The organism is Actinomadura rugatobispora, from assembly GCF_042656285.1.
Lineage (GTDB): Bacteria > Actinomycetota > Actinomycetes > Streptosporangiales > Streptosporangiaceae > Spirillospora > Spirillospora rugatobispora.
Genome location: NZ_JBHSON010000081.1, coordinates 1 through 57,671, shown reverse-complemented (window position 1 = coordinate 57,671; position 57,671 = coordinate 1). Strand labels below are relative to the sequence as shown.

At 70.6% G+C, this 57,671-nt stretch carries 50 protein-coding genes (1 of these 50 running past the window's edge); 25 read left to right on the top strand and 25 right to left on the bottom strand.

What is annotated here, in order from left to right:
- The 3 genes from ACFPZN_RS41555 to ACFPZN_RS41545 all read left to right on the top strand — a co-directional run.
- Window positions 1–30, top strand: partial view of a MinD/ParA family ATP-binding protein gene (locus tag ACFPZN_RS41555; RefSeq protein WP_378288091.1) — the 3' end only. 633 nt of this gene lie to the left of the window's left edge; only the last 30 of its 663 coding nucleotides appear in the window; its start codon lies off the left edge, out of view; the stop codon is at window positions 28–30.
- A 161-nt stretch (window positions 31–191) separates the two neighbouring features.
- Entirely contained in the window at window positions 192–359 is a 168-nt protein-coding gene (locus ACFPZN_RS41550; protein ID WP_378288090.1) for a hypothetical protein, read from the top strand.
- Entirely contained in the window at window positions 356–1,138 is a 783-nt protein-coding gene (locus ACFPZN_RS41545) for a DUF6177 family protein (RefSeq protein WP_378288089.1), read from the top strand. The genes ACFPZN_RS41550 and ACFPZN_RS41545 overlap by 4 nt, the downstream gene beginning before the upstream one ends.
- Here the strand turns inward: ACFPZN_RS41545 and ACFPZN_RS41540 are convergent.
- The 12 genes from ACFPZN_RS41540 to eccD all read right to left on the bottom strand — a co-directional run bounded on the left by ACFPZN_RS41540 (window position 1,110) and on the right by eccD (window position 13,370).
- On the bottom strand, window positions 1,110–1,547 hold the full coding sequence (locus tag ACFPZN_RS41540) for a hypothetical protein (protein WP_378288088.1): 438 nt from the start codon (window positions 1,545–1,547) through the stop codon (window positions 1,110–1,112). The two genes, ACFPZN_RS41545 and ACFPZN_RS41540, sit on opposite strands and share 29 nt — an antisense overlap.
- 747 nt (window positions 1,548–2,294) lie before the next feature.
- Window positions 2,295–2,726 (bottom strand): hypothetical protein, encoded by a 432-nt coding sequence (locus ACFPZN_RS41535; RefSeq protein WP_378288087.1) that lies wholly within the window; start codon window positions 2,724–2,726, stop codon window positions 2,295–2,297.
- A gap of 1,046 nt (window positions 2,727–3,772) precedes the next feature.
- The gene (locus tag ACFPZN_RS41530) at window positions 3,773–4,129 is read right to left on the bottom strand and encodes a hypothetical protein (RefSeq protein ID WP_378288086.1); all 357 of its coding nucleotides are present in this window, start codon (window positions 4,127–4,129) and stop codon (window positions 3,773–3,775) included.
- 668 nt (window positions 4,130–4,797) lie between these two features.
- Complete coding sequence (locus tag ACFPZN_RS41525) at window positions 4,798–5,385, bottom strand: WXG100 family type VII secretion target (protein WP_378288085.1); 588 nt, start codon at window positions 5,383–5,385, stop codon at window positions 4,798–4,800.
- Window positions 5,386–5,626: 241 nt separating this feature from the next.
- On the bottom strand, window positions 5,627–5,935 hold the full coding sequence (locus ACFPZN_RS41520; RefSeq protein WP_378288084.1) for a YbaB/EbfC family nucleoid-associated protein: 309 nt from the start codon (window positions 5,933–5,935) through the stop codon (window positions 5,627–5,629).
- Window positions 5,936–5,997: 62 nt separating this feature from the next.
- Window positions 5,998–6,666, bottom strand: a complete 669-nt coding sequence (locus tag ACFPZN_RS41515) for a YbaB/EbfC family nucleoid-associated protein (protein ID WP_378288083.1) — start codon at window positions 6,664–6,666, stop codon at window positions 5,998–6,000.
- Window positions 6,663–7,778, bottom strand: a complete 1,116-nt coding sequence (locus tag ACFPZN_RS41510; RefSeq protein WP_378288107.1) for a S8 family serine peptidase — start codon at window positions 7,776–7,778, stop codon at window positions 6,663–6,665. Before ACFPZN_RS41510 ends, ACFPZN_RS41515 begins: the two co-directional genes overlap by 4 nt.
- A gap of 1,541 nt (window positions 7,779–9,319) precedes the next feature.
- Window positions 9,320–9,667, bottom strand: coding sequence for a DUF2563 family protein (locus tag ACFPZN_RS41505; RefSeq protein WP_378288082.1), 348 nt, complete (start codon window positions 9,665–9,667; stop codon window positions 9,320–9,322).
- A 114-nt stretch (window positions 9,668–9,781) separates the two neighbouring features.
- The gene (locus tag ACFPZN_RS41500) at window positions 9,782–10,078 is read right to left on the bottom strand and encodes a WXG100 family type VII secretion target (protein ID WP_378288081.1); all 297 of its coding nucleotides are present in this window, start codon (window positions 10,076–10,078) and stop codon (window positions 9,782–9,784) included.
- 13 nt (window positions 10,079–10,091) lie between these two features.
- Entirely contained in the window at window positions 10,092–10,406 is a 315-nt protein-coding gene (locus ACFPZN_RS41495; RefSeq protein WP_378288080.1) for a WXG100 family type VII secretion target, read from the bottom strand.
- Between the two features lie 222 nt (window positions 10,407–10,628).
- A complete protein-coding gene (gene eccB / locus ACFPZN_RS41490) occupies window positions 10,629–11,975 on the bottom strand; it encodes a type VII secretion protein EccB (RefSeq protein ID WP_378288079.1) in 1,347 nt (448 codons plus the stop codon).
- A gap of 15 nt (window positions 11,976–11,990) precedes the next feature.
- Window positions 11,991–13,370 carry a type VII secretion integral membrane protein EccD gene (gene eccD / locus ACFPZN_RS41485; RefSeq protein WP_378288078.1) on the bottom strand — a complete coding sequence of 460 codons (1,380 nt, stop codon included), beginning with the start codon at window positions 13,368–13,370 and terminating at the stop codon, window positions 11,991–11,993.
- Between the two features lie 333 nt (window positions 13,371–13,703).
- Here eccD and eccCa point away from each other — a divergent pair, with 333 nt between their 5' ends.
- Window positions 13,704–17,693 (top strand): type VII secretion protein EccCa, encoded by a 3,990-nt coding sequence (gene eccCa / locus ACFPZN_RS41480; protein WP_378288077.1) that lies wholly within the window; start codon window positions 13,704–13,706, stop codon window positions 17,691–17,693.
- On the opposite strand, the gene ACFPZN_RS41475 is transcribed toward eccCa, so the two are convergent.
- From ACFPZN_RS41475 to ACFPZN_RS41465, 3 genes are all read right to left on the bottom strand, one after another.
- Complete coding sequence (locus ACFPZN_RS41475; RefSeq protein ID WP_378288076.1) at window positions 17,690–18,892, bottom strand: S8 family serine peptidase; 1,203 nt, start codon at window positions 18,890–18,892, stop codon at window positions 17,690–17,692. The two genes, eccCa and ACFPZN_RS41475, sit on opposite strands and share 4 nt — an antisense overlap.
- A gap of 90 nt (window positions 18,893–18,982) precedes the next feature.
- Window positions 18,983–20,146 (bottom strand): alkaline phosphatase PhoX, encoded by a 1,164-nt coding sequence (locus tag ACFPZN_RS41470; protein WP_378288075.1) that lies wholly within the window; start codon window positions 20,144–20,146, stop codon window positions 18,983–18,985.
- Window positions 20,147–20,254: 108 nt separating this feature from the next.
- The gene (locus ACFPZN_RS41465; protein WP_378288074.1) at window positions 20,255–20,947 is read right to left on the bottom strand and encodes a hypothetical protein; all 693 of its coding nucleotides are present in this window, start codon (window positions 20,945–20,947) and stop codon (window positions 20,255–20,257) included.
- Window positions 20,948–21,150: 203 nt separating this feature from the next.
- On the opposite strand from ACFPZN_RS41465, the gene ACFPZN_RS41460 reads away from it, so the two are divergent.
- Together ACFPZN_RS41460 and ACFPZN_RS41455 are read left to right on the top strand one after the other, a co-directional pair.
- Entirely contained in the window at window positions 21,151–21,333 is a 183-nt protein-coding gene (locus ACFPZN_RS41460) for a hypothetical protein (RefSeq protein ID WP_378288073.1), read from the top strand.
- 244 nt (window positions 21,334–21,577) lie between these two features.
- Window positions 21,578–23,434, top strand: a complete 1,857-nt coding sequence (locus tag ACFPZN_RS41455) for a serine/threonine protein kinase (protein WP_378288072.1) — start codon at window positions 21,578–21,580, stop codon at window positions 23,432–23,434.
- A 307-nt stretch (window positions 23,435–23,741) separates the two neighbouring features.
- On the opposite strand, the gene ACFPZN_RS41450 is transcribed toward ACFPZN_RS41455, so the two are convergent.
- Together ACFPZN_RS41450 and ACFPZN_RS41445 are read right to left on the bottom strand one after the other, a co-directional pair.
- Window positions 23,742–23,969 carry a DUF397 domain-containing protein gene (locus ACFPZN_RS41450; RefSeq protein ID WP_378288106.1) on the bottom strand — a complete coding sequence of 76 codons (228 nt, stop codon included), beginning with the start codon at window positions 23,967–23,969 and terminating at the stop codon, window positions 23,742–23,744.
- Between the two features lie 104 nt (window positions 23,970–24,073).
- Window positions 24,074–24,895: a helix-turn-helix domain-containing protein gene (locus ACFPZN_RS41445; protein ID WP_378288105.1), complete on the bottom strand. Its 822-nt coding sequence runs from the start codon at window positions 24,893–24,895 to the stop codon at window positions 24,074–24,076.
- 405 nt (window positions 24,896–25,300) lie between these two features.
- Between ACFPZN_RS41445 and ACFPZN_RS41440 the strand changes: the two genes are divergently transcribed.
- The 6 genes from ACFPZN_RS41440 to ACFPZN_RS41415 all read left to right on the top strand — a co-directional run bounded on the left by ACFPZN_RS41440 (window position 25,301) and on the right by ACFPZN_RS41415 (window position 32,182).
- Entirely contained in the window at window positions 25,301–25,981 is a 681-nt protein-coding gene (locus ACFPZN_RS41440; RefSeq protein ID WP_378288071.1) for an ATP-binding protein, read from the top strand.
- A 155-nt stretch (window positions 25,982–26,136) separates the two neighbouring features.
- Window positions 26,137–26,526 (top strand): STAS domain-containing protein, encoded by a 390-nt coding sequence (locus ACFPZN_RS41435; protein ID WP_378288070.1) that lies wholly within the window; start codon window positions 26,137–26,139, stop codon window positions 26,524–26,526.
- A 300-nt stretch (window positions 26,527–26,826) separates the two neighbouring features.
- Window positions 26,827–28,086, top strand: a complete 1,260-nt coding sequence (locus ACFPZN_RS41430; protein ID WP_378288069.1) for a M16 family metallopeptidase — start codon at window positions 26,827–26,829, stop codon at window positions 28,084–28,086.
- Window positions 28,083–29,483 (top strand): M16 family metallopeptidase, encoded by a 1,401-nt coding sequence (locus ACFPZN_RS41425; RefSeq protein ID WP_378288068.1) that lies wholly within the window; start codon window positions 28,083–28,085, stop codon window positions 29,481–29,483. The genes ACFPZN_RS41430 and ACFPZN_RS41425 overlap by 4 nt, the downstream gene beginning before the upstream one ends.
- A gap of 157 nt (window positions 29,484–29,640) precedes the next feature.
- Window positions 29,641–31,182, top strand: a complete 1,542-nt coding sequence (locus ACFPZN_RS41420) for a sporulation protein (RefSeq protein ID WP_378288067.1) — start codon at window positions 29,641–29,643, stop codon at window positions 31,180–31,182.
- Between the two features lie 82 nt (window positions 31,183–31,264).
- Entirely contained in the window at window positions 31,265–32,182 is a 918-nt protein-coding gene (locus tag ACFPZN_RS41415; RefSeq protein ID WP_378288066.1) for a hypothetical protein, read from the top strand.
- A gap of 170 nt (window positions 32,183–32,352) precedes the next feature.
- Here the strand turns inward: ACFPZN_RS41415 and ACFPZN_RS41410 are convergent, their stop codons facing one another.
- The 3 genes from ACFPZN_RS41410 to ACFPZN_RS41400 form a co-directional block, all read right to left on the bottom strand.
- Window positions 32,353–33,030, bottom strand: a complete 678-nt coding sequence (locus tag ACFPZN_RS41410) for a phosphotransferase family protein (RefSeq protein WP_378288104.1) — start codon at window positions 33,028–33,030, stop codon at window positions 32,353–32,355.
- 337 nt (window positions 33,031–33,367) lie between these two features.
- The gene (locus tag ACFPZN_RS41405; protein WP_378288065.1) at window positions 33,368–34,408 is read right to left on the bottom strand and encodes a methyltransferase domain-containing protein; all 1,041 of its coding nucleotides are present in this window, start codon (window positions 34,406–34,408) and stop codon (window positions 33,368–33,370) included.
- 246 nt (window positions 34,409–34,654) lie between these two features.
- On the bottom strand, window positions 34,655–35,038 hold the full coding sequence (locus ACFPZN_RS41400; protein ID WP_378288064.1) for an ATP-binding protein: 384 nt from the start codon (window positions 35,036–35,038) through the stop codon (window positions 34,655–34,657).
- A gap of 194 nt (window positions 35,039–35,232) precedes the next feature.
- On the opposite strand from ACFPZN_RS41400, the gene ACFPZN_RS41395 reads away from it, so the two are divergent.
- Both ACFPZN_RS41395 and ACFPZN_RS41390 read left to right on the top strand, forming a co-directional pair.
- Complete coding sequence (locus tag ACFPZN_RS41395) at window positions 35,233–36,039, top strand: Scr1 family TA system antitoxin-like transcriptional regulator (RefSeq protein ID WP_378288063.1); 807 nt, start codon at window positions 35,233–35,235, stop codon at window positions 36,037–36,039.
- Entirely contained in the window at window positions 36,036–36,224 is a 189-nt protein-coding gene (locus ACFPZN_RS41390) for a DUF397 domain-containing protein (protein ID WP_378288062.1), read from the top strand. Before ACFPZN_RS41395 ends, ACFPZN_RS41390 begins: the two co-directional genes overlap by 4 nt.
- A 911-nt stretch (window positions 36,225–37,135) precedes the next feature.
- Here ACFPZN_RS41390 and ACFPZN_RS41385 read toward each other — a convergent pair.
- A complete protein-coding gene (locus ACFPZN_RS41385) occupies window positions 37,136–38,338 on the bottom strand; it encodes a hypothetical protein (RefSeq protein ID WP_378288061.1) in 1,203 nt (400 codons plus the stop codon).
- Window positions 38,339–38,390: 52 nt separating this feature from the next.
- Window positions 38,391–39,278 carry a hypothetical protein gene (locus tag ACFPZN_RS41380; protein WP_378288060.1) on the bottom strand — a complete coding sequence of 296 codons (888 nt, stop codon included), beginning with the start codon at window positions 39,276–39,278 and terminating at the stop codon, window positions 38,391–38,393.
- Between the two features lie 264 nt (window positions 39,279–39,542).
- Between ACFPZN_RS41380 and ACFPZN_RS41375 the strand changes: the two genes are divergently transcribed.
- The 7 genes from ACFPZN_RS41375 to ACFPZN_RS41345 all read left to right on the top strand — a co-directional run bounded on the left by ACFPZN_RS41375 (window position 39,543) and on the right by ACFPZN_RS41345 (window position 48,802).
- Window positions 39,543–42,728 carry a M14 family metallopeptidase gene (locus tag ACFPZN_RS41375; protein WP_378288059.1) on the top strand — a complete coding sequence of 1,062 codons (3,186 nt, stop codon included), beginning with the start codon at window positions 39,543–39,545 and terminating at the stop codon, window positions 42,726–42,728.
- Window positions 42,729–43,220: 492 nt separating this feature from the next.
- Window positions 43,221–43,814 carry a sigma-70 family RNA polymerase sigma factor gene (locus tag ACFPZN_RS41370; RefSeq protein ID WP_378288058.1) on the top strand — a complete coding sequence of 198 codons (594 nt, stop codon included), beginning with the start codon at window positions 43,221–43,223 and terminating at the stop codon, window positions 43,812–43,814.
- 174 nt (window positions 43,815–43,988) lie between these two features.
- Window positions 43,989–44,468 carry an SSI family serine proteinase inhibitor gene (locus tag ACFPZN_RS41365; protein WP_378288057.1) on the top strand — a complete coding sequence of 160 codons (480 nt, stop codon included), beginning with the start codon at window positions 43,989–43,991 and terminating at the stop codon, window positions 44,466–44,468.
- Between the two features lie 121 nt (window positions 44,469–44,589).
- A complete protein-coding gene (locus tag ACFPZN_RS41360; protein WP_378288056.1) occupies window positions 44,590–45,015 on the top strand; it encodes a CBS domain-containing protein in 426 nt (141 codons plus the stop codon).
- Between the two features lie 179 nt (window positions 45,016–45,194).
- Window positions 45,195–45,956: an ANTAR domain-containing protein gene (locus tag ACFPZN_RS41355; RefSeq protein WP_378288055.1), complete on the top strand. Its 762-nt coding sequence runs from the start codon at window positions 45,195–45,197 to the stop codon at window positions 45,954–45,956.
- Window positions 45,957–46,062: 106 nt separating this feature from the next.
- A complete protein-coding gene (locus ACFPZN_RS41350; RefSeq protein WP_378288054.1) occupies window positions 46,063–48,210 on the top strand; it encodes a SpoIIE family protein phosphatase in 2,148 nt (715 codons plus the stop codon).
- 79 nt (window positions 48,211–48,289) lie between these two features.
- Window positions 48,290–48,802, top strand: coding sequence for a DUF6328 family protein (locus tag ACFPZN_RS41345; RefSeq protein WP_378288053.1), 513 nt, complete (start codon window positions 48,290–48,292; stop codon window positions 48,800–48,802).
- On the opposite strand, the gene proS is transcribed toward ACFPZN_RS41345, so the two are convergent.
- Together proS and ACFPZN_RS41335 are read right to left on the bottom strand one after the other, a co-directional pair.
- Window positions 48,796–50,244 (bottom strand): proline--tRNA ligase, encoded by a 1,449-nt coding sequence (proS, locus tag ACFPZN_RS41340; RefSeq protein WP_378288052.1) that lies wholly within the window; start codon window positions 50,242–50,244, stop codon window positions 48,796–48,798. The genes ACFPZN_RS41345 and proS overlap by 7 nt on opposite strands.
- Window positions 50,245–50,284: 40 nt before the next feature.
- Window positions 50,285–52,390 (bottom strand): hypothetical protein, encoded by a 2,106-nt coding sequence (locus ACFPZN_RS41335; protein WP_378288051.1) that lies wholly within the window; start codon window positions 52,388–52,390, stop codon window positions 50,285–50,287.
- 65 nt (window positions 52,391–52,455) lie between these two features.
- On the opposite strand from ACFPZN_RS41335, the gene ACFPZN_RS41330 reads away from it, so the two are divergent.
- On the top strand, window positions 52,456–54,153 hold the full coding sequence (locus ACFPZN_RS41330; protein WP_378288050.1) for a proline--tRNA ligase: 1,698 nt from the start codon (window positions 52,456–52,458) through the stop codon (window positions 54,151–54,153).
- Window positions 54,154–54,428: 275 nt separating this feature from the next.
- Here ACFPZN_RS41330 and ACFPZN_RS41325 read toward each other — a convergent pair whose 3' ends face one another.
- The gene (locus ACFPZN_RS41325; RefSeq protein ID WP_378288049.1) at window positions 54,429–54,851 is read right to left on the bottom strand and encodes an ATP-binding protein; all 423 of its coding nucleotides are present in this window, start codon (window positions 54,849–54,851) and stop codon (window positions 54,429–54,431) included.
- 88 nt (window positions 54,852–54,939) lie between these two features.
- Here ACFPZN_RS41325 and ACFPZN_RS41320 point away from each other — a divergent pair, with 88 nt between their 5' ends.
- The 3 genes from ACFPZN_RS41320 (at window position 54,940) to ACFPZN_RS41310 (ending at window position 57,470) form a co-directional block, all read left to right on the top strand.
- Complete coding sequence (locus tag ACFPZN_RS41320; RefSeq protein WP_378288048.1) at window positions 54,940–55,788, top strand: helix-turn-helix domain-containing protein; 849 nt, start codon at window positions 54,940–54,942, stop codon at window positions 55,786–55,788.
- On the top strand, window positions 55,785–56,027 hold the full coding sequence (locus ACFPZN_RS41315) for a DUF397 domain-containing protein (protein ID WP_378288047.1): 243 nt from the start codon (window positions 55,785–55,787) through the stop codon (window positions 56,025–56,027). Before ACFPZN_RS41320 ends, ACFPZN_RS41315 begins: the two co-directional genes overlap by 4 nt.
- A gap of 285 nt (window positions 56,028–56,312) precedes the next feature.
- Window positions 56,313–57,470: a methyltransferase domain-containing protein gene (locus tag ACFPZN_RS41310; protein ID WP_378288046.1), complete on the top strand. Its 1,158-nt coding sequence runs from the start codon at window positions 56,313–56,315 to the stop codon at window positions 57,468–57,470.
- Window positions 57,471–57,671: the final 201 nt, after the last annotated feature.

Genomic DNA, 57,671 nt, shown 5'->3' with positions numbered 1-57,671 from the left:
GGACGAGCCCAGAGGGAAGGGACACTGTGAGCCGGGAGTACGTCGCACTCCTACGAGAACCCCCAGAGGTACGCCCCCTCCTCCAGAGCTCAGCCCGCCTACGAGGCACACACCTATCAATAGGCGACCACGAAGGAACCACTCACCTCGTCGACCCCACCGGCCGCCTCCTCGTCCACCTAGGCCGCCCCATGCGCATCGACGTACCGGGCGAGGTGGAACGCCTCCTGCACACAACGGTCCCCCTGCCGACCTGGTGGATCGACATACGGGCCGCGCTCAACGCCACCGCCATCGCCCTCCACTGCGCGGAAGAACTGGTCTCCCGCCACGGCGGAACCGTATGGAGAGCCTCATGACCGCGGACGCCCGTACGGACGACGCCACGGTAATCCTGACCGACCGCACGATCGTCCCGCTGACCGCGGACATAGCCGAGCAGGCAACCCACTCCAAGGCCCTCCAGTTGGTCACCCCCATCACCAGCCGCATAACACTGCCCCTGCGAGCCCTCATCAACGCAGGAAAAGCCCGCTGGATCGTCCGCCACCAGAACGGCTACTACGACGGCCTGACCGGACGCCCCATGACATGGAACAACGCCTTCGTACCGACCCCGAACGCACAGGACTACGCCCCCGGCTACAAGACCCCGCCCACAGCCCTGGGCGTCCACCTGACCTTCGTGGCACGCGCCCAGCCCACCTTCATCGAGCCCCTGACACGCCTACTCACCAACGAACCACCCAAAGGCTGGGGCCCCACAGAACCCGTCCAACACCCCTGGACCTCTCAACTCCCCGCAGGAACCCGCATCATCACCGTAGGCACCCACTGCCAAGCCCTCACCGACTCCACCACGACAACACTCACCGTCGCCTACGCAGACACGCCGCCCCTGGAGCGACTCCCCACGCTCCTAACGACCCTGTACGCAACGCACCCGTTCCAATCCCTCCTCGTCCACGTCGGCAACGGCCGTCCAGACCTGACCACCGAACCCCGCTGGATAGGCACCCCCACCCCGGTGGGCCTGGCCCTGGGTAGGAGCCCCATATCGTGGTTCCCCCTGACCGACTGGCCGAGCTACCAGCAGCTCCTCCAACGCCTCAGGGGGTCCGCTTCCGGATCTCGTTGATGAGCTTCTGCATCGTCTTCTTCTGCTCCGGCGGCCCCGTCAACTGCACCGCGACCCCCACACGCCCGCCTCCCTTAGGCGTGAACACACGGCTCAGAGCGACCCGCACCACGCGCTCCCCCTCCTCGTTCTCCGCCTCGACCTCCGCGTACATCGTCGTGGAGTCGATCTGACGCCAGTCCCCCTCCTCCACAAGAATCTGCTCACGCAGCGCCTTCCGCTCGCCCTCCCCACAAGAAGCCGAGCACTTCTGCACCGCCACCATCCCTCCGGCCCCGCTCCCCGACGGAGGAAACGTGCCGCCCTCATCAACGCAGATCCACCGGCTCTCGAACGGCTTCTTCTCACTACGCATGCACCCCCAAGTCCCAGGTGCGTCGAACTCAAACGGCAAGCCCTCCAACTTCATGTGGTACGTCTTCTCGCCCTCCCCATACGTAGGCCCCGCCACAGGCCCATCAGGCCCATCAGGCCCCTGAGGAACCCGCGGACTGGCGGAAGCCGACGCACTAGCCGAAGGCCGCGCAACCGAAGGAGACGGAACCGGCGCACCCCCGCCCCCCGGCGACCACACAAAAGCAACAACCAACGCCCCGAGAAGTACCCCAGCACACACAAGCCCCGCAACAACCCGCCACCGCACCGCAGAAGGCTCCTGAGGCACCGCCTCATTCACCACATGCGGCACCGCGAAATCCACCCCCGCATCCGGGCTGGCCCACTCCCCCGCAGACCAGTGAGGCTCGAACCCAGGCCCACCCTCCGCGGCACCCGCAGTCAGCCCAGCCGCATCCAGCACCCCAACGGCATCCCCCAATGGCCCCTCATACGGAAAAGCAACCCACCCCAACACCCCACGAGGCGCAGCGTCCCGAACCCTCCCCTCCTCGACAAGCGCCCCCACCGCAGCCTCGAACCGCTCCCGCACCGCCGAGTCCGCAGCCGCCGCAGACCGCAACACCGCCACCGCGACCTGCCGCCCCTCCCGGTCCTCCCCCAAGAACACAACCCCCGCGCCATGCTCCTCCAGCCGCCCCCGAAGCGTGAACGCCCCCAAAATCCGAGGATCCCCAACCCTCAAAGCACCCATCCCACTCCCTCCGAAACCAACCCACCCCTTAAGACGCCCCCAACCCCCACCCCGTTTCCCCCACCCTCAACAAACCGGATCATCAGCCAGCCGACGCAACCTTTCGGCGACACCACTCACATCCGGACCATCCGGACGAGCGGCAACGATTTCATCCGCCAACGCGCGGAGTTCCCCAGGGGGAAGCAACGCGAACCGCTTATCCCTATTCCGAAGCCAAACCCGAACAGCACGGCCTCCCTCCTCGCTGACCTCCAGAACCGGCGCGGGAATACCGGGCAACCCAATTTTGCCCGCGTCCATCCGCACTACGGCCCGCGAGAGATCATACCGACGATCCCGCAACACACCTCGACGCCAAAGACAGCCGCTCTCGAAGAAGAAGCTTCGCCGATGCATAACAACACCGAGCAGAATCACGAACGGCACGGACACCGCCACAGCCACACTAAGAACGACCGCCAGTACCTTATCCCCGTCAACCGAGAGGTCATCCACCACTCTTACCGTGAAGACAACGGCACCGACCGTCCCCAAAACCAAAATGAGCCATGCAACCCATGCACTGACCCCAGGCCCTGTGGACAGTTCAACCCGCCCGCCCCCCAAGACCACACCACCTAACTGTCATCACACTCCTAATCTGACAATCTCCGGAGCCGGGTCGCGACCGCCATAGCCTCAGGATCAACCGCACATTTAGAAACAATTGAATCCGCAAGTGCCCTTATTTGGTCAGGGGGCAGCAATGATAGCCGATGGTCACGATTACGCAACCAAAGCACGGCATCACGCTTACCCTGAGAGCTGATGACGAGGCGTGGCACTGGGGACCCGCCAACCCCTATAGTCCTAGATTGCAAGGACAGTGATACTGTAGAAAAATCGTAAGACTGATTACGGAAGACCCCCTTGCGCCACAGTAGGCCATCTTCAAGCCAGTAGGACCGACGATAGGCAGTCACCACCATCGACACAATGGCAACAAAAAAAGAAAGGCATGCGACAAACAAGATCACCGCAAAGAGTTGGTCACCAGCCGCCATCAGCACTGGCATGGCGTACACAGAAAATCCAAGGAAGATCGCGGCCGCTAGAACGTTTCCTCCCCACAGCAGGCCACCACGTCGCCCCGGGCCAGTGCTGAGTTGCACTCGTTCTCGTACGGGCATGGTTCACCAGCTCACGAAGTGAGGTAATTTTGGACTATTGAATCTTCGATTTCACTCTGAAACAATTACCAAGAGCCCCGGCCTGTCGAGACCGACTCAGAGAGAATGCCCCGTCGCATCTCTTAACTTATTAAGGGGTCAACCATTCGCTGATCTGTTTCATCCTAGCCTCGAGCCCCAGCAAGCCTATTACTTCTTGCTGTACGCTCTTCTGGCGCCATCGACACCACATCGCGAACACTGATCCCACCATACGACCGCTGGAGACAAGTAGTCTTCTTCTCGCCCACGAGCCCATGTGATATGCGCGAAACGAGTCAAAAGCCCTGTTCCTAGAGGTCTAACAGGCTTTTTCAGTTCGGCTGAGCGGATTCATCGGGGTCGTTGCACCTGGTAGGTGCTGTAAAGGGCCCGAATGGCCAGTAGGAAGTGCTGGGCGACCTTCTTCTCCCGGCCGTCATAGGCATCCGCAGCCTTCCACAGGGCAGCGGCGGTCTTCCCCAGGGTATCTGCACCGTCATCTATCTTATGGGCCATCTCCCGAGCAGCGACCTGGTAGCTCTCCACGATCCCGACCTCCGCCCCGAGGCTCCCGAAAGCATCACCAGGAATCGCCGTATGAACGGTGATTGCACGTGACGCCAACGCCCAGAACGATGCGCCTTCGAGCACATCCTCCCCGGCTTGCTTGATGCGGTTTCGACGATGCGAGACCTGCGTATTACTCAACAATCCTCCCTACCTCCACGCGCCGCGTGACAGTGCCGGAGCGGCGCGTTACTTGAGATTTGCCGAACCTTCATTGGCCAACCGAGTCGCGATTTCGCCCCTTTTACCGGAAGGCATGCTCCGAAGATTGCCACCGAAAACATTGATCTGGCCGCCGAGCCCTCCGCGACGCAAGGGGATCGTCAAGAAGTCAGGTGACCAGGACCAGGAGCCATTGGCCTTGAGCCCTCGCGGGTACACCCAGCACGCTTGCCCACCCGGGACAGAGATGGTCCTGCAGTTGCCATAGGCAACGGACTTTTCCCGAAAATATGCCTCGCCCGTCGCCTCCGGCAGCTTCTCGTACCAGGTGGATCCATCCGGCCCAGGGAAAACACTGATGTGCAAAGACAGCGCCTTGGGTCCCCGCTGCTCGGGGCGATAAGATTTACTGCGCCAGACACATCCGTACGAGTGCTCGCTCCTGGCCTTCTCATTCGGCCCGAGAACCTCTTGGCGGAGCTCGTCCCCCACCAGAGTGCACGGGTCGGGTCCGCGCAAGGTTGATTGTGCAGGTACGGCACGTTCTGTTGACGGCACCGCGGAAGGTCTGGCCCTCGGAGCGGCCTCACCCGAGCAGGCTGCCACCACCGCCAGACCACCCATGACGCAGACGGCCCGTGCGCCCTTCATTTGGCTTCCCAACCGGCCCTGTTACCAAGCCCGCCGGGAGGACTCACCGGCTTCTGCAGCTTGCTCGCCGTGCCTTGAATCTTTGCTATGTACGTCTTGTACTCGGTGATGGCGGTCTTACTGCCCGCATGAATGTTATTGATTCCCGAAGCGAAGTTCTGCAGAACCTGCGTCATGGCTTCCGTCATGGTCACCTGGTCGGCATACTGTTGCGCATTCCTGTACTGAACGATCAATGGACCGATTTGGATCGATGCCTCTCTGGCCGCGGCCACGGCATTGATATAGGAGGTCTGCAGAACGCCGGCAGCCTCAGCCAGCTGAATGCCAACCTCGAGAAGTGCATCCCGATTGTCTTTGGATTTATCCTGGTTCTTGCCCATGTACTCTTTGAAGTTGTCATAGGCAGGCCCTTCCCAGTGGGCCCCCAACGCCGTATACGACGTCTCGATCGACTCCATTGACATCGCAATGAGGTTCGCCGCCCCACGCCAGGCGTCCACCGCTCTGTAAACTGCCTCGGGGTTGCCCTTGAGGCCCGCGAGCTTGTCAAGCGCAACCTGCCAGGCGACAGCCGAGCCCACAATGGCACCGGCACTCTTGATCAGGCTGGTACTGAGCGGTGGGTCAGCCCCCTGGCCGCCGCGGTTCCCCCTGTTCCCTTGGTTGCCGCTCGGTCGTGAGTTCCCTCCACCTCCTGGGCGAGGCCCCCTGGCCCCTCCGCCCCCAGGACCGAAACCAAGGCCAGTGAAACCCCGATGATACGGCTGATATCTGTCGTACAGCGGCATTTCTAGGTCCCCTTCATCGATTCGGCCTCGTCACTCACCAGATTTTGACAGCGGCCCGTTCGGCCAGATCCGCCACGCGTCGGGCGTTGGCTGCATTGAAGGCTTGAAGCACACGCTCCGCCAGCAGACTGCGGTCCGAGAGCCGGACAGTATGAATGTCCAATTCGACAGCTACCACACGGCCTCGTCCGTCCACCTTCACCTGGCCCAGCCCAGGCTTGATGTCCTGCACCCAGTGAAGCTCGGCGGCTTCGTCTTCGAGGTCGTCCAATGCCTCGACGTAGTCACGGAGAGCGGACACCTCTGCATCACTCCGCGCCATGGCCGTCGCGAGGTCCTCCAAGGCTCGATCGAGGCGGCGTTCGGGGTTGTCGCTGCTTCCGCCGCGATAGACGTCTCCTGCCCTCACAACCGGCTGCCGTTTTCGAAGCGGCGCTCGATCTCCTCAGCCGAGGACTGCGCGAATTCGATGCCCTGTCTCTGAGCCGCGTCCACACACTGCGCGATCCGTTGTCCCAGCTTCGCGGCCGTCGATCCCAGCGGCGCGTCGGGGTCGATGTAGAGATCGGTCAACTGCCCGTAGCCGTTGACGGTCGCCTGGACGTCGCCCTGGGCCGATTCTTGGTGGAAGCGCATCTCGAACAGTTCGGCTTCGAGTGCTTTCATGGATTCTCTGTAGCGAGGATCGGGCGTCATCATCTCGACGCTCTGGGGAGGGTCTTGCTTTTGCTGTGGGGTGAACGTCGGAGCCTCGACCAATGACGTATTCGCATCGCCGGCCACCCGAGCGCGTGACAGCCACTGATGCGCTCGAACCTGCACTTCCCGCTCATCCACGGATTCATAGGTGGAATAGACCTGGGCCGCCCCTGCTGTTTCCTGCGGTCCTACAGGCTCTCCGGTCTCGCTTTCCTCCGCGATCCCGCCGGGCAGGCCGGCCGCGCTATCGCGCTCGGCGTCGCCCTCTCTACGAGTTGAGCGAGCCCCTCGCATGCCCGCTGGATACTCAGCTACCTCCGCATCACTGGCGAAGCCCGCATTTATCGCATCTTTGATTCGTTTTTTCGGTGTCATCGAGTTCTTCCCATGATGCGTCTTGCAGCGAAGGCGATGACGGCGAGCCCCACGACCGAACCGGCAATACCAAGCAGAAGCCCTGTACTGCTGCCGCCGCCCTGTACTTTTTCATTGGCCACTGCGCGCGTGTGCTGCGCAGGCGACTCTGTCTTGGGGACGTCCGGTGCCATGCCCTGCAGAGTGTCCAGCTTTTCGTAAGCGGGATTGCGTGCGTTGTGCGGGACCTCGGCGGTAAGCGCTAGATAGGGAATCATCGCACCATTCCCCGTCCATTTGTCCCAGCCCTTGGGGCCCACGTCCTTCGCGGTCGCCACCAGCCGTTGCACGACTTCACGGCCCGACATAGCGGAATAGTGCGAACGCATGAGGGCGATGACGCCGCTCGAGAGCGCAGCCGCCTGGCTCGTGCCGTTGAGGTTCGGGCGAAAGCGGCCGTCCTTCATGGTGGCCCCCACACTCACTCCCGGACCGGCGACCATGACGTTTCTCCCCGGTGCGCTCTTCTCCCAGATTTTCAGGTCATGGCTCAACGCGCCGACCGAGAGCACTCCCGCACAGTCGCCGGGTGCGGTGTCGGGTTCACGAGGATCGTTTCCCGAAGCCGCGACGATGACGACATCGTTACTTATTGCATAGCTCACGGCATCCTGGATGGAGTCGGTGCACCTGTAGCCGACTCCCTCCGAAAAGTTGATCACTTTGGCGCCATGGTCGACAGCGTAGCGAATGGCCTCGGGATAGTTGTATTGGCTGGAGGCTTGAATCGGCAGGATTCTGGATTCCGGAGCCACACCCATCATCCGGCTGCCGCGCCCCTGGCCCGCTATCAGTGTCGCCATCGCCGTACCGTGGCCGCCTAGTTCGGAGTCGCTGTCAACACGTCCGTCACCTCGTGCTTGAGTGCCTGTCTCCGAGTAGGCGATCCCGGGGAGCACCACGCCTTGCAGGTCAGTTATATCCGCCTGGACGCCGCTGTCGATCAGAGCCACGGTGACGCCTCGACCTCGGCTGATGGGCCACACCTTGTTCTGAATCTCCCAAGCCTGAAACCACCACTGTTCACCCCGGGGCCCAGGGGCAGCCAATGCCGTGGGAGCATGGCAGAGCATGAGCGGCAAGGCGGCGACGCCGACCAGGATGACCCGGGCTATACGCGCCTTCCCTATTGCCTCGTCGCTCGGTCCTACGGCAATGGCCTTATCGTCGCTTCGCCGGCTACTTTTCATCGCCGCCGATGACGCGTGGGGCCACGTCCTCATCTTCGGCCCAGAGGTCATCCTCATCGAGGATGCGGGGGGTTCGGATCGCTTCCCCAGCTCCGCGACGTCCGGCGCCGAGACCAGTCGCCCCAGGGAGGGCGGACGTCCGATGCTCCGTCGGGGAACCCTGCCAGGGAGCGCTGCCGCTGGGAGTGGCGCCTGCCCGTGAAATGGCGCTTGGGGGCGTCGCTCCAGGACGGATCACACCTCCCGGAGACAGGCCGCCTACGGGACGTGAGCCGTTGGTCGTGGAATGCCCGCTCGGGGTGCTGACGCCTCCGATGATCCCTCCTGCGCGGCTGACCGGTGGCGGCCCCGATCCGGGGACACCTCCTGATCCGACATGGCCGGGAACGGGGCCGGCGCCTCTGAGCACGCCACCGCTGGGCCCTGGACCGCGAAGGGGCATCTCAGCGTTTCCTGTCAGGGGTGAGTGCCCCACAGGAAGCCCAGGCCGTTTACCCGTGGTCACGCCTTGCGCGGGCGTCGTCATCGTGGGAACACCCGGTGAGAGTTCCCCCGAGCCGGGAGGCCGTGGACCCATGTTGAAAGGTGGATCCGCGTGTTGGGGGCCGGGTCCGCCGGTTATAGGCGCAATGCCCTCCAGCTCCGACGCGTTCCGCATATCGGGCCGCATATCGGGCTGGCCAGGAGTCTGCGGGCCGGGGTGTGGATCCGACAGGAGGGGACCACCACCGCCGTGCGGGCTCGCGGCCATGCCGCCTTGCGACGCTCCGGCCGGACCTGTGTAGGACTCCGGAACGGTGCCCGCACCGCTCGTTCCGCCAGCGGAACCCGTGGCCCCACCGTCAATGCGTCGTTGCGGGCCGCCGGGAAGACCGACTGCCACCGTCTCCGGGATCTGGTCGAATGCGGCTGAAAGGCTGGTGTTGGTACTTGCCAGGTGTTGCTGCGCGCGTTTGTCGTCTGCGTAACGCGCAGGACTCGCGTCCGGAGCGCCGGGTCTGGAGATCACTCCCAGCCCTTCGGGGTTCTGCTTCGGTGGCATGCTGCTCTGTGCGGATTCAAGGGCGGCTCGGACCGCGCTCGCCGCAGACTGGAACCTGGTACTGACGTCGGCCAACGTCCCCGAGGCTTCGATAAGCTGCTTCATCTCGGCCACGCCGAGCTGTTGGGCGTCGCTCTGCCATATGGCGTTCAGCTGGCGCACATGCCGACCGAGGGAGTCCTCGGCCCGTCGCAGTGCGCCGTGCGCCTTGTGATAGGCCAACCAAATCTCTTGAAGCGGGACCGCACTGGCAGCCTGCAGATGCGCTGCCACGGCGTCGTAGTTGTACTGGGTCGGGTCCCCCTGCCCGAGCGTCCCCGGCCTGAGGTCGTAGGCCCGATCCTTCTTGCTCATCGTTTATTCCGATCCCCGTTGGCCCGACTCACCTGTGCTGCCACGGAACCACACCTGTACCTCCACCGCCCTGAACGGCCCGGGCCCGGTCTGCGGCAGCGGCTTCGGTGCGCTCGTAGTTCTCCGCCGCGCGCTGCAAGCGCGTGATCAGCGCTTGATAGGCGTCGCAGTAGTCGCGCAGCCCGCGCACCATGTTCTGGTGCGCGGAGTCCAGGTTCCATCCGAGTTGCTGCGCGACGTCCCACCCGCCGATACGACCGGCCGCCTTGGAGCCTCCGGCCAGGGCGTCCAGCGCCGCCCTGAGCTCGGTGAGATCACGTTCCATCTCTCCGGCCATCTGGCGTAGCCGGCGGCGCCGAACCTCGATGGGATTCATTTCACCGGCCTCGCATGATCACTGGGGCCGTGCGACGAGCCCGACTATCGGTCGGTGTCGGCCATTCACCCCTGGGAGCCACAGCGTTCCTTCCCCGTGGTGTTCTGTGGTTCGTCAGCCGCCGAACATGGCGGTGTTGCGGCGTTCGGTGGTGAGGTAGCCGTCGTGGGAGTCGCCGATGGCCTGGCCCATGTTGTGGACGACCTGGCCGAGCTGCTCGCCGGCGGCGTTCCACTGCTTCTGCATAGCCTGGTATGCCTGGTCCGCGTCGCCCTCCCATTCGGCGAGGGTGGACTGGACCTTGCTCTGCAGTTCGTTGAGGGCGGCCTTGTACTCGTTCAGGGCCTTGGCGAAGCTGGCCTGGGCCTCTTTCATCGCGCCGAAGTTGACCAGCGTGTAGTCGGTGCTCACGGTGTCCTCCTCGTCAGCCGTTGATCATGCCGGTGAGCTTGTTGACCCTGGCGGCAGTCTCGGCCTCGTTGGCGGCGTAGGTGACGCGGGCGTCGCCGAGCTTCTGCTGGATCTTGTTGAGGTCGGTGAGGACCTTGACGAACTGCTGGTCGAACTGCTGGTAGACCTTCACGAAGGCCATGGCGCCCTCGCCCTTCCAGCGGGCCGCGAGGGCCTTCTGCTCGGCCTCGAGCCTGGCCCGGGTGCCGCGCAGCTGCCGCTCGGCGTGTTCGATGGCGTCCGCGCCCTTGCGCATGCCTTCCCGGCTGTGCGCCGACTGCTGTGTCACCGCGTTCTCCTTGTGGATGGACGACATGAGGCATCACAAGGCGCGCCCCCTACTCCCTGTAGCGCTTCGAAAGCGACACACCCCGTGACAGCGAGCAAGTTCGAGCGTAGGGATCAGGGAACGCGGGTGTCCACGCCCAGCACATGAGGGGTTTTCAGACTCTCGGGCAACAGGTCCGCCGACCCCGCAGTTGATCTGCGCGAGCGTTGTCAAGACGCACACTTACGTGGCCGGAACCGGCCGCAGTGCGGCCGCTGAGGAGAGGATGGGGCCAGGGCGGAAAAGGTTGATGAGGTTGACCGGTATCGGCACTGCGGTGTTCACCGAGTAGCCGAGTTTGGTGGCGTCGTCGGACGTGGCGATGGGGTGGCGGACGCCCTGTTCGGTGATCAATGAGAATGCCTGGGGTTTTTGTCCCGGTTGGGAGAGCGTGCCGGCGAATGTGCCGCCACCAGGGAGGACGACCTGGTCCAGGGCGGTGGAAACGGGAGCGGCGGGAGCGGGAGGGAGGTGGGCGTCCAGGGTGAAGCGGACCTCCGTCGAAAGCCGGCCGGTATTCCGGTAGACCGCGCAGAGTGACTGGTCGGGACGGTGCGCAGAAATTTGGGGCGGGTCTTCGGGGATATTTCGGTTGTAGAGGGCGGTGCGGGAGGGCCTCGTGTTCGCCGCGCCGGGAGAGATGTCGCGCGGCGGGCCGGCTCCGGCCGAGTCGAGCAGAAGGCGGGCTTGGGTTTGCGAGACGCTCGCCAGGCCGTCCGGCAGCTGGACGTACCAGCGGGTCGGCGTGCCCGCGACGGCGGCGACCCTGAACACCTGGCCGACCTGGGCTGGGGCGCCGTCCGGGCCCGGGCGGGTCTGGCCCCGGTCCGGCACGGGAGGCGCCGCGAAGTCGGGCCCCTGCGGGAGGCCGTTGAGCCAGCGCTCGTCGACCGGGGTCGGCTGGTCCGCGCTCAGGACGCGGGCGGCCCTCGGGGAGACGCGCATCCGGGTGTCACGCCAGATGAGCCATGACTGAGGGCCGCCCTGGACGAGCACTCCTTGGTTGTCGGCGAGCTTGCTTCCGCCTATGTCACGGCCGCCGATGAGGGACACGCGTGAGCCGGTGGTGCAGAGGGACCATGGCGCCTTGGTGAGCTTGTCCGGGGCGGGTAGCGACTCGGGTGCGCCTTGGATTCCCGTGACCGGGCCTCTGCCGTACTTGGCCAAGGACCTCGCGGAGACCGTCTTGCGCTGGATGGAGGTCGTGGACATCGCCAGGCGTGCGGAGGCGTAGTTGAGGAACGGGATGAGTTTCCTGTCCTGGGGGCTGTAGGCGTAGGTGGCGCCCGTCTCCTTCTCGATGATGACGAGGCCCGGTTGCTCCAGGTTGCGGGCGCCGCCCTTGAAGACGAGGCCGGAGATGCCGAACCCGGCGGCGACCAGGACGACGACCATGACGCCGCACAGCGCGCCGACGCCCGTGCGTCGGAGAGGTGATTCGGCGGCTCCGGGCTTGCCCTGGAGGAGGGCCAGGGCGACCCGCTGGGTCATCAGCCGGTGCGCCTGGTAGAGGTCCTTGCGCGTTTGCATGCGTCGTCCCCGAGATCAGCCGGCCAGGCCGCGCAGCCAGGAGTAGAGGTTCAGCAGGCCCATGGCCAGTGGGAAGAGGCTGATGACGAGGGCCAGGTCGACGATGTCCCCGGCCCGCCCCCAGAACGGCGTCGGCTTGTGGGCGGGCAGCCGGAGCGCCATGAGCATGGTGATGGTCACGGCCAGGACCATGGGGACGATGACGGCGAGCACGGGCGCGGTGGCGGCCCAGCGCAGGCACAGGAGCGCCAGGCCCGCCAGGCCCGCGCCCAGCATCCACGTCCGCTGCCATCGTCCGTGGAAGACGCGGGCGCGGAGCAGGAGAACGAGCGAGATGCAGACGCTCATGATGATGTGCAGTACGCCTTTGCCGGGCACAAGGAAGAACTGTGCGGCCAGGGCGACCAGCCCCACACCGGCCACGAGCCCGGTGGTGAAGCGGTCCGCCTCTCTTGTGCGGCGCAGCAGCATCGAGCCGTTGAAGGTCTGGGCGCTCCGCAGTTCTTCGGCGGTCTCCGGTACGGGCGGCAGCGGCAGGCGGGCCAGCCGGAACGCCAGCGAGGGGATCAGCGCGGTCAAGGTCAGGCAGAGCGACGCCACGAACGCCGCCGTCCCGTATGGGCTGAGCCCGGCGACCTGGACGAGCCCGGTGGAGACGACGCCGAGGAGTGAGGCGAAGCCGACCCCGAGGAAGGTGGGAAGTCCGGCCGTGGTGGCGAAGGCGGACGTGATCGCCGCGAGGGTGGCGGCGGCGAGGGCGGCGAGCAGGTGCGGTGCTCCCAGGTCGAGGAGCTCGACCGGGCGGGCCGGGGCGAGCAGGCCGCCGAGGAACGCGTACGGAAGTGACGCGAAGCCCAGCACCGAGCCCGCGGTGGCGTCGCCGACGGCGCGGGAGAGGACGACGCCGCCCAGCAGGAGCGCCACCGCGATGGCGGACGCGGCGATCGCGGACGGCCCCCAGGACGGGCCGGCCAGAGCCAGCGCGACCGCGCCGGCGGTCAGGAGCGCCGCGCTCGCCGCCAGTCCGAAACGGCGGGTGTTCTCCGGACGCCAGCGTTCGGAGTGCTCGTTGACGGCGGTCGCGACGACGTCGGCCACGTCGTCGAAGGTGACCTCGGGCAGCTGGGCGAGTTCGGGACGGAAATAGAGCAGCTCGCCGTCGCGCACGCCCAGGGACGACAGTGTTTGTGACTCGTCCAGGGGAGGCTCGTCAAGCCGTTGGAGCACCCAGCCCGAATGGGCGAGCCCGGCGTCCGCCAGCTCCCGCCCGGCCACCTGCAGCAGGGTGGGCAGGAGGTGGGCCAGCGGAATGTCCGCGGGCAGCGACAGGTCGACGCGCCGTTGCGGGGCGACCAGTACGACGCGGCAGAGGTCGGCCCCAGCCAACGTGTTCACACGGCCTCCGGTCTCACACCTTCGGCGGCGCTTCTCCGCGGGCGCCGGCCCGGTGATTCCGTGGCGCCGATTCGGTCATGAGGCGAACCGGTATTCGGCACAGAAGAAAAAGGGAGCATGATCATAACGCGGAAGAAACCCCGATCTGGCGGACGGCGCACGATGATACTTTGACACGCGTCGACGGGGAATGTCGGGGGCATCGGGGGCTTTTGGATATCAACCGGACTCCGATGGTGATCTGCGGCACGTTCCCACAGTCGGAGATGAGCGGGTGAATTGTCCGGTTCCTGGCTTCCCGGGGTACCGAAACAGGGCAGAAGGGCCTGAGGGTTGGGCATCGTTCTCGTACACCGTCCGGAGCGACGGCCTCCTCCCCGGCTTCCGGAGGGCGAGATCCTGCTGGAACCGCCGCCCGAGATCCCGGAGACGATCAATCAGGGCTTCGCCAACGCCCTCATGTACCTGCCGATGGCGGCGAGCGGCGGCGCCATGGGGCTCATGTTCATGGGCGGCGCGGGGGGCGCGGGCGGCGGGAACCCCATCATGTGGATCGCCAGCGGGCTCTTCGTGCTGTCCATGGTCGGGATGGGCTTCGGGCACATGGGGCACGGCGCCGGAGAGCGCAAGCAGCAGCTGAACGCCGCCCGCCGCGACTACTACCGCCACCTCGACCAGGTCCGCGGGCGCGTCCGGAAGGCCGCGGCGCAGCAGCGCGAAGCGCTGGAATGGACGGGCCCCAGCCCGCGGACGCTGTGGTCGCTGGCGATGAGCCACCGGCTCTGGGAGCGGCGCCCGGCGGACGAGGACTTCGGCCAGGTGCGGATCGGCCGGGGCCGGCAGCGGCTCGCGCTGGAGCTGATCACCCCGGAGACCCGGCCGATCGAGGATCTGGAGCCGATGTGCGCGGGGGCGCTGAGACGGTTCCTGCGGGCGCATTCGACCGTCCCGGACCTTCCGGTGGCGGTGTCCCTGCCCGCGTTCGCGCGGATCTTGCCCACCGGTGACGCGTCGGCCGTGCGGGAGATGGTCCGGGCGATGGTGGCCCAGCTCGTCGCCTTCCACACGCCCGACGACGTGCGCCTGTCGATCTGCGCGGCGCCCGAGCGGGTGCGCGACTGGGAGTGGGCCAAGTGGCTGCCGCACTGCCTGCACCCGGACGAGCAGGACGCGGCGGGCCCGGTGCGGCTGTTCGCCGGCTCCCTCACCGACCTCGAACGCCTCCTGGACGACGACCTCAAGGACCGGCCGCGGTTCAGCCCCGGCGTGGACGCGCAGGACCTGCCGTTCCACGTCGTGATCGTGGACGGCGGCACCGTCACCCCCGACTCCCAGCTCGGCGCGGACGGGATCAAGGGGGTGTGCGTCATCGATCTCGACGGCGCGGTCGCCCCCACGCCCGACGCCACCATGCTGCGGCTGCGCGTGGCCGCGGACCATCTGGAGATGCTGGAGCGGGATCACACCGGCAAGGACGTCGCGGCGTCGCTGGGCCGTCCCGACGCCCTCACCCCCGTCCAGGGCGAAGGGCTCGCGCTGCGGCTGGCGTCGCTGCGCGCCGGGGCACCTGGCGAGCCTGAGCAGGACGCGCTGGCCGGCGACCTCACGCTCACCTCGCTGCTCGGCCTGGACGGCCTGGACGACCTCCAGCCGGAGCGCGCCTGGGAGCAGCCGAAGGCACCGCGCAACCGGCTGCGCGTGCCCATCGGGGTGGACGGCGAAGGCCGTCCCGTCGAGCTCGACATCAAGGAGTCGGCGCAGGGCGGCATGGGCCCGCACGGCCTGCTCATCGGCGCGACCGGCTCGGGCAAGTCGGAGCTGCTGCGCACGCTCGTGCTGGCGCTCGCGCTCACCCATCCGTCCGAGACGCTGAACTTCGTGCTCGTCGACTTCAAGGGCGGCGCGACGTTCCTCGGGCTGGAGCGGCTACGGCACGTGTCGGCGGTCATCACCAACCTGGAGGAGGAGCTCCCGCTCGTCGACCGCATGTACGACGCGCTGAACGGCGAGATGGTCCGCCGGCAGGAGCTGCTGCGCGCGGCGGGCAATTACGCCTCGCTCCGCGACTACGAGAAGGCGCGGGAGCAGGGGGCGCGGCTCGACCCGCTCCCGACGCTGTTCGTCGTGCTGGACGAGTTCTCCGAGCTGCTGTCGGCCAAGCCGGAGTTCGCGGAGCTGTTCGTGATGATCGGGCGGCTGGGCCGTTCGCTGGGCGTCCACCTGCTCCTGGCCTCGCAGCGTCTGGAGGAGGGCAAGCTGCGCGGCCTCGACGGACACCTCTCCTACCGGATCGGGCTGCGGACGTTCTCGGCGATGGAGTCGCGGGTCGTGCTGGGGGTGCCCGACGCTTACGAGCTCCCGTCGCAGCCGGGCAACGGTTATCTGAAGGTGTCCATCAGCGAGATGGTGCGGTTCAAGGCCGCCTACGTCTCCGGTCCGGTCGGGGAGGGGCGGCAGGAGAACGTCCGGCCGAGCGGCACGATCCGGCACCGGCGGATCACCCCGTACACGCTGGACCGCATCGCCCCCCGGGCCGACGAGCGTCCACCTGCCGGGGAGGGCGCCCGCCCCCTACCCGGCGAACCGGCGACCGGGGAGACCCTCTTCACCGCGGTGATCGACCGGCTCGCGGACAGGGGCGCGCCGGCGCACCGGATCTGGCTGCCGCCGCTGGACGTCCCGCCGTCCGTCGACCAGCTGCTGCCGCCGCTGTCGGCCGCTGCCGGGCTGGGGCTCACGGCGGCCGGCTGGGAGGGGAGGGGACGCCTGGGGGCCGTGGCCGGCGTCATCGACCGGCCCTTCGAGCAGCGGCGCGAGCCGCTCTGGGTCGACCTGTCGGCCGCCGCCGGGCACGTGGGGATCGTGGGCGCGCCGCAGACCGGCAAGTCGACCGCGCTGCGCGCGCTGCTGACCTCGCTCGCCGTGCTGCACACCCCCGAGGAGGTCCAGTTCTACTGCCTGGACTTCGGGGGCGGAACGCTGGGCGCGCTCGCCGGGCTGCCCCACGTCGGAGGCGTCGCGAGCAGGCGGGATCCCGACCGGGTCCGCCGTACGGTCGCCGAGGTGTCCACGCTCCTCGACCGGCGCGAGCAGGAGTTCGCCGAGCGCGGCATCGACTCGATCGCCGCGTACCGGCGGATGCGCGCGGAGGGGCGGGTCCCGGGCGACGGTTTCGGCGACGTCTTCCTGGTGGTGGACGGCTGGACGTCCCTGCGGCAGGAGTACGAGCAGCTCGAGGAGGCCATCACCGATCTGGCCGCGCGCGGGCTCGGGTACGGGATCCACGTGGTGGCCACGGCCGGGAAGTGGTCGGAGTTCCGGATGGGGATCCGGGACGTGTTCGGCACGCGGCTGGAGTTGAAGCTCGGCGACTCCTACGAGTCCGAGGTCGACCGGCGGCTGGCCGAGAACGTCCCGGAGGGGCGTCCCGGGCGCGGGCTCACCCGGGACGGCATGCACTTCCTGGCGGCGCTGCCGCGTCTGGACGGGCGCGGCACCACCGACGACCTGGCCGACGGGGTCGCGGCGACGGTCGACCTCGTCGCCGGGGCCTGGCAGGGCCCGAAGGCGCCCCCCGTGCGCCTGCTGCCGAGCCTGCTGCCGGCCTCCGGGCTGGCCGGTGTCCCCCGGGAGGCGTGGCGGGTGCCGATCGGCATCGACGAGGACGCGCTGGCTCCCGTCCAGCTGGATTTCGCCGTCGATCCCCATTTCGTGGTCGTGGGCGAGACCGAGTGCGGCAAGTCGAACCTGCTGCGCCTCATCGCCGAGGGGCTCGTCACCCTGCACGCCCCCGACGAGGCCAGGCTCCTCTTCGTCGACTACCGGCGGGCGCTCCTGGACACCGCCGACACCGGCCACCGGATCGGGTACGCCGCGTCCGCGTCGGCGGCGTCCGAACTCGTGGAGGACCTCGCGGAGGCGCTGCGCGAGCGGCTGCCCCCGGCGGACCTGCCGCCCGACCGGCTCCGCGACCGTTCGTGGTGGAAGGGCTCGGACGTCTTCCTCTTCGTCGACGACTACGACCTTGTCGCCACGTCGAGCAACCCCCTGCTGCCGCTGCTGGAGCTGCTCCCCCAGGCGCGCGACATCGGACTGCACCTGGTGCTGTCGCGCGCGATGGGCGGTGCCGGGCGGGCGCTGTACGACCCGGTCCTCCAGCAGCTCAAGGACATGGCCTCGCCCGCTCTGATCATGTCGGGGACCAAGGAGGAGGGCCCGCTCTTCCACGAGGTCCGCCCGGCGCCCCTGCCTGTGGGACGTGGGACGCTGGCCGATCGGCGGGCCGGGGCGCGGTTGGTGCAGACGGGGTTGCACGCCTCCTAGGGGGTGCCGATCGTGGTGGACGGCGGGGCTGTTTCGGGGGTGTCCTCGGGCTCGGGGGCCGGGAGGGCGGCGCGGCCCGGGCGCCAGTTGCGGCGGCGGCCCATGGGGACGATCACGCCCGACAGGGCGGCCAGGGCGGCGGCGGTGAGGGTGACCGCGGTGACGGCGGTGGCGATCGCGCGGGTGCGGTCGTCGGACGGTTCGGGGGCGGCCAGGACGGCCGCGGGCGGCTGGGACGGCGCCGGCGGCGGGGCGGTCTCTCCTGCCAGGACGGCGGTGACGGCCTGGACGGGGTTGACCATGCCGCGGCCGGTGCCCGTTCCGGCGTTGCCGTCGGCGGTCGCGAGGATGCGCCTGACGACCTGCTCCCGGTTCAGGTGGGGGTGGCGGGACCGTACGAGGGCGGCCGTCCCGGACACGAACGCGGCGGCGTAGCTGGTGCCCTCGGCCTGCGGGTTGTGGCCGCCGCCGGGCCACGGGGTGATCAGGCCCTTGCCGGGGGCGGCGAGGTCGACCTTGGACTGGACGCCGGAGCTCTCGGCGCGGGCGCCGTCGGGTCCCAGGGAGGCGACGGAGAGGACGCCCGGGTAGCTCGCGGGGTACGCGGCGCCCTGGTCGCCGTCCTGTTCCTGGGCGTTTCCGGCGGCGGCGACGATGACGGCGTCCTTGGTGTGCGCGTACTGGACGGCCTGGTCGAGGGCCGGGGAGGGCGCGGCCTTGAGGGAGATGTTGATGACGCGGGCTCCGGCGTCGGCGGCGGCGCGGACGGCCTTGGGGAGGCGGGCGCCGCCGTCGGCGTCGCGTTCGGCGTGCTGCTGCTTGACGATCAGGAGCCTGGCGGCGGGGGCGACGCCGCCGAGGCGGGGGTCGCGGCCGGCGATGAGGGCGGCGACGCCGGTGCCGTGCCCGGCGCAGTCGCGGTCGCCGGTGCCGGTGAGGTCGACGGAGTCGGCGATCCGGCCGCTCAGCATGGGGTGGCGGGTGTCGGCGCCGCTGTCGATGACCGCGGTGAGGACGCCCTCGCCCTGGGTGAGCGTCCAGGCGCGGTCGTAGCCGAGGCGTTTCCGGGCCCATTGTTCGCCGACGGGGCCGGTGTAGCCGCGCGGGAGGTCGCAGGGGGCGGGTGCGGCGTGGGCGGTCGGCGGGAGGGCGGGGAGGGCGAGAGTGGCGGCTGCCGCCGCCGCTGCGAGTCGGCGCATCGTCCCCTTCCCCGGGTGGGTTCGGCGGACGACTGTATTGGACCTCCGGGCCGGACGGCAGGACCGGCCGGCCCGGAGATCGGGTATCGGTCAGGTCCGGAACGGGCCCGTCACGCAGTAGGTGATGCCGTTCGAGGACGAGCCGGAGGTGCCGCGCTGCGAGGAGAAGTAGAGGCGGTTCCCGGCCGGGTTGAACGCGGGGCCGGCGATCTCGGAGGAGGACTGGCCGGTGATGCGGAGGAACACGGAGATCTTGTCGTCCGGGGTGATCATGCAGATCTCCATGTTGCCGCCGTCCTCGGCCACGTACAGGTCGCCGGAGGAGGCGCCGGTGATGTTGTCGACGCCGGTGAGCGGGGGCGAGCCGGGGCTGACGAGGCTGTCGTCGTAGGCGAGCTCGTAGGTGCCGGCGGCGAGGTTCACCTGCCAGACGCGGTTGTCGCCCTTGGTGGTGAACCAGACGGTGTCGCCCGCGTAGTGGCAGCCCTCGCCGCCGTTGAAGCGCTTGACGCCCGAGACCTGGTTGCGCGTCGCGGTCGGGGATCCGTCGGGGTCGGGGACGTTCGCCCAGGTGAACGTGCCGGAGGTGGCGGTGCCGGCGCGCAGCACCTGGAGCGTTCCGGACGACAGGTCCCCCCAGGTGGTGGGGACGAACCGGTAGAAGCAGCCGTCGCTCTTGTCCTCGGTGAGGTAGATGACGCGGCGGACGGGGTCGGCCGCGGCGGCCTCGTGGTTGAAGCGTCCCATCGCGGGACGGGCCACGGCGGTGCCGCCGAACGGGTAGGTCTCCCAGACCCGGCCGGTGTCGGTCTCCTCGCACGACAGCCAGGTGTTCCAGGGGGTCTTGCCGCCCGCGCAGTTGCGGTCCGTCCCGGACAGGATGCGGGACGCCCCGGTCACGGCGCCGCTGGAGTTGAACCGGATCATCGAGGCGCCGCCACCGGAGGAGGCGGACACCTCGGCGTTGGACACGTAGATCCAGCCGGTGCCGTCGGCGAAGCAGGCGCCGCCGTCGGGCGCGCTGTGCCAGGTGTAGGACGTGCCGGTGACGGTCTGCCCGGACCGGGCCACGACCTGGCTGGTGAAGCCCGGCGGGAGCTGGATGCCGTTGGCGTCGGCGGCCTGGAGCGCGCCGTAGGGGCTGGGGGCGTTCTGCGCGGGGGCGGCGAGGGCGGCGCGCTGCCAGAGGGTGCCGGTGAAGGCGGCGGCGCCCGTCCCGACCAGGGTGGCGCGCATGAAGGTACGGCGTTCCATCGGCTGTCTCCTAGGGGGGTTGAGACGTTCCGGAGCCGCGGCTGCACCGACGGTAAAAGGTGTTGGGGAACGGTCACCGGTGGGACCGGTGAACGAGGGGTGTCGGTGTCAGGGACGGCGGGCGCGGGCGATCACCAGCGCGCCCGCCGCCACGGCGCCGCCGATCAGGAAGCCGCCGAGGAAGCCGAGGCCCGTCCCGGAGCCGGAACCGGAGCCGTTGAAGATCGTCCAGCCGAGGCCGATGGCGGCGAGGGTGGCGACGTAGCAGGCGACCATGAGGGAGAGCTGCGCGCGCCGGGACGAGGTCCGCGGGATCTCGCCGGAGAGGTCGCCGGGCCCGTCCTGCGCGGGGCGCTTGTAGTAGCGGAAGCAGAGCCAGGTGCCGCAGGGTTCCCAGTCGCCGTCCGGGGGCGCGGCGTCGCCGGTCTCGCGCCGGTACTCCCAGCGGCGCGGGTCGGTGAGGTCGCGGCGGGCGACGAAGCGGTCGCGCTCGTCGACCCGTTCGACCTCCCAGCCCGCCGCGCCGAAGGCGTCGAGGCGGGCGCGGTCGCCGAACGCGTCGGCGGTCCAGGTCCGGGTGCGCGCGGTGGGGTCGGTCTCGGGGCTGGGCGCGCCGTCGACGGGGCCGGACGCGGCGCCGGTGAGCCGTTCGGCGAGGGCGGCGCAGGGGCCGTACTCGTTTTTGGGGTCGGCGCCGGCGGCGTGCGCGGCGAGCCGTCCGACGGTGTCGGCCACCTCTTCGGCGGGCAGGCCGCGCGCGAGCAGGAGCCCGGCCAGATCGTCGTAGTAGGCGGTCGTCATCGGGGGTCTCCTCGGCGGGGGGCGTGGCCTGCCAACCTAGCGCCGCCTCAGGGGGCCAAAAAAATCGAACGCTCGCTCGGAATACCGTGGACGATCTTGGGGTTGTACCGGGGGCGCGGTGATCGTCCCGCGCTTCCCGACCCGGTCCGCGGGCAGGTGCGCGACCGGATGATTCGGGTAATCCGACCCCCATGGAGTATCTGGTGCGTAGCAGCATTCCCCAGGCCCGGACCGGCGCCGGGCACAAGCATGTGAAGTCGACCTCGCTGCGGGCGCTCGCGGTGGCGGCGCGTCTGGAACGCGGTCATGCCCCGGAGGGTCCGCCGGGCCATGAGCACGGCCGGGCGGAGCGGCGCCTCTGGCGGTGCGGTCCCGACCCGGCCTGACCGAAAACCCGGATAAGAAGCAGGCCCCCGGCACACCGGAACGTGCGGTGCCGGGGGTCTTCCGCACTGTAGAACGAGCATTCGCTCGTAGACGGAGGCCGCCCCGCGCCTGTCGGCTGAACCGGCCCGGACCTGCGCGAACATCCGGCAGGACGGTCGCGATCGCCCTCGTTCATGAGCGCGCACCCTCGATCGACCAATAGTCTTGCAAGGCCAGAGGCGGATGCGACGAAGTGAGAGTGGCGTGACGGACAGGACGATGCCGGACACCCGTCCGCTGCGGTCGGGCGACCCGACCGCGCTCGGGGAGTACGAGCTCCTGGGCCGGCTGGGCGAGGGCGGTCAGGGCGCGGTCTTCCTCGGCCGCCGCGCGGGAACGGGCGAACCGGAACGGCTGTCCGACTACGTCGCCGTCAAGCTGCTGCACTCCGGGCTCACCGGGGACGAGTCCGCGCGCAGCCGGTTCGTCCGGGAACTTGCGGTCGCCAAGCGGGTCGCCCGGTTCTGCACGGCGCAGGTCCTGGACGCCGACCTGGCCGGCGACCAGCCGTACATCGTCAGCGAGTTCGTGCCCGGCCAGTCGCTGCACCTGCAGGTGCAGGCCGAGGGGCCGCGCGCCGGCGGAGCGCTGGAACGGCTCGCGATCAGCACGCTGACCGCGCTGTACGCGATCCACCAGGCCGGCATCGTGCACCGCGACTTCAAGCCGCACAACGTGATGATGGGCCCGGACGGCCCGCGCGTGATCGACTTCGGGGTGGCGCGGGCGCTGGGCGCGGCCGGTGAGACCCAGAACGTCGGGACGCCCGCGTACATGGCGCCCGAGCACTTCAGCGGCGGCGCGGTCGGACCGGCCTCGGACATGTTCGCCTGGGGCACCACGATGGTGTTCGCGGCGACCGGGCGGCCCGCGTTCGGCAACGACGACATGGCCGCGGTGATGCACCGCATCCTGACCGGCGCGCCGGACCTCGGCGACCTGCCGAGCCCGCTGCGCGAGGTGGTGGACGCCTGCCTGGCCAAGGAGCCCGAGCGCCGTCCCACCGCCCGCGAGGCCCAGGAACGGCTGGTCGGCGCCGCCCCGAACGCGGTCCCGGGAGCCGCCGCGGTACCCGGTGCGGTACCCGGTGCCGGTGCGGTGCCCGGCGCCGTCCCGATGCCCGGTGCGGTACCCGGTGCCGGCGCGGTGCCCGGCGGCCCTCCCGCGGACGGCGCGCCGGGCGCGGCCGGCGTTCCCCGGGCTCCGTCCCCGGCCCCGCCGCAGCCTCCGCCCCCGCCCCAGTTCCACGCCGCGGCGTCCCCGATGGCGGCCACCGACCCGAGGTCGGGCGGCGAGCACGGGGTGCACGGCAGCACCGTGCCGCAGCCGCCTCCTCACCCGCATCCGATGCCGGGGCAGCAGCACCGGCCCGGCGGCCAGGGTGAGGGCGGGCGAAAACGGCTGCTGGTCCCGATCGCAGCGGCCGCCGCCGTCGCGGCACTGCTGGCCGGCGGCGCGGTGTGGGCCGCGACCCGTTCGGGCGGCGACAAGGGCCCAGGTGCGGCCGCCGCCCAGCAGAACGGCCCGAACGGCCCCGTCACTGTCGAGAACCTCCCCGGCGCCCCCGACCCCACGCCGGGCAAGGGGACGGCCAAGCCGAAGAACTCCCAGAGCCCCGGCGCGCAGCCCGGCACCTCGGAGACCCCGAGGACGGGGGGCGGCAATTCCGGCCAGCCGTCCACGCCCCCGCCGGGCGGAGGAAGCGGCGGGGGAGGCGGCGGCTCCACCCCCGAACCCGCCAACAAGTACACGCCCCAGCAGGTGTGCAACTCCGGCGGCCACGGCGGCGGGTATTACGTGCAGCGCTCGATGGCGGTTTCGGGCGGCCGGGCGTACCAGCTCTACAACAGCTCCGGTTACAACTGCGCCGTCCTGATCAAGACCAAGAACGTGGGCCGCGCGTCGTCGGCGTCGGTGTGGATCCAGCGCCAGGGCGGCAGCAAGGTCGCCGACAGCGGGTCGTACGCCTGGTACGCGGGGCCGGTGTACGTCTCGGCGGCCGGGCAGTGCGTCCGGTTCGGCTCGGGGTCGGCCACGTCGTCGTACGCGAACTGCGGCTGAGCAGCCGGGAGGCCGGAGCGGCCAGAGCGGAGCCTGAACGGCCGAAGCGGGTAGAGCGGCCAGAGTGACCGGAGCGGGCCAGAGCGGAGCCTGAACGGCCGGAGCGGCCGGGAGGCCGGAGCGGAGCCGGAGCGGGCCGGAGTGGCGACAGTGGCCAGTGCGGAGCCTGAGCGGCGGAAGCGGGCCGGAGCGGCCGGAGCGGAGCCTGAGCCGGAGGGGCTCGCCTCCGTGTGACGGGGCTCAGGAGCGCGGGGGATCGGGCCGGGCGCGGATGCGCGAGCGGGTGCGCCCGGCGTATGGCTTCGGATCAGTTGGAGGACGAGGCGATCAGGTGATCGAAGTCCCCGTCCTTGGCCCCGAGGATCAGCGCCTCGATCTCGGGCCGGGTGTAGATGAGGGCGGGGCCCTCCGGATGCCGGGAGTTGCGCATCGCGATGTGCCCGCCGGGCAGTTCCGCGATCTCCACGCAGTTCCCCTGGGAGTTGCTGCGCCGCGATTTCAGCCAGCGGGCCCCGGTGAGGCCGGTCGCCGGCATCCCGTTGTCGTAGGCGTTGTCATAGGCGCTGTCGCGGGCGGCCTCGTGGGCGCCCTCGTAGGCGTTGTTGCGTCCAGGAAAGTTCTGGCCGTCGGTCTGGAGCATCATGTCTCTCTGAGGTAATCACCGAGAAGCTCGACGGTGCGCTCGGGTGTGGCACTGTCGACGCAGAGGCGTTCCATCGCCTGCAGGTAGGTGTCGACGTCGTCGCGCTTGTCCAGGTACATCGCGCCGGTGAGGTTCTCGACGTACACGACGTCCGGCAGGTCCTGATCGGGGAAGCGCAGGATCGAGAAGGCTCCGCCCTCGGCGGCGTGGCCGCCGAACCGGAACGGCATCACCTGGATGGTGACGTTGGGCAGCTTGGACATCTCGATGAGATGCTCGAACTGGCCCCGCATCACCTCCGGGCCGCCGATCGGCCGGCGCAGCGCGCCCTCGTCCAGCACCGCCCACAGCCTCGGGGCGTCGGGGCCCGTCAGCCGTTCCTGCCGTTGCAGCCGCAGCTCGACCCGCTGGTCGATCTCCTGTTCGGCCGCACCGGCGTTGCCCAGCCGGATCACCGCCCGCGCGTAGCCCTCGGACTGCAGCAGACCCGGGACGAACTGTAGTTCGTAGGTCCGGATCAGCGCCGCCGACTCCTCCAGGCCGACATAGGTCTGGAACCAGCCGGGGAGGACGTCGTTGTAGCGGTGCCACCAGCCCGGGGTGTTGGCTTCCCGTGCCAGTTGCAGCAGCGCCTCGCGCTCGGTCGCGTCGTCGACGCCGTACAGCGTGAGCAGGTCGTCCACGTCACGCTCTTTGAAGCTGACCCGCCCGAGCTCCAAGCGGCTGATCTTCGACTCCGACGCGCGGATGACATAGCCGGCCTCCTGCCGGCTCACGCCCTTCGCCTCTCGCAGGCGACGCAGCTGCGAGCCGAGCAGGATCCGACGGACCGTCGATCCAGCTCCCGGCGTCTCTGGAGTCACGCCCAACCTCCCGCGGCTCGTTGGCGGACAGCGATTTTTCCCCGGCGAAGCCGGAGAGTGTACTCAGTGTGCCATTGGGGTGCCTGTCCTGCGGTTTACCTCCGTCCGCCCGCGCGAGCACCCTGCCGATCGTGACGGATCGCGCCCGTTCGGTTCGGATGCACGTGCATTGGGCCTTGCATTCGCACGCTACGATGCGCAGGATAACGCACGAGACTTCCGAGCCACGGCTGCACAACGAGATCACTCTGCGGGGTCCGGGGAATGACGTCACGCCACGCGCACGACGACACGCGATGGGGGGTAGGCCCCATCGCGGGTGCGCCGGGGCCACAGGACTGTGCCGTACCGGCGACACCGGTGCCCGAATCCAGTGATCTGCCGCCACGCCTGGCCCAGGGGCTGCGCACACTGGTCGAACCGGCCGCGCCGACCGTCTCCTTCACCGTCCTGCCCGAGCCCGAGTCGGTCACCGAGGCGCGCCACTTCGCCGTCTCGCGGCTGGACGGCTGGGGCTGCGGGGCGATCTCCGACGACGTCGGCCTGGTGGTCTCGGAACTCGTCACCAACGCGCTGAGGCACAGCGGCGGCCCCGCCGCCCACGGCCCCCGCGCCCGCAACCCTTACACTTCCGGCCCGGCCGCACACGGCCCGGACCCCGACCTCCCCCACAGCCTCCACGGGTCCCACGGCGCGCATCCGTCCCACAGCACGCAGGGCGCGCACGGCCAGGGCGCCTCGCGGGCCTCTTACTCCTCCGGCGCCACGGTCGGCTCGGCCGTCCACTCCGCCGGGGACCCGCTGGGCTCGGCGCCCGCCGCCATCCGGCTGCGGCTGCTGTACCAGGCCCCCTGGCTGCTGTGCGGGATCATGGACGCCAGCCCCTCCGCGCCGCGGCGCAAGGAGCCCGACTACATAGCCGAGACCGGCCGCGGACTGCACCTGGTCGAGTCGTTCAGTATGCGCTGGGGGTGGTGCGGCCTGCCCCAGGGCAAGGTCGTCTGGGCCCTGTTCCGCTGTTCCCAGCCCGTGCGTTCCTAGCCCGTGCGTTCCTAGCCCGTGCGTTCCTGGCCCGGTGGTCCTTTGGACAGGCCCAAAGCGGGGCCTTGTGCCGGACCTCGCAGCGGCCCACGGAATGAAGGCCCTGCCCGGCGGGTATGCGTGCACCCACGAAACCGTCCGGAGAGGGAGTAGCGGTGGAATTCGCCGTCGAGCACAGGGTCGAGAAGGACCTCACCGTCGTCACGATCAGCGGTGAGATCGACGTCTTCACCAGCCCCCGCCTGCGGGAGAGACTGCTCGACATCATCGACAACGGGGCCCTCCACCTGGTGGTGGACCTGAGCGAGGTCACCTTCCTCGACTCCACCGGCCTCGGCGTCCTGGTCGGCATCTACCACCGGCTCCGCGCCCGGGACGGCTCCATGTCGTTCATGGGGGTCAACGACCGGGTGCGGCGGGTCTTCCACGTCACCCAGCTCACCAAGATCTTCGTGCTGCACCGCACGCTGGACGAGGCGCTCGCCGCCCACGAGGCCGCGGCCGCCGGCGGCCAGGGCGGCACCAAGTCCCAGACCACCCGCTGAGCCTCCCCTCGGCGCAGGGCGCTTCCGCTCCCCTCCTCTCTTACTCCCCCGCCTCCTTATTCCTTCCCTTCGCCCCCGCCACAGCGCCCCCAGAGGCCCCAGACGCGTCTCGTCCCCCTCCCGGACCTCCGGAACGGCACCGGAAATCGCCCGGCCCTCGTCGTACCGGACGTGCGGCGCCCGCGGGCTACGCGAACCGGTACCGTGAGACAGAGATCAAGCCCGCCGCCAGGGCGCAGTCCCGCAGACGCGCGCGGTGCCGTCTCGCCAACCGATCCACCGAACGGACGGGAGCGCTCCGTGGCAGAACAGCCGCTGCATGAGCACACGCTCGGCAATGGCCTGCGCGTGGTGGTCTGCGAGGACCATGTCGTACCGCTGGCCGCCGTGAACATCTGGTACGGCGTGGGCTCGCGCCACGAGCGGGCCGGCCGCACCGGTCTGGCGCACCTCTTCGAGCACCTGATGTTCCAGGGCTCGGCCAACGTCGCCGAGGGCGAGCACGCCGCGCTCCTGGAGAGCGCCGGCGCCACCTTCAACGCCAGCACCTCCTTTGAACGCACCAATTACTACGAGACGGTGCCGGTCAGCCATCTGGAGCTGGCCCTGTGGCTGGAGGCCGACCGGATGGGCACGCTGCCCGCCGCGCTCACCCAGGCCAACCTCGACAACCAGCGCGACGTGGTGAAGAACGAGCGCCGCCAGCGCTACGACAACCAGCCGTACGGCACCGCGTTCGAGAAGCTGTGCGCGCTGACGTTCCCCGAGAGGCACCCCTACGCGCACACCCCCATCGGCTCGATGGAGGACCTGGACGCCACCACCCTGGAGGACTGCGCCGACTTCTTCGGCACCTGGTACGCGCCGGGCAACGCGGTCATCTCGATCGTCGGCGACGTCGACCCGGAGGCGACCCTGGCCGCGGTGGAGCGCTACTTCGGCGGCCTGCCCTCCGGTCCGCAGGCGCCGCCGGCCCGGCCGGGCGACCTGGGCCCGCTGCCCGCGGTCAACGCCGAGCCGGTGGACGAGGAGGTGCCCTCGCCCGCCTACTTCGCGATGTTCCCGCTGCCCTCCGACGGCGGCACCGACATCGAGGCGGCCGAGCTGGCGGTGGAGATCCTCGGCGGCGGCTCCGGCTCCCGGCTGTACGACCGGATGGTGCGCCGCGACCAGATCGCCACCGAGGTGTGGGCCGGGGTGACCCGGCTGGCGGGCGGCCCGTCGCTGGCCATCGTGGACGCGATCGGCCCCGACACCGCCAAGATCGCCGAGGTGCTGGACGAGGAGCTGGCCCGGTTCGCGGCCGGCGGCCCCGACGCCGACGAGACCGCCCGCGCCACCGCGCAGGCCGAGCGCGGGTTCCTGGAGCAGACCGAGACGGTGACCGGGCTGGCCAACGCGCTGTCGCAGAACGCCACCCAGTTCGGCGACCCGGCCCGGGTGTTCACCGCGCCGGGCCGCGCCGCGGCGGTCACCGCGGACCAGATCAAGGAGATGGCGGGCCGGTGGCTGCGGCCCGGCTCGCGCTCCGTCCTGACCTATGGAGGTACGGCGTCGTGACCACCGACCCCGCGGGCTCCGAGCCCTCGGCCCTGGCCCTGGCGCCGCGCCCGGTCCCCGGTCCCGTCCCCGCCTGGGCGTTCCCGGCCGGCGCGGAGGGCGCGGTGCCCGGCGGCCCCGCCACGCTGCGCTGCGACCTTCCCGGGCGGCGGCTGGCGGCCGTGCGCCTGGTGCTGAACGCCGGCGCCGGGCGCGAGCCGGACGGCGGCGACGGCGTCGCCGCGCTGGCCGCGCGGGCGCTGCTGGAGGGCACCGAGCCCGGCGGCGGCACCGCGCTGACCGCCGCGTTCGAGCGGCTGGGCGCCAGCCTGTACGCCTCGGCCGACCTGACCGCGCTGCGGATCGCCCTGGACGTCCCGGTGACCCGGCTCGGCGCGGCGCTGGAGCTGTTCTCCTCGGTGGTGCGGGAGCCGGCGCTGGCCGACTCCGACGTGCGCCGGCTGGTCCGCGAGCGGCTGGAGGAGATCGCGCAGGAGGACGCCGACCCGGGCTCGCGCGCCATGCGCGAGCTGCGCGCCGTGATGTTCCCGGCCGGGGCGCGGGCGTCCCGGCCGACCGGCGGCACGCCCGAGTCGGTGGACGCGATCCAGGGCGCGGACGTGCGCGCGTTCTACGGCTCGGCCGTCCCCGGCGAGGCGACGGCGGTGGTCGCGGGCGACCTGTCCGGCGTGGACGCCGACGCCGCGCTGACCGCCGCGCTGGAGGGCTGGACGAGCTCGGGCGAGGCCCTGCGCGTCCCGGACGAGATCGCGCCGACGACGGGCCCGCGGATCGTGGTGGTCGACCGTCCCGGATCGGTCCAGACGTACCTGAGCCTCGGGCACGGCGTGCCGAACCGCTCGCACCCCGACTGGCCGCTGCTGACCGTGGTGTCGCACGTGCTGGGCGGCGGCCTCACCTCGCGGCTGAACGCCGTGCTCCGGGAGGAGAAGGGGTACACCTACGGGGTGCGCGCCGGGCTGCTGCGGCTGCGGCACTGCGGGCTGTTCATCACGCAGGGCGCCGTCCACACCGAGGTGACGGCGGACGCGGTCGCCGACGCGCTGACCGAGCTGCGCGGGGTCGTGTCGCGGGGCATCGACGCCGAGGAGTGCGGCTCCTCGGTGCGGGCCCTGGCCGACCGGGCGCCGGCCGAGTACGAGACGGCCCGTTCGGTCGCCGCGGAGCTGGCCGACGCGGCCGCCAACGGCCTGGGCGCCGACTACCCGCGGCGCTACCTGGACGCCGTCCGCGCCGCGACGCCGGACGAGGTGGCGCGCGCGTACGCCGAGCACGTCGACCCGGAGGCGCTGACCGTCATCGCGGTGGGCGACGCCGAGCAGATCCGCGAGCCCCTGGAGAAGCTGGGCTACGCGACCGTCACCGTGTCGGCCCGCGAGGCGAAGCCCGGCGAGTGACCTGGGATGGATCGTCCCCTCGTCTCGCCGAGGGGACGATTCACCCATTCCATGGCATATCGGGGGTCGCCGCCCGCGATGAAACGATGGCATGGTGGATTTCGTCTGACCGATGCGGGGACCGCCCCCGCGGTGTCGCGCGAGAGGGGTAGGGCCTGTGGCCTATGGGCAGATGGCGGGCGGGTACGGCGGGGCCCCGGGTCCCTCCGTCGAAACGATCCTGTCGGAGCCGAACTGCCGCCCCGGCGGGGTCGTGGCCGGCAAGGTGCACCTGGTCGGGGGCCAGCGCCCCGCTGAGATCCGGCATGTGACGCTCGCGCTGATGCCGCGCATGCAGAACGGCTACGGCGGGGAGAGCGCGGGCCCCGAGGTCTACCGCGGCGCGCTCACCAGGGCGTTCCGGCTGGAGCCCGGCCAGCGGCGCGACCTGTCGTTCTCGATCCCGCTGCCGTACGAGCTGCCGTTCACCACGGTGCTGGGCCGGGAGCTGCCGGGCTTCACCATCGGGCTGTGCACCGAGGTGGACGTCAAGGGCGAGCCCGACCCGGGCGACGTCGACCCGATCTCGGTGGAGCCGCTGAAGTCGCAGCAGTGGGTGCTCGCGGCGATCGCCCGGCTCGGCTTCAAGATCCAGAACGTGGCGTTCGAGCAGTCGAAGCTGCGCGGCGTCCCGCAGCAGCTCCCGTTCTACCAGGAGATCCAGCTGGCGCCGCCGCCGCAGTACGCGGGCCGGATCGGCGAGGTGGGGCTCAGCTTCATCGCCAACCCGCGGCACATGGCGTTCGTGCTGGAGGCCGACCGGCGGGCCGGCGGGTCCCCGGACGAGCGGTTCGGCCGCTTCCAGGTCGAGCACCAGGAGGCCGCCGAGACGGACTGGAACTCCAAGATCGGCCGCTGGCTGGAGGAGGCCGCGTCCCGGCCGCGCCCGCAGGCATCGCCCTACCCCTCGCCGGGGCACACGCCCCCCGGAGGCGCGCCACTGCCCCCACCGGGCGGCCACTCGACGTTCCCACCGCCTCCCGGCGCCCCGCCCGCGCACCACGGCACGCCAGGCCACGGACACGGCGCCCCGGCCCCGGCCGCTGCCGCCTACGGCGGCCCCGGCCAGTACGGGCAGTTCCCCCCGCCCGCCCCCGGACCGGGATCGAACAGCCCCCTGCCGCCGGCCGCACACGCGCCGCAGCCCGGCCAGAACCCGCTTCCCCCGCCGCCCGGCCACCTACCGCCCCCTCCCGGCCCCGGAGCGCCCGGCGCAGGACTCCCGTACGCCCCACCCCCGGCCCCCGCGGCCCCGCAGTACCCGCCGCCTCCCGCACACCACGGACCGCCTCCCGTCCACCACCATCACCACGGCGGACCCGCGTACCCGGCCCACCACGGCCACCACGGGCGCGGCGCCGGATGGGCCGCGGCAGGCGCGGTCGGCGGGGTCGCCGCCGCGGGCGTCGCGGGCGGCCTGGCCGCCGGCGCGGCGGTCGGCGCGATCGGCGCGGTGTTCGCCGGCGCCGCCAACGTCGCGGGCTACGCCGCCGGCGTCCCCGTCGGCCAGTTCGGCGACGCCGTCGCCGGCTACGCGGGCAACCTCGCCGCCGACGCGGGCAAGGCCGTCGCCGGCGAGGCCGTCAACGCCGCCGCGGGCGAGGCCGCCGGAGCCGTCGGCGAAATCCTCGGCGGACTGCTCGGCGGCCTGTTCGGCTGATCGCGCAATGCTCGCCGCGCCCTCGGCATGACCGCCCCCGGCGGTTAGGGTCGAAGGCGCGGCCCGCCCCCCGAGGAGGCTCATGTCCACCGTGATCCTGGTCCTGCTGTGCCTGGCGATCGCCGGGCGCGAGCTCTACCTGGCCTCCGACAAACGCCTGCCCCGCGCGCAGGCGGAACTGCGCGAGCTGCGGTCGCAGCTCGCCGAACTGGGCCGGCGGCACGACACGCTGCGCGCCGACGTGGAGCAGGCCGCCGCCGAAGCCCCCGCCATCACCATCCCGCAGGCCCCGCCGCAACCGCCGCCCGGATCGCTGTACGCGCCGGAACGGCCCACCCCGCCCCCCGGCCCCGACCCCCAGGTCCTCGACCAGGTCGACAAGCTCGGCGCGCGCGTGGACCGCATCGAGACCGAACTCGGCGCCCTGTCGTCCGGACTCGCCGAGACCGACCTCGACCGCGAATCCAGGCACGCCCTGGCCCGTTCCCTCGACGCCGCCGAACAGGTCATCGGCGAACTCCGGCAGGAGATGCTGGAACGCCTCAACCGCGAGGAAGGCGTCGTACCCGGACTCCTCCTCAGCGAGGAAGGCGAGGCCGAGGCCCTCCTCACCGGAGCCTTTGAACGCTGCGCCGCCGAGTACGGCCTGCGCATCCGTATCCGCGAGCACCGCTCCGCCGGCGTCTACCAGGGCACCGCCTTCTACCTCTCCGGCCGCCGCGCCGACGCCCTGGCCGAAGAGCTGTTCACCTACGCCCGGGGCCTGCAGGACCTGAACGACCCCTCGGCCCTGACCGCCCTGCTCTCCGAGATGGCCCACCTGAACGGCGGCGGCATCGCCCGCATCGGCGCGTTCACCGCCGTCCACACGACCGGCTCCGTCCTCTGCGGCCTCCTCCCCGAGGACATCCCCGAAGGCATCGAACCCTGGGAACTCACCACCCGCCTACGCGACCTCCCAGAAGACCTGAGAGCAGCGATCAACCCAGGCACCGTGTAACCCGACGAGGCCCTCAAGAATCGGTCCTCGCTCCGCGAGGGCAGTCTCATTGGGGCTCCCGCCCCAAACCCCAAGGCAGGGGGCTCCGCCCCCCACACCCCCGAAAACCTCCCGGACCGACAAGCAACAGGCAACCCTCGATAAGCGCTGATGGCCCCGCGAATGGCGGATCAGCGTGCGCGATGTCGCGCCCACCGTTCTCTCACGGTGACGTATTCCGGCACTTCGCCGCTTGGGCGTGGGTTGGCTTGGCTGTGCAGCCTCCAGCGTTCGGCTGATACCTGTGCGTACAGGTCGATCGCAGCAGGGTCGGCGAGCTTCCAGGCGGGGACCTGGTCGGCCCACGCCTCGGCCTCCGCCGGGCTGTGCCCGGCATGGATCAGCCACGGGATGACCTGGCCTGCCTCGATCCAGGCGGCCCCGCGAGAGGCGAACGCCCAGTCGACCACGTAAGGACGGCCAAACCGGGTGATCAGGAAGTTGCGCGGGTTGAGGTCGGTGTGCAGAAGTGTGGCCCCGGCGAGCACCGAGACGTCCTCGGCGAGGCCCTCCCAGCGCCGCTCGACGCGCATCTCCACCACGTCCGGACACGCCAGCATGTGCAGCTCCCGGATGAAGGCGGCGACCGTGTTCAGATCCGGGGAGCCGGGCGCGTAGTTCGCGTGCCGACCCTCGACGTGCTCGAAGCCGAGCACGAGCCACCCCCCGGTCTCCACCGTCCAGTGGAGCCGAGGGGCGAACTCGCGGACATGCGGATTGATCTCGGCCTCTCTGCGCAGCGCACGGGCCTGACGGCCAGAGATCGTCGCGGCCTTGACGAACGTCAGCCCCACCGAGCCGTCCACCACGGCGGCCAACTCGGCGTTACTCCCAGCCGTGACCGGCCGGACCTCCCGGACGAGGCCGGTCTGCTCGGCTACGGCGATTCGGGCGGGCAGCAGCCCGCCCCGGCACCGGACTCCCAGAACTCCATGTCGAGGCGGTAACCGGTGGCCTTCAGGATCGGCACGGTCCGCTCCAGCGCGGCGCCGGACCGGATGTCCTCGTGTCCACCCCCATGGTTGACCAAGCGGGACGGCTGACCGCCAGGGCCGCATGCCCGGCCGCCACGGCCTTGTCCATATGCCGGAACTCGAGCCACGGCCATCGCCGGCTCCTGCACGGTGGCCTGGCCCCCATCAGGGTTCAGGTGATCCGGTTCGCCGGCGAGTCGAGCCAGACATGTTGACCTTCTGGGGTCACTGTGAGCCCGAACCGTGTGGGCCCCGGCTTGCCGGAGTCATGCCACCAGGCATAGGCCCGCTCAAGCTCGTCCCAGAGTCGGCGCGGCCCGTGCTGGCGCACACGGTGTTCGTCGTCGCTCGGCGTGCAGGCCGCCCATGAGCCGGTCTCATGGTGCGACAGCCGGAAGGTGTGGCTCCCATCCTCATTCCGAGTCCTGCCGTCGGTAACACCCGGAAGCCGGGCCCCGACCGCGAACCTGGCCTCTGATCCAGCCTCGAACACCTCATGAGGGAACACGCCGGTCGCCCTCTGCAGATAGTCGCCTTTCCCCTCATCATCTCGCCATGGCACATGCCTTGGCCGTTGCTCTCGCAGACGCATGAAGGCAACCGCCCTGGTGAATCGCCCGTCGGCGGTGCCATCAGTGCCCACCGTCAGCGTCAGCAGAACCCCGCCCGAGTAAAGATCGCTGCCCCAGGGCATGAGCACGCGTCCGTGCGCGGCGGTCTGAACCACCCAGGCGTAGGGGACATCGCTTACCGAGGCTGTCACGATCACACGGTCATACGGCGCGTTCTCCGGATATCCGGCAGCGCCGTCTCCAGTGATAACGGTGACCGGAAACCCGGCTGCATTGAGCGCCTGCCGGGCATGGTCGGCAATTCCTGCATCGACCTCGACCGTGGTCACGTTAACCGCGCTCGCGATCTCTGCGAGCATCGCCGCGTTATATCCGGTCCCGGTGCCAATTTCCAGCACGCGCATTCCTGGTTCCACGTCGAGCGCGTTGATCATGTGCCGCATGACGGAGGGGGCACTGCTGGAGCTTGTGGGCTGTACGCCCCTGGTGCCGGCACCGTCGTCCACCTGCGTGACGATCGCTTCATCGCTGTCGCAGAGCCTCCCCCACCTGCCCGGATCGTCCTCCCGGCGCAGCGGGATCATCCAGCCGTCGTCACCCCATACCCACACCGTGTCCGGAATGAACTGCCGCCGATTCATACCTCTCCAGCCCCACCGCACCCCGGGCAGCTCCGGGTTTCCTGACTCCGGCCATCCTTTCCGTCGGCATCGACGACGATCGTGCCCGATCCGTTACACCGCTTGCAGGTCTCCTTCTTGCCGTGCTTTCCCATCGCATCTTTCCTTTCATCTATCCGTGAGCGAATCACGCCCAAGGTAACACCGACTCCGGCTCTCAGTACCTCCGTGACCGTCGGTTCCGATCGACCCGAACCGTCCGTCCCTTCAGTGCTTGAGACGTGCCCACACCCACTTCCCTTCTGGTGGAGTGAACTCGACGCCTCGCTCGTCCGTGAGCGCTATGACGATGGGGAGCCCCAGGCCTCCGATGTCATCGGACTCGTGCCCCTCATCAAGGGCGTGAGCGTCGGGCTGGAGATCCCCCGCCGGAAAGGGACCGATCTGCCTGGGTTTCGGCGCTTCGTTACTTGAGTCCCATACTCCGATCCAGATGGAGCGCTCCTCGAAGACGGCCTTGAAGGTGATCTCTCGTTCGGGAGTCGTCTGACACGCGTTCGTGGCGAGTTCCGAGACGATCAGATGGAGATCGTCGATCAACTCGGTCGGCAGGTGATCCATAAGCCCCAAGAGGCCGAGGCGCTGCTCCATGTGCTGGCGCATGGTGCCCGGAAAGCTCCGGGAAGGAAGACCCGTGCACGTCAGATCGCGATCCGCCGCCGTGCTCCTAACTGCCATCCCCGATCACTCTCCCGGTGTGTGTTCTGTGGTTCGCGACACACATTCACACAGCCGGAGCTAGTTTGGCTCTGTCTCGCGAGAGGATCGAGAGTCATGGAGGGTAGATGAGCAGCAGCGCTGAGTCGATCGATCCGATGGCCGGCCTGTGGTCGCTTCTAGCCTTTCACCTGCGGATACTCCGCAAGCAGCACCGGCTGTCTCAGGCTGCCGTGGGTCGGCTTGTGGGAGCCGACCACAAGACTGTCTCGAATTGGGAGGCAGGAAGGAACCATCCACCGGTCGAAGCTCTCCGGACTCTCGACGACGAATGGAGAACCGGCGGACTACTCGCCGCTCTTCATCACTACGCCAGCACCCTGCAAGCACCCGCCCAGTTCCGAGCGTTCGCCGAGTACGAGTCCATCGCCACCGTGATCCGGATGAACGGTGTCGCCTTCATCCCGGGACTGCTGCAAACGCCCGAATACGCGGAAGCCGTCTTCAGGCTGGCTGGTGAACCCGATGTGGAAGGGCAGGTCGCCCAGCGCCTGGAAAGGCAGACGGTCATCACCAGACAGAACGCCCCCTATGTCTCCGTGCTGCTCTCCGAGGTGGCCCTTTTGCTGGCCCCCTCCCGCATCCGCTTGGGGCAACTTGAGAAACTTGCGGCGGTTGCGAACCTCCCGAACGTGACGCTCCGAGTGGTAGCTGTGGATGTGGGACCACAGGTGGGTCTAGGGGGTGCGTTCCACATCTTCAGTACTTCTGAACGCGAGGTGGGATTTGTCGAGACTCCCGCGCGTGGGAGGCTGGTGACCGAATCGGGCGACCTGCGTAGACTCACGGTCGCGTTTGATCGAACCGGCGGGCGCGCACTCTCGCCCGAGGCCACCCGCGAGAGACTCCAAGAGATGATCGAGGCACAGCAGTGACCCAGTGGAGAAAGTCCAGTCGTAGCGCCGACACCGGTCAGACAGACTGCGTCGAAGTGGCCCGTCTTCCCCTCGCGGTCGGCATCCGGGACAGCAAGGCGCCGGATGCCGGTCACATCGCCCTCAGCCACGTGACCCTCGCAAGCCTGCTGAGCGGCATCAAGGCCGGTACGTTCGACCTCTGATGCTTCATCACGGGCAGCACGCCGCGGCGACCGACGCCCGCGTGCTGTTGGCCTGATAGGAGAGCGACGCCTGGCAGGCTCTCGTGACCTCCCGCGGCCCAGGACGCGCAGCGCCGGGCCCGCGAGTCGGACTATTGCGCTGGGGCGGTCACAGATGAAGGCCGTCGTGCCGCTCGGCGACCGACCGTTTCATCCAAGCGCCTCTCAGGAGCTTGTCTTCTGCGTTGTCGTTCCGGGGCTGGTGGGGGTGTGGAGGGCGGAGCCCCCTGCCTTGTGGTTTGGGGCGGAGCCCCAATATGACTGCCCGAGCGGAGCGAGGAGCGAGATCACCAGTCCCCATGCCCCCGCCCCGGCTTCCCGGAAGGCTTTAGGGCCTGACGAAGTGGAGGGCGGGGTTGTGTCGGTCTCTACTACGTCGCCGACGCCCGGATCTGGCTTCCCGGCAAGGAGGAACCCGCCGCACGTTCGGCCACCGAAGCGATCAACGCCTATGAGGAAGCCCCTCCGGAACAACGCTCGTTCAGCGACGGGGCCGGAGCCCGCGCCGACATGGCGTTGGCGCGGGCCAACAGCGGGGATGTGGAAGGTTCCCTGGATGCCCTGCGGCCGGTCCCTGAACTGCCCAACGACCAGCGCATCGGCGGGTTGTCGCGAGTGCGATGCGTGTGCACGCCGCGCTGGGCGCGCCGCAACGGTCCCCCAGCGCAGTCACACCGCCTTGGGGTGGAGTGCCCTCGACTACGTGGATGGCGTCTCGCGCCTTTCGTCCGGGGTTGGTGGGGGGTGTGGGGGGCGGAGCCCCCGCCTTGGGGTTTGGGGCGGGAGCCCCAATGTGACTGCCCGAGCGGAGCGAGGACCGAGGTCACCAGCCACCATGCCTCCCGGTGGGGCTCCCCCCAACCCCGAAAGGGCTAGGGGCGGACGAAGTGGGGGGTTTGGGGGTTGTCTCGGTCTACGTGGAAGGCCAGTAGGCAGCGGGGGGAACGTGCCACGTCGATCTGCAGGCAGAGGCCCAACCCCAGGCCCGGGTCGATGAGGACGACGCGGCGGAGGGCTCTCAGGGCGCGGCGGGTCTGGGTGCGGGTCTCCGGGTGGAGCGGGTCGTGGAGGGTGGCGGTGACGACGCGTCCCGCGTACCGCCAGAGGGCGGCGGAGTCCAGGACGCGGCGGCCCGCCGTGGCCAGGTCGGCGACGATCACCACGCCGCTGTCGTCCTCCTCGCCGGGCGGGGGCGTCTGGGCGCCCGGGGGCGCGGGCGTTCCCTCGGGGGTGAGGTCGCGGGGGGCCAGCGGGCCGCCTACGGGACGGTGGTAGCGGAGCGGGTCGAGGGTGTCGATGACGAACGCCCCCGCGTACGGCCAGGAGGCCCTGGGACGTGCCTGGGCGCCGGGGTCGGCCGGGCGCGGGCGGAGGGGCAGGCGGGCGCTGAGGTCGAACGCCATGCCCGCGTGGTCGAGCCAGGCGGGGACGCCGAGGCCGGTCGCGCCGACGGCGTCGAGGGTGTCGATGGTGCGCCAGAGCTCGTCGGTCCGGCGGGACAGGGTGGCGGCCATGCCGAGGCCGGGGAACGCACCCTCCAGGACGGCCAGGGTGGCCCGCCAGGTCACGCTGGCGACGAACTCCGCGACGAACGCGTCGACGAGCGTCCTGCGGCGTTCGGGGTCGTTCATGGGGCCGGGGTCGGCGGGGGGCTCGGGGGCCCGCCAGGACGCCGGTACGTCCACCGGCCTGGGGGGCTCCTGCGGGAGCGGGATGTCGGGGACGGTCACCGACGGGGCCGGCGGAGCCGGTGGCGGCGGTGGTTCGGGGGTGGTCAGGTCCTCCGGGCGGGAGGTGCCCTGGACTGGGACCCAGTCGGCCGGGGCCGGGCCGGGCGGGCCCGGTTCGGGGGTCGGTTGCGGGATCGGTTCGGGGGGTGGTGCGGGGGTGGGTTGCGGGACGGGTTCCGGTGTGGGGTTCGATCCGGATGAGGGGTCGTTGTTGTAGCGCAGGCCGGCCACGTGCCTGTCGCCGGGGTGCGGTGGGGGCGGTGGTGTGGTGCGGCGGTCGCCCGGCTCGGGGGCGGCGGTTTCTCCGGGCTCGGGACTGGGGGTGTCACGCGGACCGAATCTCACGGTCCCGATCCTGGTCCCTGACGATGATCCACGGCAAGCCGCCCGCGGCGCGTCAGGCCGGACGGGTGGTGCCGAAGAGGGTGGCGCAGAGGTGTTCGAGGCGGTCGGGGCCGTCGTCGGCGGGCAGCACGGTGAGCAGCGGTTCGCCCTCCTCGTCGGTGTCGAGCCGGAGCCGTACCGGGACCTCGCGGCGCATCTCCTCGTGCTCGCCCTGGGCCGCGGCGACGTCCTGGAGGCCGACCTGGACGATCTCGGGCAGGTCGATGAGGACGGGGTGCTCCCCGGCGGGGAGCCGGTCGAGCCACAGGCCGAGGACGCGGGAGGCCAGGCCGTTGAGGAGGCGGGCCCAGGGCTCGACGAGGTGCGGCGGGACGTTCTCGGTCTGCAGTTCCGGCAGCCCGAATCTGGCCAGGCCCTTGGTGGTGAAGTAGAAGCCGTGCGTGCCGGGGGTGTGCGGCAGCAGGATCCAGTCGACCAGGCGGACGCCGCCGTCCGGGCCGGGCAGTGAGCGCAGGATGCGGTCCTGGTCGAGGACCTGGGGGGTGAACACGTCGATGACCGGGGCGTCGGCGTCGGCCGCCGCGGCGGCGGCGATGGCGCGGGTGACCCATTCGTGCGCGGGCGGCCAGCCGGGCCGGTACGCGGCGTGCACGGCCAGCAGGTGGGTGGCGGCGGCGATGCCTGCGAGGTCGCGGCGGCCGGCGCCGAAGGCGGCGAGGAGGTCGGCGGGCAGCGGCGGGAACTCGGCGGCGGGCCGCAGGTCGAGGGTGAGCAGCGGGCTGTCGAGCATCCGCAGGGCCAGGTCGCGCACCGGCGGGCGGTAGCGGCGGGCGACCCCTTCGCGGGCCAGCTCGCGCGGGTCCGGCGGCGGTGACGTGTACGCGACGGCGTACGTGGCGTACAGCGTGTCCGGTACCGGCAGCGTCAGACTCTCACCCAACTCGTCCCCCCGACGCGGACCCCGGGACGCGGGGTCCTTCGATCCCTGTGTCCTCTCGATCACACCAAAGCCGGACGTTGGAAAACTTCTGTCGCGAAGGCGACAATCCACTGCCAACCGGGGCGGGCCGACGTTCCGGACCGGGTCGAGGAGCACACAAAGCACAAACTGACCGAATGCGGCAAACAGCGCAGAAGGCACATTGACACCTTTCGCCCCCGGGCAGACGATCACGCCGCCACGTAGTGATCCTCGGGAGGCGCGATGGCGCGCAGGCGATTCAGGCACCGAACCCGGCTCAGAACGGCGTCCCTACCGATACTCGCCGCGGCGGCGCTCCTGATCGGGACGTTCGCCGCCGCACCGGCCCAGGCCGAACCGCGCCCCGCCGCGGCGGCCGGCGGGGTGGAGGTCTATACCGGAGACCTGACGGCGGACCAGATCAAGCAGCTGAACGCGGTCGGTGTCGACCAGGGCGAGATCACCTTCGGCAAGGCGGCGCGCGACGGCCGGACCCGCGTCGAGGTCGTCGTCAACGGCGTCCAGGCGGGCGAACTCGCCAAGCGCGGCGTCAAGCTGACCGTGAAGAAGGTCGAAGGGAAGGACACGACGCAGCGGGCGAAGGCGGCCCGCGCGGATCAGAACGTGTTCCGCCCGTACAGCGGGCCGGGCAACATCCGCGAGGAGATCCTGAAGGTCGCCACCGACCACCCGGGGATCGCCACCGCGGTCGACATCGGCACCTCGGTCCAGGGCAAGCCGATCACCGCGATCCGGGTGAGCAAGGACGTGGCCTCGCTGAAGGACGGCCAGCGCCCGGCGGTCGTCTACCAGGCCACCCAGCACGCCCGCGAGTGGATCACGCCGGAGATGGTGCGCCGGCTGCTGCACCACTACGTCGGCGGGTACGGCAAGGACGCCGAGCTCACCAAGATCGTCGACACCACCGACCTGTGGTTCGTCCCGGTGGTCAACGTGGACGGCTACGACCTGACGTTCCAGGACGGCTTCCGGCTGTGGCGCAAGAACGTGCGCGACAACAACGGCGACGGGCAGATCACCGGCCAGGACGGCGTCGACCTGAACCGCAACTTCCCCTACAAGTGGGGCTACGACAACGAGGGCTCCTCGCCGCTGCCCAGCGGTGAGACCTACCGCGGCCCGTCGGCGGGCTCGGAGCCGGAGACCAGGGCGCAGACGGGCCTGTACGCGCGGCTGAAGCCCAAGTACCTGATCAACTGGCATTCGGCGGCGGAGCTGCTGCTGCACGGGGTGGGCTGGCAGGCGCTGACCCGCAGCCCCGACGACCTGATCTACGACGCGGTCGTGGGCGACATCGACGACCCGGCCGTCCCGGGGTACACGCCCCAGCTGGCGGCCCAGCTGTACGTGACCAACGGCGACACCGACGGCGAGGCCGACAACCGCCACGGCGCGCTGTCGATCACGCCGGAGATGGCGACCTGCGCGAGCGCGGCGGCGTCCGACCCGGACGACGAGTGGGAGCCCGGGGACTGCGGCAGCGGGTTCGAGTTCCCCGACGACGAGAAGCTGATCCAGGCGGAGTTCCAGAAGAACCTGAAGTTCGCGGTCTCGGTCGGAAAGTCGGCGCACACGCCCGACACGCCGATCTCGCCGGTGGGCCGGACGGTCCCGGACTTCGAGGTGGACGACTTCGGGACCTCGTTCGGCTCCACGCAGGAGGTCGCGGCGGTCGTCCGGCGGTCGCTGGCCAACAAGGACCTGCGCTACCGGATCAACGGCGGGCCGGTCCGCTCCGACGGCGCCCGCGAGTGGCGGGGCGGCGAGCGGTTCGGCGACGAGAACGACCACTACTTCGCCGAGTACCGCGGCAAGGTCACCGGGCAGAAACCCGGCGACAGGGTGGAGGTCTGGTTCGAGGGGACCAAGAACGGCCAACGGGTCTCCAGCCAGAAGTTCACCTACACCGTCCGGGACGCCGGCAAGGCCGACGTGCTGGTGATCGCCGACGAGGACTACAAGGGGATCAACCCGGCCTACCCGGCCGGGACGAACGCCCCCAGGTACGCCCAGCGGTACGCGGACCTGATCAAGTCGGCCGAGCACAAGCCGCTGGTCTGGGACATCGACAAGGACGGCGTCCCGCACGACCTCGGCGTCCTGAAGCACTTCAAGGGCGTGGTCTGGTACCTGGGCGACAACCGGCTCACCCAGGACGCGGCCGACGAGGTCGTGCGTGTTGCCGCCCCCGGCTCTACCTGGGACAACGTGACCGACTCCCAGGTGGCGGACCGGGCCAAGGACCTGCTGCTGTCGGTGCGGTCGTACCTGAACGAGGGCGGCAAGCTGCTCTACACGGGCGAGACGGCGGGCTACAACGGGCCGCTGAACCGCCTGAACGGCGGCGGGATCTACTACGGCCTCAAGGGGCATCCGGAGCGGCCCTGCGTCGTCACCGGCAGCTTCCGGGACGACTGCGAGCTGCTGTCGGACGACTTCCTGCAGTACTACCTCGGCGGGTACGACCGGGCCCGGGTGGGCGCGCCGACCGAGTTCACCGGGACGGGACGCCCGTTCGACGGTTCCAAGGCCGGTCTGGGCGGCACGCCGTCCAACCAGGTGAACGAGGCCGGCGGGTTCCAGGTGACCTCGACCGTCCTGCCCTCGGGCCAGTTCCCGCAGTTCAGGAGCTGGAAGGCGGGCGACTACCTGGGCGCGGCGGCGCCGTTCGAGCCGGTGGAGGGCCAGTGGTACGTCGCCGGCCCGCACGCCGACTCCCAGTACCGGCGGCTGACCCGGACGATCGACCTGACGTCGGTCACCGCGGCGCAGGCCCCGGCGCTGCAGGCGCAGCTGTCCTACAGCACCGAGACCGGGTACGACCACGTGATCGTGGAGGCGCGCACGGCCGGCGGCGAGGACTGGACGACGCTGCCGGACCGGAACGGGCGGACCTCCGGCAACGTGCCGATCGAGTGTGAGGCGGACTACTTCCTCACCATGCACCCGTTCCTGCGGCACTACCTGACCGGCGGCAACCCGTGCCAGAACAGCGGGACCAGCGGCCAGTGGCACTCGTTCACGGGCAACTCCAACGGCTGGGTGCCGGCGGCGTTCGACCTGTCGGCCTACGCCGGGAAGCGGGTCGAGATCTCGATCGCCTACGTCAGCGACCCGTTCACCGGCGGGTCGGGGCTGTTCGTGGACGACACGCGGGTCACCACGTCCGGCGGCCAGGTGGACGCGGAGGGCTTCGAGTCCGGCCTGGGCCCGTGGGCGATCGCCGGGGCCCCGGCGGGCAGCCCGGGGAACTCGCCGGAGTTCGTCCGCTCGCAGGCGCTGATCGACTCGGTGTCGGCGGTGGCGACCAAGGACACGCTACTCCTGGGGTTCGGCGTGGAGCAGGTGAAGACGAGGGAGGAGCAGGAGGCGCTCATGCGCAGGGCGCTCGATCATCTGCTCGGGTAGCCCGCCCGGAGTGATCGCGAGGGCCCCGGCCGGTCTCCACCGGCCGGGGCCCTCGGCCGTTCCGGCGCGGGATAGAATCTCGCCATACAGGGCGTTAAACCCCACTCCCGCTATTTAGTGGGTAAATGTGATGGACGCCACGCAACCTCCGGACCCCCATCCGGCGTCTTACTGAGCGGGAACGCCACCAACGCGATCAGCGCCCCGATCTCCCGACGCCCGCGACGTCCCGCACCAGGGGTCGCCAGGCAGAGCCGATCGGCGCACCGCCCTCGACACACCCCCCAAAGCGTGGTCGACGAAGACCCCGGCCCGGAATGACGCACCACCCTCGCACCCTGATCCGCGTCATGATCCGGTTCCGAACCCGTCGGGAAAGGTGGAACGTACCCCTGCACGGGGGGCGGCCCGATCCGCCCGGTAGCCGCGCGACCCTCCGGCGCGCGCATCACGACCGGCCCTTCCGGGTCCTGACCTTTACGGGGAGCGACGATGACCGCTGTGACCTCGCCAGTTCGCGACAGCATCCCTGCCGCGGCGGCCACCGACCGTTACGAACGCGACGTGCTGCCGCTCGCCGACCCGCTGTACGCCAGCGCCGTGCGGATGACCCGCAACAGCGCCGACGCCGAGGACCTGGTCCAGGAGACGCTGGCCAAGGCCTACGTGAACTTCCACCAGTTCCAGGAGGGCACCAACCTCAAGGCCTGGCTGCACCGCATCCTCACCAACAACTTCATCAACACCTACCGCAAGCGGCAGCGCGAGCCGCAGCGGGCGGGCTCCGAGGAGCTGGAGGAGTGGCAGATCGCCCAGGCCGCGGCCAACTCCGCGGGCTTCCGCTCCGCCGAGTCCGAGGCGCTGGACCGCATCGCCGACACCCGGGTCGTGGCCGCGCTCCGCTCGCTGCCGCAGGACTTCCGGGACGCCGTCTACCTCGCCGACGTGGAGGGCTACCACTACAAGGAGATCGCCGAGATGATGGGCACCCCCATCGGCACGGTGATGTCCCGCCTGCACCGCGGCCGCAAGCAGCTGCGCGAGCTGCTGGCCGACCACCGGCGCGCCCACATCCTGGCCGCCTGACGCCTCCTACGTCTCCCGCGCCTCCCGCGCCTCCCCTCCCCCACGCGATCCCGCGGTTGCCCCGTGACCGCGGGATCACCCGTTCATAGCCACGATATGTAGTCGCATCGATACATTGAGCGAGGTCGCAGCGCAGGCCGCTGCGCAGAACCGCCCTTCCCTACTGGAGCATCGATGCCGCATCTCGTCGCCACCGCGCTCACCGGCGCCGCCCTCGCGCTGCTGCCGGCCGTCCCGCCCGCGCCGTCGGGGGGCCTGCCCGGCGGGCTGCCCTGGCCGGTCGGTGCCGCCGCCGCCGGCACGGCGGACCCGGCCGCCGCGCCTCCCGCGCCTCCCGCGGCCGTCACCGCGAGCTTCCTGCGGCTCACCCTCACCCACCCCGGGCAGAGCGGCGTCGCGCCGCGCACCGTCACCCTGCTGTGCGAGCCCGCCGGCGGCACCCACCCCGAGGCGGGCCGGGCCTGCGAGGAGCTGGGCCGCTCCCAGGGCGTGATCGGGCGCAACCCGCGCGCCGACACCGCCTGCCTGATGATCTACGCGCCGGTGATCGCCGAGGCCAGTGGGCACTGGCACGGCCGGCCCGTGCGGTTCCGTACCGAGTACGGCAACGACTGCGCGATGACGGCCGCCACGGGGGCGGTCTTCCGGTTCTGAACCGCCCGGCGCCGACCCGCCGCGGTTTTCCCGCCCGGCGGCCGCATACCCTCCCCAACTCCGGGTAGAGCGGACCGGACGGGTTGCCCGGAAGCCGTACCGACGGGGAGGCCACCTCATCATGTCCCGGAGAATCGGCGAGGTCATGACGGCCGGACCTCGGGCCCTGCCGCTCGACGCCACCCTCTACGAGGCCGCGCGCATCATGCGGGACCAGGGCATCGGCGACGTGCTGGTCACCCTCGCGGGACGGCTGTGCGGCGTGATCACCGACCGCGACATCGTGGTCCGCGGGGTCGCCGACAACCGGGACCCGGCGCACACCCCGCTCAGCGACGTGTGCACGGCCGAGCCGATCACCCTCGGGCCCGACGACGACACCGACACCGCGCTGCGGCTGATGCGCGAGGAGGCGGTCCGGCGGCTGCCGGTGGTGGACGACCAGAACCGCCCGCTGGGGATCGTGTCGATCGGCGATCTGGTGATCGCGGACGGGGCCGGCGCGAACGTGCTCTGCGACATCAGCAGGGCCCCGCCGAGCCTCTGAGACTCCCTGGATCTGAGCCTCCCCGAGACCCTCTGGACCCCTCTGGGCGCCGCCTCCGTGGCGGCGCGTGACGGCGGTGACGCGCGGGGCTACCGGGCCCCGCGGGGACGGCCTGTGTGCAGGCAGGTAGATGTCTGGAGACAGTACGAATCCCCGGTTGCGCGCGGTACCGTCGGCTTGTGCCGCCCACCGAGTCCGTGCTCACCGACCAGCTGGCGATGGAGATCGCCCGGCTGGGCGTCGTCGGGGTGTCCTCGGACATCGGCACCCTGCGCCGCGTGACCGAACTGGCGCCGCAGGCCGTGCCGGGCTGCGCCGGCGCCACCAGCATCCGCTGGGCGCTCCCGGACGGCGACGAGCGTCCCGAACCGCTGGCCTCCGCCGCGAGCCACCCCGACCTGGCCGAGATCGTCGACCGTCAGCTGGCCCGCAGGCACGGGCCGGTGTTCGACGTCGTGGGAACCCGCACGCCGGTGAGCTCGGCCGACATCCTGGCCGAGACCCGCTGGCCCGAGGCGATGACCGACATGCTGTGCCGCGGCGTGCGCACGTTCTCGACGACCCCGCACCTCAACGAGCCGGTCCTGGTGACCCTGACCCTCTACGGGGTGTCGCCCCGCGCCCTCGCCACGGGGCAGCACGCCCTGGCGTCGCTGCTGGTGGCGCAGGGCAGCGCGGCGATGTCGAACGTGCTCCAGTACGGCAGCGTGCACCGCACCGCCGTCCAGTTGCAGGAGGCGGTGGAGGCCCGGGCCGTGGTCGACCAGGCCAAGGGCATCCTGATGCACGCGCTGGGCTGTGACGCCGACGAGGCGTTCGCCGAGATGCGGCGCATCTCCCAGACCCGCCATGTGAAGCTGACCGCGCTCGCGCAGCGGATCGTGGGGGACCAAGGACTGCACGGGGCCACCGGCCATGCGACCGACGACGGTGCCGGCTAGGCGCACCAACGGTGAGGACGTAGGCTGCGCTCGGCGGCCGCCGCAGCGCGCTGACCAGCACGGCCCGGTCTCACCGTGCCCCCTCGGACCGTAGGGAGATCTCGCGATGCCCGACCATCTCGAACCCGAGACCATGATGCGCGAGATCAGTGATCTCGAAGGCCGGATCGGCGAGCTCCGGCAGGCCGCCGGGATGCCCGCCCCCGATCTGCGGGCCACCCTCGACGCGGCCCTGGTGGAGCTGGAGCTCGCCCTGTCCGCGCTGCGCACGATCGGCACCGGCCGGCCGGGCGCCGCCGGGCACTCGGCCTCGGCCGAGACCGAGCGGCGGGTGCTGCGCACGGTCTTCCAGGACGCCCCCGTGCCGCTGTTCCTGCTGGACCGCGACACCAGCGTGCGGCGGGTCAACCGGCAGGCGGCCACGCTGCTGGGCACCTCGCCGGGCTACGTCTCGGGCAAGCAGTTCACCGCGTTCTGCGATCTGGCGACCCGGGCGGCGCTGCGCTCGCAGCTGGCCGCGGTGGTCCGCACCGGGCGGCGGCGGCGCGTGGCGGTCCGGTTCATGGGACGGGACCGGCCGATCGACGCGACGGTCACGCTGGCGCGGGTGTGGATCCGCGGCGAGCCCGATCCGATGGTGGTGGCGGTGGCGGGGGCCGCGGGCTCGCCGGTCACCCGGGAGGCCGGTGAGGCGGCGGCGGACGGCACCCGCCGCGAGCCCACCGCCCGGCAGCACGCGGCCCGCGAGCACGCCGTCCAGGAGGCCCCGGCCGCGCCGCCCCCGGACGGGCAGGCCCCGGATGTGCGGGAGCCGGCGCGGCCGCCCTCGGGACGGCTCTCGGCGGTGCCGCGTCCCGCGGCCTCGCACGCCGACGACGACCAGGCCGTGGCCACGATCGTGCACCGCATGGACGTGCTGGCCAACGCCTCCGAGCTGCTGCTGGACGAGCCGGTCTTCAACGAGACGGTGGCGGTGCGCCGCTGCGCCCGGCTGCTGGCCGCGGAGCTGGCGGACTGGGCGATCATCGATCTGGTCGGCGCGAACGGCTCGACGCCCCAGGCGGCCCAGGCGGCGGCGCAGGCCGCCCAGAACGCGCGGTCCTGGCAGGCGTCCGGGCAGGACGATCCGGCCGCCGCCGACCCGGCGGGCGCGCTGAGCCGCCAGGTGGTGATGGGCCCGGAGGACGACCGGTCGGTCGAGGCCACCCAGGCCCTGGAGGAGCTGGCGCCCGATCCCGGCACGCTGCCGTACACGGTCTTCACCACCCGGCAGAGCGCGCTGCGCCCGCACGTGGAGGAGCTGGACCTGCTGGGCGTCGGCGCGGACGGGCAGCCGGTCTGCGGCACGATCGGCGCCACGTCGGTGCTGTGCGTCCCGGTCGAGGACGGCGACCGCTGCCTGGGCACGATCACCCTGGCGGGCAGCGGCGAGCACGGCCCGTTCGACCTGCTGGACCTGGCCGTGGCGCAGCGGCTCGGACGCTACCTGGCGCTGGTGATCAGGGCCGCGCGGCTGTACCGGCGCCGCGCCGAGGTCGCCGACACGCTGCAGGCCAGCCTGCTGCCCAAGCGGCTGCCCGAGATCCCGGGCGTCGACCTCGGCGCCCGCTACATGACGGCCACGCACGGCGCGGAGGTCGGCGGCGACTTCTACGACGCGTTCCGCACCCGGGACGGCTGGGGCCTGGTGCTGGGCGACGTGTGCGGCAAGGGCGAGGACGCGGCGGCGGTGACCGCCACGGCCCGGCACGGCGCGCGGCTGGTGTCGCGGTGGCGGTCGGGCCCCGGCGAGGTGCTGTCGGCGGTGAACGAGGCGCTGATGGAGGAGGACCGCTTCGTCACGGCGATCATGGCGGAGCTGGAGCCGGCGGGCGAACGGGTCCGGATCTCGCTGGGCACCGCCGGGCATCCCCCGGCCGTGGTGGTCCGGGCGGACGGCGTGATCCGCACCGCGTCGCGCGGAGGCGTCCCGCTGGGCCTGTTCGACGACTTCGAGGCCGGGCTCGACTTCCTCGACCTGGGGCCGGGCGACACGCTCTTCCTGCACTCGGACGGCGTCCTGGAGGCGTGCGACCTGGCCCGGCAGGAGTTCGGGCAGGAGCGGCTGCTGGAGACGCTGGCGGGGACGGCGGGGCGGCCCGTCCAGGACATGCTGGACGCGGTGCAGGCGGCGCTGCTGGACTTCTGCGACGGCGACCTGCGCGACGACGTGTCGATGCTGGCGCTGCGGGTGCTGCCCCAGTCCCTCGCCTGATCGGCGCGGGCGCCACCGCATGATCGGCGAAGGGGCGACACGCCGACTAGAACCCTTTTGCAGGGGTATGTCCGGGTTCATGATTCCGACGGACGGCCCGCCCCCCAACCCGCGCAACGAGACCGAGCACGAACGCCTCGACCGGCAGCTGATGGAGCTGCTGCAGGGGTTCCGCGTCGCGGTCACGGGCGTCCAGGTGCTGTTCGCGTTCCTGCTCACGGTCCCGTTCGCGCCCGGCTTCGACGAGGTCGACGACGACGGCCGGTACCTGTTCTACGTCGCGCTGTTCGCCGCCGCGCTGGCCTCGATCTGCTTCATCGCCCCGGTCACCCAGCACCGGATCCTGTTCCGGCTGAACCAGAAGCCGCTGCTGATCCGGCGGGCCAACCGGTTCGGCATCCTGGGCGCGGTCGCGCTGGCGGTGTCGATCACCGCCGCCACCACCCTGATCATCAACACGCTGGTGTCGGACTCGGCCGCGATCGCCGTCGGCGCTGTCGTGGTGGTGCTGTGCGCCTGGGCGTGGTTCGTCCAGCCGCTGCTGACCCGCCGCGCGGCGCGGCGCGCGGCGGGCAACGGCGACGATCAGTAGGACTTGCCGAAGATCACGCGCTTGCCGTAGGCGGACGGCCGCCCGCACTTCACGCAGGCGCCGCTCTCCTCCGGCCCGTCGGCCGGGATGACCCGCGGGGTGGCTGCGGTGTCGGCCTTGATCTCGTCCTCGCACTCGGTGCGGCCGCAGTGGAACACCCGCGCCCAGCCGCCGGCGACCTGCTCGCCGAACGCGGCGAAGTCGTCGACCTCGGCGGTGTGCTCGTCGCGGAACGCCTCGGCCCGTGCCAGCAGGAACGACTGGAAGTCGGCCAGGATGCCGGGCAGCAGCTCGGGCACCTTCTCCAGCGGGATCTGCTCCTTGCCCTGCCCCTCCTCGGTGGGCAGGCGGCGGGCGAGGGTGGCGACGCCGCTCTCCAGGTCGCGCATGCCCAGCTCGATCCGGACCGGGACGCCGCGCATCTCCCACTCGTTGAACTTGAAGCCCGGCGACAGCTGCGGCCGGTTGTCGTCCACATGCACCCGGATGCCCATGGACTTGATCGCCGCGCCCAGCTTGCGGGCCTCGGCGGCGGTGTGCTCGCCCTGCTCCTTGCGCCCGATCGGCACGATCACGACCTGGTACGGCGCCAGCCGCGGCGGCAGCACCAGCCCCTTGTCATCGCCGTGCGTCATGATCACGCCGCCGATCATGCGCGTGCTCAGGCCCCAGGACGTGGTGTGGGCGAGCTGGAGCTTGCCGTCCTCGTCCTGGTACTGGATCTCGAACGCCTTGGCGAAGTTGGTGCCGAGGTAGTGCGAGGTGCCCGACTGCAGGGCGCGGCCGTCCCGCATCATGCCCTCGATGGTGTACGTGCGGACCGCCCCGGCGAACCGCTCGCCCGGCGTCTTCTCCCCCGCCACCACCGGGATCGCGCCCAGCTCGCGCGCCACCGACGTGTAGGCGTCCAGCGCCCACATCGTCTCCCGCATCGCGTCGGCCTCGTCGGCGTGCGCGGTGTGGCCCTCCTGCCAGAGGAACTCGGTGGTGCGCAGGAACATCCGGGGCCGCATCTCCCAGCGCACGACGTTGGCCCACTGGTTGAGCAGCAGCGGCAGGTCGCGGTGCGAGTCGATCCACTTGGCCATGTACTCGCCGATGACCGTCTCGGAGGTGGGCCGCACGACCAGCGGCTCCTCCAACTCCTTGCCGCCCGCGATGGTCACCACGGCGAGCTCGGGCGAGAAGCCCTCCACGTGCTCGGCCTCGCGCTTGAGGTAGGACTCCGGGATGAACAGCGGGAACACGGCGTTGTCGTGCCCGGCGTCCTTGATCCGCCGGTCCAGGTCGGCCTGGAGCAGCTCCCAGACCCGGTAACCGTACGGTCGGATGACCATCGTGCCCCGCACCGGCCCGCGGTCGACGAGCTGCGCCTTGATGACCAGCTCGTTGTACCAGGCGGAGAAATCCTCGCTCTGGGGTGTCACACCTTCTCGACTCACGCTCCGAGGGTACTCACTCCCGGCGGCCTGCCAGGACTCATTACCGCCGCGCACCGCGATCTCGGCCCTCGGCGAGCCTGTCGGCGGTGAACTCGGCGAGGCTGATCTCGTAGACGGTGTACTCGTGGATCTCGCCGTCCTGCTCGTAGGTCCCGACGCCGTCCCCGAAGCGCCGCCGTACCGCCGCCAGCGCCGCCTCGACCTCGTCCGCGGTGGCGAGCGCCTCCGGCGGCATCCCCGAGAGCACGTCGAGCAGCAGGCCGAAGCCCTCGCCGCCGTCGCAGTCCTCGCAGTCCTCGCAGTCCTCGTCGACGTGGTCGTGGACGTCGCACGGGGTCTCGGGAAGCTCGGCGCGGCGCCGGATCTCCGCCGCGACGAGGTCCGCGGTCTCCGGCAGCCCGATCGACTGCAAGGCGATCTTCGCGTTGTGGCGGGTGTCCCGGTAAATCTCCCAGTCCTCCAGGATCGCGAACAGGATCGGGGTCGCGGGCGCCGCCGCCGGGCCGATCCACTGGAGCGCCGACATGAGCCGGTACTTGGTCGTCTCATCCCGCATCCACCTCCCGCCCTCCTGGTCGGCAGGAAGCGGGAACGCCCGCAGCGCGTCGCACAGCGCCGGGACGGCGGCGGCGCCCCGTTCGGCCAGGGCCGCGGAGGTCAGCACGCCGAGGAAGTTCCCGATGCCCGGCAGGCTCGCGATCAGCTCGTCCGTCGTCGGCGCGGCCTCGCCGGTGAAGTGCCCCAGCAGCCTTCCGGCCGTTCCGGCGGCGATGCCGTCCGCGCGGTCGAACATCCGGTAGAGCGCGGTGGTGGTGGCGTCCCGGTCGATCTCCGCCAGCGCGATCACGGCCGCCTCCCGGACCTCCGGATCGTCGGCCCGGACGACCAGGGTCTCCAGCGCCTCGACCACCTCCGCGCGCGGGAACGCGGCGTCGAGCGCACCGGGTTCCCCGAGGGTGCGGGCGGCGCGCACGGCCGCGGGGCCGTCCGCCCAGTGCGCGCGGACGTCCTCAAGAAGGATCTCGACGTCCAGTTCCGCGTCCGGGCGGGACGGCCGGCCGACCCGATCGGGCATGAACCCGCCACCGCGGGACCGGGCAAGGATGTGCACCTGGCCGCCCGCCCCGCCCACCAGCCACCGCCGCCCGTCCGGCGTTCCGGCGGCGGCCGTGAGCGCCCACGGATCCTCGTGGCCGTGGGGCACCGCCGGACGGTCCGCGGGCGCGGGCGAGAAACGGGCGAGCGGTCTGGGCTCGTGCATGCGCCACAGCGCCGCCGTCCCGTCCTGTGACGCCGACAGCACCAGCCCGACGCGAGGGGCGAGGGCGAGCGCCCGCACCCGGCCCTCGTGCGCCCGGACGCGCCCCAGACGGTGGCCGGTTCGGGCGTCCCACCAGGTCAGGAAGCCGTCCCGGCCACCGAGGACGACCAGCGGCGCGTCCGGAAACGCCGCGATCGCCGTGGGCCGCTCGTCCGGGGCAATCGCGGCGACGGTCTCGCCCGAGGCGGCGTCCAGCACGGCCACGCCCTCCCGGCGCGGCGACACCACGAGGCGTCCCGTGTCGCAGGCGCACATAGGCCACTGGCGGGCCGGCTCCTCCCACTTGCGGGCCCAGACGAGCGCGGGATCCGACCACCGGTCCGCGGGAGGCATGCGCCAGGCGGCGACCTTGCCGTCGGCATGGCCGGTGACGATGAGGTCCGAGGCGGCCAGGGCCAGCGCGTCGAGCGTGCCGGACCAGTGGAACCGGCCGTGCCACGAGCCGTCCAGCGCCCACCACCGCAGGTCGCCGCGGTCGGCGACCATGGCCGACCGTCCGCCGTGCCCGAGGATCAGCGCCCCCGCGTGGTTCCCCTCGCCCACCTGCCGCCATTCCAGGCGGCGGTCGGCCAGCGTCCAGCGAGAGGCGCCGCACCCTGAGGTGACCAGCTCCGTCTCACCGGTGAAAACGACACCCGTGACCGGGAGATCGCCGACACCGCCCACCGAGGCCCGCAGCACGCCGTAACGCAGGTCCCAGAACCGGACCTCACCGGAGCGCGAGCCCGTCGCCCCCAGGTCGCCGCCGGGTGAGATCGCCACGGCCGTCACGCGGTCGCCGTGGTCGCCGTCCGGTGCGCGATAAAGATCATCATGAGCGGGCATCACCGTGTGATAACACTGTGCCGCACGTCCTGTCGCCGCATTTTCGCCCCGAAGGGAGCACGCCGATGCGCTGGTCGCGGGCCCACATCCCGACCCTCCGCGACGACCCCGCGGAGGCGGAGGCGCCAAGCCACCGCCTGCTGCTGCGGGCCGGGTACGTCCGGCAGCTCACCGCGGGCCACTACTCGCTGCTGCCGCTGGCGGTCCGCGTCCGCACGAAGATCATCGACATCGTGCGGGACGAGATGGACCGCATCGGCGCGCAGGAGATGCTGCTCCCCGCCCTGCACCCGGCCGAGCCGTGGCGGCGCTCGGGACGCTGGGAGCTGATGGGCCAGGAGATGTTCCGGCTCCGCGACCGCCGGGACGCCGACCTCGCGCTCGGCATGACGCACGAGGAGATCTTCGCGACGGTCGCGCGGGAGCTGAGCTCCTACCGGCAGCTGCCGCAGCAGTGGTACCAGTTCCAGACCAAGTTCCGGGACGAGCCGCGCCCCAAGGGCGGCCTGCTGCGCACCCGCGAGTTCACCATGAAGGACGCCTACAGCTTCGACCTCGACCAGGCCGGGCTGGACGCCTCGTTCGACGCCTACCACGGCGCGTACACGAGGATCTTCGAGCGGCTCGGCCTGCCGGTGCTCGCGGTGGAGGCGTCCAGCGGCACCATGGGCGGCGCAGGTTCGACCGAGTTCATGTGCCCGGCCGAGGCCGGCGAGGACCTGGTCGTGCACAGCCCGGAGTGCGGCTACGCGGCCAACGTCGAACGCGCGACCTCCCAGCTACCCCCGGCCGACGACGGTCCTGGCGAGCCCGCGCCCGAGCCGTTCGACACGCCCGGCGTCCGCACGATCGAGGACCTCGCCCGCGACCACGCCGCCCCGGCCGACCGCCAGATCAAAACGCTCGTCTACCTGCTCGACGAGCGGCTCACCCTCGTCCTGCTGCGCGGCGACCATCCCCTGAACGAGCAGAAGCTGGTGGACGCGACCGGCGCCGCCGAGCTCCGTCCCGCCGAGGCCGCGGAGATCCGCGCGGCGCTGGGCGCGCTGCCCGGCAGCCTGGGCGCGGTCGGCGTCCGGGACCTGCCGGTGATCGCCGACGAGGCGCTGCGCGGCCGCCGCGCCATGTTCACCGGAGCCAACCGCGACGACGTCCACCTGCGCGGCGTGGACGTCGAGCGCGACATCGAGGTCGGCACCTGGGCCGACCTGCGCGAGGTGCGCAAGGGCGAGCCGTGCCCCCGCTGCGGCGAGCCGCTCCGGATCACCCGCACGATCGAGGTCGGGCACATCTTCAAGCTGGGCGACCGCTACGCCCGCGCGCTGGGCGCCGAGGTCCTGGACCCGGGCGGAAAGCGGGTCCCGATCACCATGGGCAGCTACGGCATCGGCGTCGAACGCGCGTTGGCGGCGATCGTGGAGGTGCACCACGACGACCGGGGGATCGTCTGGCCCACCGCGGTCGCCCCGTACCAGGTGGCGGTGGTCGTGGCCCAGTCCAACGACGAGCCCACCGCCCAGGCCGGCGAGACCCTCTACCGGGACCTGCTGACCGCCGGCATCGAGACGATCATCGACGACCGTCCCGAACGCGCCGGGGTGAAGTTCCGCGACGCCGAGCTGACCGGCATCCCCTACCGCCTCACCGTCGGCAAGCGCGGTCTGTCCGAAGGCACAGTCGAGGTCACCCGCCGCGCCACCGGCGAAACCGAGAAGATCCCCATCCCCGAAGCCGTCCCCCACCTGCAAGCCCTCCTCGCCTAACCCGCCGTCTACGGAGCCCGGTGCCGCCCTTGGCGGTGGCCGACGTGGCCAGCACGGCCACAGCGCACGTAAGGAGCGTCCACACCAGAATCGCGACACCGCCGCCCGCGCTCATGAAGGCCACCAGCAACGAAGGCGACTCGATACCCCATCTGGTCTGCTTGGCGGTGGGCTGCCCGCGTATCCGACACAGGCCCCGCCGGAGAGACGCGGCAGGGCCGACCGCCGGTTTGCGGGGCCGCACGAGCACGTTGGACGGCACACCCGCCACACGGCTAGATCTCGAACCACGAGAGTAGTCGCCCGTCGGCATCGACACTGTGCCCCGAACTCTTCGCCAACGCCTCCACGAGGAGAACACCCCTGCCATTGGCGCGCAGCTCATCCTCGGCACACCGCGTCGGCGTGGTCTTCCCTCCGTCGTCCAGAACCTCGACCCGCAGCACGTGACCACTCGTACTCAAGGTCAACGTGACCACTCCGCCATGACGCGAGTCGGAGTGGACGACGCTGTTGGTCACCGTTTCCGAGCTGAGCAGGACTGCGTCGTCCACCCGCTCGGCCTCGACGGGACAGTACGTTCCGATGATGTCGGCGACGAACCGCCGGAACACCCCCACGCTCGCCGTCTCCCCAGGCAGTGTGACCGCGCCCAGGACTCTCCCCTCCGCCGTTGCGGCATCGCATCGCTTGCTCAAATCTCACCCTCCTGTGATCGTTCGGTGGCACACTGTGACCGTCAGAACATAGTCCTCAACCTGTTACCTAACAAGGTGGTTGCTAATAATGAGCGCTTCGCTCGTGCTGCGACGCCGCCTCGCGGCCGAACTCCGCGCCCTCCGGCTCGCCCATCAGCTGTCGCAGGACGAGGTCGCCCGGGAGCTCGACGTCTCCTCGAACAAGATCGTCCGGATTGAGAACGCCCAGAGCTCGGTCAGCACGAGCGACCTCAAGCAGCTGCTCTCGCTGTTCCAGGTGGACGCCGACACTCGGGACCGGCTGCTCGACCTGGGGCGGGACGCCCGCAAACGGGGCGGCTGGTGGTCCGCCTACCACGACCTGCTGCCCGGCCCATACGTCCAACTGGAAGCCGCGGCAGCCGAGATCCGCAACTACCAGCCGACCTTGCTACCCGGACTGCTCCAGACGCCCGAGTACATGCGGTCCCTGATGCACAGCACCGGCTCCGCGCTCGCCGTCGAGGAGGCGGAACGCCGCATTACCGCGCGACTCCAGCGTCAGGCGCGGCTCACCTCGGCCGACCCGCTCGTCCTGCACGCCCTCATCGATGAGGCCGCCCTGCGGCGCACAGCGGGGCAGCCACAGATCGCCGGAGATCAGTTTCGGCATCTCATTGAGATGGCGGCCCTGGACAATGTCCACCTGCGCGTGGTCCCGTACACGGCGGGCCTGTACCCCTCGGCCGGCCATCCGTTCGTGATCCTCGGCTTCCCAGAGCCCGTCGACCCCGACGTGGTCCTGGTAGAGAACCGGGCTGGAGAGCGCTACTTCGACAACGCTCAGGAAGTGGGCGGGTTCCACGCCGACTTCAAGCACATCGCCGAGAGCTCCTTGTCGGAAAAGGCGACCCTTGTACTGCTTCGCAGGACATTGTCCGAGACGATGGGGCGGTGACCTATGACATCAGCAGAGCCGTGTGGCGCAAGAGCAGCCGGTCCGACACCGCCGCGAACCAGTGCGTGGAAGTGGCCCGGCTGGGCTGCGTCATCGCGGTCCGCGACTCGAAAGCCCCCGACCCGCCGCACCTGGTCCTGACGGCAGAAGCCTGGGCGGGCCTGGTCGGACGGATACGCGGGCGCGGCGCACAAGGACGCGAGGGCTCGGCGCCCGACCCACAGGAATCCACCATGTGACTCTCACGTGGGCGATCCGCCCGGACGAGGCGCACTGCCACTGAGCCTGGCCTGAACCGCTACGCCTCCCCGAGTGCCATCGGCCAGTAAGTGCGTGCCATCTTTCCAGCCATTTCCATGCAGGACGCCTTTTCGTAGTGTTCACGTTGGTGTTCAGCAGAGAGGATCAAGGAAATGGGAAAGCACGATGACAACAAGGAGAAGGACGGCCAGTGGGACAAGCCGATCCCTCCGGCGGAGAAGGACAACCCCAAGGACGGCGGCAAGCACGAGAAGGGCAAGTAGGTGGCCGAGACCACGAGTCGACCGGCCGAGCTGGCCGCGAGGCTGATCGACTCGGGCGCGCTCGGTGTGGATTGGCGGGCGGCGTTCGAAGCGGTACCCCGGCACCGATTCATCCCCGACACTGTCTGGACCGAGGACGGTGAGCGCCTGGTCCCCGTCCACCGGGCCGACGACGAGGCCGCGTGGCTGGAGTTGTGTTACGCCGACGACGCGGTGATCACACAGGTGGACGACGGCGTCCCCGCCGAGCCGGGCCAGGTCGGGCACGAGATCACCAGTTCGGCCAGTCGCCCGGATGTGGTGGCGTTGATGCTGTCGGCCCTGGAGGTCGAGCCGGGCATGAGCGTATTGGAGATCGGGACCGGGACCGGATGGAATGCGGCGCTGCTGGCCGAGCGGCTCGGAGCCGACCAGGTGACGTCGGTGGAGGTGGACCCGCTGGTGGCCGACCATGCCCGTCGCGTGCTCCGGGAGGCGGGCTACCAGGTCACGGTCGCGGCCGAGGACGGCGCGTTGGGCTACGAACCCGGTGCGCCGTTCGATCGGGTGATCGCGACTGTGGCCGTTGACCGGGTGCCTCAGGTGTGGGCGGCGCAGACACGGCCGGGCGGTCGGGTGCTGGTGCCGTGGACGACCGATCTCCACAACGGGGCGCTGGTGGCGTTCACCGTGGGCCGCGAGGATGCGGGCGCGGTCATGCGGGGCCGGATCGTGGGGAACGTGCAGTTCATGCGGCTGCGTGCCCAGCGCGGCAAGCGCGCGTCGCTGGCCCGTGACGTCCGGCGGACCGGACAGGCCCGCCGATCGGTGACCGACCTGCACCCTTCCCACGCACTGGGTGAGTACGATGCGTCGCTGGCGGCCGGGTTGCGGGTGCCGCACTGCAAGCTGATCGTCTCCCACGACGGCGATGGCGGGTACACGGTGTGGCTGGTGGATCCGTGGTCGGGTTCGTGGGCGAGCCTGGAGCACGAGCCGGGTGCGGAGTCGTTCCCGGTCCAGCAGTCGGGCGCCCGGGATCTGTGGGCGGAGGTGGAGGCCGCCTACCACTGGTGGGACGGGCTCGGCCGTCCGTCCGCTGATCGGTGGGGCCTGACCGTGGCCCCGGAGGGTCAGTTCGTCTGGCTCGACGTCGAGGAACACCCCATTGACCGGTAACGGGCCGCCGTCGTCGCCAGGCGCACTGAGCGTCCCACCACCGTTCGGCTCTCACGTGGGTGATCTGCCCGGACGGGGCTAACCTCGGGCTTTCACCGGGCGATGGGCCGGGAGTGACCGTTTAGATAAGAAAAGTGCCTCTGTGCTGGGAGGATAGGGCTTGTCGAAGGTCCTGTCCGTACCAGTCCAGAAGGCACTTTT

What these genes read in the sequence shown, in the direction of transcription:
- ACFPZN_RS41515 (WP_378288083.1), bottom strand. Translation starts at nt 6,666, where the DNA reads ATGACACCGAAAAAACGAATCAAAGATGCGATAAATGCGGGCTTCGCC.
- ACFPZN_RS41370 (WP_378288058.1), top strand. Translation starts at nt 43,221, where the DNA reads ATGACCGCTGTGACCTCGCCAGTTCGCGACAGCATCCCTGCCGCGGCG.
- ACFPZN_RS41320 (WP_378288048.1), top strand. Translation starts at nt 54,940, where the DNA reads ATGAGCGCTTCGCTCGTGCTGCGACGCCGCCTCGCGGCCGAACTCCGC.
- ACFPZN_RS41505 (WP_378288082.1), bottom strand. Translation starts at nt 9,667, where the DNA reads ATGAATCCCATCGAGGTTCGGCGCCGCCGGCTACGCCAGATGGCCGGA.
- eccB (WP_378288079.1), bottom strand. Translation starts at nt 11,975, where the DNA reads ATGCAAACGCGCAAGGACCTCTACCAGGCGCACCGGCTGATGACCCAG.
- ACFPZN_RS41550 (WP_378288090.1), top strand. Translation starts at nt 192, where the DNA reads ATGCGCATCGACGTACCGGGCGAGGTGGAACGCCTCCTGCACACAACG.
- ACFPZN_RS41475 (WP_378288076.1), bottom strand. Translation starts at nt 18,892, where the DNA reads ATGCGCCGACTCGCAGCGGCGGCGGCAGCCGCCACTCTCGCCCTCCCC.
- ACFPZN_RS41540 (WP_378288088.1), bottom strand. Translation starts at nt 1,547, where the DNA reads ATGAAGTTGGAGGGCTTGCCGTTTGAGTTCGACGCACCTGGGACTTGG.
- ACFPZN_RS41400 (WP_378288064.1), bottom strand. Translation starts at nt 35,038, where the DNA reads ATGGAGCAGCGCCTCGGCCTCTTGGGGCTTATGGATCACCTGCCGACC.
- ACFPZN_RS41545 (WP_378288089.1), top strand. Translation starts at nt 356, where the DNA reads ATGACCGCGGACGCCCGTACGGACGACGCCACGGTAATCCTGACCGAC.
- ACFPZN_RS41365 (WP_378288057.1), top strand. Translation starts at nt 43,989, where the DNA reads ATGCCGCATCTCGTCGCCACCGCGCTCACCGGCGCCGCCCTCGCGCTG.
- ACFPZN_RS41465 (WP_378288074.1), bottom strand. Translation starts at nt 20,947, where the DNA reads ATGACGACCGCCTACTACGACGATCTGGCCGGGCTCCTGCTCGCGCGC.
- ACFPZN_RS41510 (WP_378288107.1), bottom strand. Translation starts at nt 7,778, where the DNA reads ATGCTCTGCCATGCTCCCACGGCATTGGCTGCCCCTGGGCCCCGGGGT.
- ACFPZN_RS41470 (WP_378288075.1), bottom strand. Translation starts at nt 20,146, where the DNA reads ATGGAACGCCGTACCTTCATGCGCGCCACCCTGGTCGGGACGGGCGCC.
- ACFPZN_RS41450 (WP_378288106.1), bottom strand. Translation starts at nt 23,969, where the DNA reads ATGCCGGCGACCGGCCTCACCGGGGCCCGCTGGCTGAAATCGCGGCGC.
- ACFPZN_RS41395 (WP_378288063.1), top strand. Translation starts at nt 35,233, where the DNA reads ATGAGCAGCAGCGCTGAGTCGATCGATCCGATGGCCGGCCTGTGGTCG.
- ACFPZN_RS41375 (WP_378288059.1), top strand. Translation starts at nt 39,543, where the DNA reads ATGGCGCGCAGGCGATTCAGGCACCGAACCCGGCTCAGAACGGCGTCC.
- ACFPZN_RS41350 (WP_378288054.1), top strand. Translation starts at nt 46,063, where the DNA reads ATGCCCGACCATCTCGAACCCGAGACCATGATGCGCGAGATCAGTGAT.
- ACFPZN_RS41345 (WP_378288053.1), top strand. Translation starts at nt 48,290, where the DNA reads ATGATTCCGACGGACGGCCCGCCCCCCAACCCGCGCAACGAGACCGAG.
- ACFPZN_RS41330 (WP_378288050.1), top strand. Translation starts at nt 52,456, where the DNA reads ATGCGCTGGTCGCGGGCCCACATCCCGACCCTCCGCGACGACCCCGCG.
- ACFPZN_RS41360 (WP_378288056.1), top strand. Translation starts at nt 44,590, where the DNA reads ATGTCCCGGAGAATCGGCGAGGTCATGACGGCCGGACCTCGGGCCCTG.
- ACFPZN_RS41405 (WP_378288065.1), bottom strand. Translation starts at nt 34,408, where the DNA reads ATGAATCGGCGGCAGTTCATTCCGGACACGGTGTGGGTATGGGGTGAC.
- ACFPZN_RS41335 (WP_378288051.1), bottom strand. Translation starts at nt 52,390, where the DNA reads ATGCCCGCTCATGATGATCTTTATCGCGCACCGGACGGCGACCACGGC.
- ACFPZN_RS41415 (WP_378288066.1), top strand. Translation starts at nt 31,265, where the DNA reads ATGTCCACCGTGATCCTGGTCCTGCTGTGCCTGGCGATCGCCGGGCGC.